General features: G+C 43.7%; 44 protein-coding genes (1 of these 44 only partly in view). 32 read left to right on the top strand and 12 right to left on the bottom strand.

The window, feature by feature from the left end:
* From MHB37_RS18655 to MHB37_RS18635, 5 genes are all read left to right on the top strand, one after another.
* A protein-coding gene (locus tag MHB37_RS18655; RefSeq protein WP_339243797.1) for an ATP-binding protein crosses the window boundary here: on the top strand, positions 1-123 show its final stretch. It extends 2,988 nt beyond the left edge of the window; the window shows 123 of its 3,111 coding nt (coding positions 2,989-3,111); its start codon lies off the left edge, out of view; its stop codon occupies positions 121-123.
* A 3-nt stretch (positions 124-126) separates the two neighbouring features.
* Positions 127-1,218 carry a response regulator gene (locus MHB37_RS18650; RefSeq protein ID WP_339243795.1) on the top strand — a complete coding sequence of 364 codons (1,092 nt, stop codon included), beginning with the start codon at positions 127-129 and terminating at the stop codon, positions 1,216-1,218.
* 133 nt (positions 1,219-1,351) lie between these two features.
* Positions 1,352-5,746 carry an Ig-like domain-containing protein gene (locus MHB37_RS18645; RefSeq protein WP_405168348.1) on the top strand — a complete coding sequence of 1,465 codons (4,395 nt, stop codon included), beginning with the start codon at positions 1,352-1,354 and terminating at the stop codon, positions 5,744-5,746.
* 399 nt (positions 5,747-6,145) lie between these two features.
* The gene (locus MHB37_RS18640) at positions 6,146-6,520 is read left to right on the top strand and encodes a DUF4180 domain-containing protein (RefSeq protein WP_076128242.1); all 375 of its coding nucleotides are present in this window, start codon (positions 6,146-6,148) and stop codon (positions 6,518-6,520) included.
* A 19-nt stretch (positions 6,521-6,539) separates the two neighbouring features.
* Positions 6,540-6,914, top strand: coding sequence for an iron chaperone (locus tag MHB37_RS18635; protein WP_076304056.1), 375 nt, complete (start codon positions 6,540-6,542; stop codon positions 6,912-6,914).
* Between the two features lie 127 nt (positions 6,915-7,041).
* On the opposite strand, the gene MHB37_RS18630 is transcribed toward MHB37_RS18635, so the two are convergent.
* The gene (locus MHB37_RS18630; RefSeq protein ID WP_254848923.1) at positions 7,042-7,974 is read right to left on the bottom strand and encodes a transcriptional regulator; all 933 of its coding nucleotides are present in this window, start codon (positions 7,972-7,974) and stop codon (positions 7,042-7,044) included.
* Positions 7,975-8,117: 143 nt separating this feature from the next.
* On the opposite strand from MHB37_RS18630, the gene MHB37_RS18625 reads away from it, so the two are divergent.
* On the top strand, positions 8,118-10,871 hold the full coding sequence (locus MHB37_RS18625; RefSeq protein ID WP_076304057.1) for a glycoside hydrolase family 2 protein: 2,754 nt from the start codon (positions 8,118-8,120) through the stop codon (positions 10,869-10,871).
* A 76-nt stretch (positions 10,872-10,947) separates the two neighbouring features.
* On the opposite strand, the gene MHB37_RS18620 is transcribed toward MHB37_RS18625, so the two are convergent.
* On the bottom strand, positions 10,948-12,642 hold the full coding sequence (locus tag MHB37_RS18620; RefSeq protein WP_036688094.1) for a M3 family oligoendopeptidase: 1,695 nt from the start codon (positions 12,640-12,642) through the stop codon (positions 10,948-10,950).
* A 383-nt stretch (positions 12,643-13,025) separates the two neighbouring features.
* Here MHB37_RS18620 and MHB37_RS18615 point away from each other — a divergent pair, with 383 nt between their 5' ends.
* The 7 genes from MHB37_RS18615 (at position 13,026) to MHB37_RS18585 (ending at position 21,107) form a co-directional block, all read left to right on the top strand.
* Positions 13,026-14,210 carry a substrate-binding domain-containing protein gene (locus MHB37_RS18615; protein WP_076194647.1) on the top strand — a complete coding sequence of 395 codons (1,185 nt, stop codon included), beginning with the start codon at positions 13,026-13,028 and terminating at the stop codon, positions 14,208-14,210.
* Between the two features lie 246 nt (positions 14,211-14,456).
* Entirely contained in the window at positions 14,457-15,722 is a 1,266-nt protein-coding gene (locus tag MHB37_RS18610) for a glycoside hydrolase family 125 protein (protein WP_076302643.1), read from the top strand.
* A 44-nt stretch (positions 15,723-15,766) separates the two neighbouring features.
* Complete coding sequence (locus MHB37_RS18605) at positions 15,767-17,071, top strand: ABC transporter substrate-binding protein (RefSeq protein WP_076128252.1); 1,305 nt, start codon at positions 15,767-15,769, stop codon at positions 17,069-17,071.
* 64 nt (positions 17,072-17,135) lie between these two features.
* The gene (locus tag MHB37_RS18600) at positions 17,136-18,023 is read left to right on the top strand and encodes a carbohydrate ABC transporter permease (RefSeq protein ID WP_036688088.1); all 888 of its coding nucleotides are present in this window, start codon (positions 17,136-17,138) and stop codon (positions 18,021-18,023) included.
* A gap of 33 nt (positions 18,024-18,056) precedes the next feature.
* Positions 18,057-18,944 (top strand): carbohydrate ABC transporter permease, encoded by an 888-nt coding sequence (locus tag MHB37_RS18595; RefSeq protein WP_076142466.1) that lies wholly within the window; start codon positions 18,057-18,059, stop codon positions 18,942-18,944.
* Between the two features lie 33 nt (positions 18,945-18,977).
* Positions 18,978-20,033: a glycoside hydrolase family 76 protein gene (locus tag MHB37_RS18590; protein WP_341164017.1), complete on the top strand. Its 1,056-nt coding sequence runs from the start codon at positions 18,978-18,980 to the stop codon at positions 20,031-20,033.
* Positions 20,034-20,045: 12 nt separating this feature from the next.
* Positions 20,046-21,107 (top strand): glycoside hydrolase family 76 protein, encoded by a 1,062-nt coding sequence (locus MHB37_RS18585; RefSeq protein ID WP_341164016.1) that lies wholly within the window; start codon positions 20,046-20,048, stop codon positions 21,105-21,107.
* A gap of 64 nt (positions 21,108-21,171) precedes the next feature.
* Here MHB37_RS18585 and MHB37_RS18580 read toward each other — a convergent pair whose 3' ends face one another.
* Complete coding sequence (locus tag MHB37_RS18580; protein ID WP_248548767.1) at positions 21,172-22,278, bottom strand: glycoside hydrolase family 88 protein; 1,107 nt, start codon at positions 22,276-22,278, stop codon at positions 21,172-21,174.
* A 212-nt stretch (positions 22,279-22,490) separates the two neighbouring features.
* Here MHB37_RS18580 and MHB37_RS18575 point away from each other — a divergent pair, with 212 nt between their 5' ends.
* Positions 22,491-23,945: a glycosyl hydrolase family 28 protein gene (locus MHB37_RS18575; protein ID WP_339187362.1), complete on the top strand. Its 1,455-nt coding sequence runs from the start codon at positions 22,491-22,493 to the stop codon at positions 23,943-23,945.
* Between the two features lie 7 nt (positions 23,946-23,952).
* On the opposite strand, the gene MHB37_RS18570 is transcribed toward MHB37_RS18575, so the two are convergent.
* A complete protein-coding gene (locus MHB37_RS18570) occupies positions 23,953-24,810 on the bottom strand; it encodes an AraC family transcriptional regulator (RefSeq protein WP_076128265.1) in 858 nt (285 codons plus the stop codon).
* A gap of 121 nt (positions 24,811-24,931) precedes the next feature.
* On the opposite strand from MHB37_RS18570, the gene MHB37_RS18565 reads away from it, so the two are divergent.
* From MHB37_RS18565 to MHB37_RS18555, 3 genes are all read left to right on the top strand, one after another.
* Entirely contained in the window at positions 24,932-26,515 is a 1,584-nt protein-coding gene (locus tag MHB37_RS18565; RefSeq protein ID WP_340393839.1) for a glycoside hydrolase family 43 protein, read from the top strand.
* Positions 26,516-26,607: 92 nt separating this feature from the next.
* Positions 26,608-27,441: a hypothetical protein gene (locus MHB37_RS18560; RefSeq protein WP_076309773.1), complete on the top strand. Its 834-nt coding sequence runs from the start codon at positions 26,608-26,610 to the stop codon at positions 27,439-27,441.
* 161 nt (positions 27,442-27,602) lie between these two features.
* Entirely contained in the window at positions 27,603-27,965 is a 363-nt protein-coding gene (locus MHB37_RS18555) for a DUF1304 domain-containing protein (protein WP_076128270.1), read from the top strand.
* Between the two features lie 379 nt (positions 27,966-28,344).
* Here MHB37_RS18555 and MHB37_RS18550 read toward each other — a convergent pair whose 3' ends face one another.
* Entirely contained in the window at positions 28,345-29,232 is an 888-nt protein-coding gene (locus MHB37_RS18550; RefSeq protein ID WP_405168347.1) for a fructose bisphosphate aldolase, read from the bottom strand.
* A 2,156-nt stretch (positions 29,233-31,388) separates the two neighbouring features.
* Between MHB37_RS18550 and zwf the strand changes: the two genes are divergently transcribed.
* From zwf to MHB37_RS18535, 3 genes are all read left to right on the top strand, one after another.
* Entirely contained in the window at positions 31,389-32,924 is a 1,536-nt protein-coding gene (gene zwf, locus MHB37_RS18545) for a glucose-6-phosphate dehydrogenase (protein ID WP_076278115.1), read from the top strand.
* A gap of 71 nt (positions 32,925-32,995) precedes the next feature.
* The gene (gnd, locus tag MHB37_RS18540) at positions 32,996-33,889 is read left to right on the top strand and encodes a phosphogluconate dehydrogenase (NAD(+)-dependent, decarboxylating) (protein WP_036688068.1); all 894 of its coding nucleotides are present in this window, start codon (positions 32,996-32,998) and stop codon (positions 33,887-33,889) included.
* Between the two features lie 183 nt (positions 33,890-34,072).
* Positions 34,073-34,714 (top strand): class I SAM-dependent methyltransferase, encoded by a 642-nt coding sequence (locus MHB37_RS18535; RefSeq protein WP_076194673.1) that lies wholly within the window; start codon positions 34,073-34,075, stop codon positions 34,712-34,714.
* An 84-nt stretch (positions 34,715-34,798) separates the two neighbouring features.
* On the opposite strand, the gene MHB37_RS18530 is transcribed toward MHB37_RS18535, so the two are convergent.
* Complete coding sequence (locus MHB37_RS18530) at positions 34,799-35,554, bottom strand: DeoR/GlpR family DNA-binding transcription regulator (RefSeq protein ID WP_280753151.1); 756 nt, start codon at positions 35,552-35,554, stop codon at positions 34,799-34,801.
* Positions 35,555-35,911: 357 nt separating this feature from the next.
* Between MHB37_RS18530 and MHB37_RS18525 the strand changes: the two genes are divergently transcribed.
* The 10 genes from MHB37_RS18525 (at position 35,912) to MHB37_RS18480 (ending at position 47,404) form a co-directional block, all read left to right on the top strand.
* Positions 35,912-37,063, top strand: coding sequence for an iron-containing alcohol dehydrogenase (locus MHB37_RS18525; RefSeq protein ID WP_076194676.1), 1,152 nt, complete (start codon positions 35,912-35,914; stop codon positions 37,061-37,063).
* 27 nt (positions 37,064-37,090) lie between these two features.
* Positions 37,091-38,557, top strand: a complete 1,467-nt coding sequence (rhaB, locus tag MHB37_RS18520; protein ID WP_076184474.1) for a rhamnulokinase — start codon at positions 37,091-37,093, stop codon at positions 38,555-38,557.
* A 38-nt stretch (positions 38,558-38,595) separates the two neighbouring features.
* A complete protein-coding gene (rhaA, locus tag MHB37_RS18515) occupies positions 38,596-39,852 on the top strand; it encodes an L-rhamnose isomerase (RefSeq protein WP_076128282.1) in 1,257 nt (418 codons plus the stop codon).
* A 43-nt stretch (positions 39,853-39,895) separates the two neighbouring features.
* Entirely contained in the window at positions 39,896-40,741 is an 846-nt protein-coding gene (gene rhaD / locus MHB37_RS18510) for a rhamnulose-1-phosphate aldolase (protein WP_036688060.1), read from the top strand.
* A gap of 148 nt (positions 40,742-40,889) precedes the next feature.
* Positions 40,890-41,984, top strand: coding sequence for an NADH:flavin oxidoreductase (locus MHB37_RS18505; protein WP_280753103.1), 1,095 nt, complete (start codon positions 40,890-40,892; stop codon positions 41,982-41,984).
* 273 nt (positions 41,985-42,257) lie between these two features.
* Complete coding sequence (gene miaB, locus MHB37_RS18500) at positions 42,258-43,844, top strand: tRNA (N6-isopentenyl adenosine(37)-C2)-methylthiotransferase MiaB (protein ID WP_038571650.1); 1,587 nt, start codon at positions 42,258-42,260, stop codon at positions 43,842-43,844.
* 25 nt (positions 43,845-43,869) lie between these two features.
* Positions 43,870-44,319 carry a RicAFT regulatory complex protein RicA family protein gene (locus MHB37_RS18495; protein WP_076128288.1) on the top strand — a complete coding sequence of 150 codons (450 nt, stop codon included), beginning with the start codon at positions 43,870-43,872 and terminating at the stop codon, positions 44,317-44,319.
* Positions 44,320-44,561: 242 nt separating this feature from the next.
* Positions 44,562-45,332: an NUDIX domain-containing protein gene (locus tag MHB37_RS18490; protein ID WP_036688055.1), complete on the top strand. Its 771-nt coding sequence runs from the start codon at positions 44,562-44,564 to the stop codon at positions 45,330-45,332.
* Between the two features lie 29 nt (positions 45,333-45,361).
* Positions 45,362-45,901 (top strand): cysteine hydrolase family protein, encoded by a 540-nt coding sequence (locus tag MHB37_RS18485; RefSeq protein ID WP_076280041.1) that lies wholly within the window; start codon positions 45,362-45,364, stop codon positions 45,899-45,901.
* A 51-nt stretch (positions 45,902-45,952) separates the two neighbouring features.
* Complete coding sequence (locus tag MHB37_RS18480; RefSeq protein WP_076128292.1) at positions 45,953-47,404, top strand: nicotinate phosphoribosyltransferase; 1,452 nt, start codon at positions 45,953-45,955, stop codon at positions 47,402-47,404.
* Between the two features lie 265 nt (positions 47,405-47,669).
* Here MHB37_RS18480 and MHB37_RS18475 read toward each other — a convergent pair whose 3' ends face one another.
* Both MHB37_RS18475 and MHB37_RS18470 read right to left on the bottom strand, forming a co-directional pair.
* The gene (locus tag MHB37_RS18475) at positions 47,670-48,422 is read right to left on the bottom strand and encodes a hypothetical protein (RefSeq protein ID WP_405168346.1); all 753 of its coding nucleotides are present in this window, start codon (positions 48,420-48,422) and stop codon (positions 47,670-47,672) included.
* Positions 48,359-49,702 (bottom strand): amino acid permease, encoded by a 1,344-nt coding sequence (locus tag MHB37_RS18470; RefSeq protein WP_036688050.1) that lies wholly within the window; start codon positions 49,700-49,702, stop codon positions 48,359-48,361. The genes MHB37_RS18475 and MHB37_RS18470 overlap by 64 nt, the downstream gene beginning before the upstream one ends.
* Before the next feature lie 321 nt (positions 49,703-50,023).
* Between MHB37_RS18470 and MHB37_RS18465 the strand changes: the two genes are divergently transcribed.
* Positions 50,024-51,034 (top strand): 2-oxoacid:acceptor oxidoreductase family protein, encoded by a 1,011-nt coding sequence (locus MHB37_RS18465; RefSeq protein WP_038571642.1) that lies wholly within the window; start codon positions 50,024-50,026, stop codon positions 51,032-51,034.
* Between the two features lie 25 nt (positions 51,035-51,059).
* Positions 51,060-53,366, top strand: coding sequence for a thiamine pyrophosphate-dependent enzyme (locus tag MHB37_RS18460; protein ID WP_076128294.1), 2,307 nt, complete (start codon positions 51,060-51,062; stop codon positions 53,364-53,366).
* Positions 53,367-53,670: 304 nt separating this feature from the next.
* Here MHB37_RS18460 and MHB37_RS18455 read toward each other — a convergent pair whose 3' ends face one another.
* The 4 genes from MHB37_RS18455 to MHB37_RS18440 are packed head-to-tail and all read right to left on the bottom strand — an operon-like array spanning position 53,671 to position 57,386.
* Entirely contained in the window at positions 53,671-54,489 is an 819-nt protein-coding gene (locus MHB37_RS18455) for an ABC transporter permease (protein ID WP_076128296.1), read from the bottom strand.
* Positions 54,486-55,505, bottom strand: coding sequence for an ABC transporter ATP-binding protein (locus MHB37_RS18450; protein WP_405168345.1), 1,020 nt, complete (start codon positions 55,503-55,505; stop codon positions 54,486-54,488). Before MHB37_RS18450 ends, MHB37_RS18455 begins: the two co-directional genes overlap by 4 nt.
* A 21-nt stretch (positions 55,506-55,526) precedes the next feature.
* Complete coding sequence (locus MHB37_RS18445; protein WP_405168344.1) at positions 55,527-56,324, bottom strand: ABC transporter permease; 798 nt, start codon at positions 56,322-56,324, stop codon at positions 55,527-55,529.
* Positions 56,325-56,348: 24 nt separating this feature from the next.
* Positions 56,349-57,386, bottom strand: coding sequence for a metalloregulator ArsR/SmtB family transcription factor (locus tag MHB37_RS18440; RefSeq protein WP_405168343.1), 1,038 nt, complete (start codon positions 57,384-57,386; stop codon positions 56,349-56,351).
* Positions 57,387-57,671 lie beyond the last annotated feature (285 nt).

Below are 57,671 nucleotides of genomic sequence, written 5' to 3'. Positions count from 1 at the left end.
AATATCAGTCAGCGCATCAAGCTATTATATGGAAAAAATATTCATATTCAAAGTGCTGAAGGATTAGGCACAACGGTATCTTTTGAAATTCCAATACAGCAGCTTAAGCGGATGGGAGGTTGAGGCATGCTGCGAGCGATTATTGTAGATGATGAGGAGTTATCGGTAAAACGCCTGAAGCGGATCTTATCGCAGAGCGGAGAGATTGATGTCTATGAGACGTTTTTGAATCCTGCGGAAGCCTATGCTTTTGCGAAGGCCAATCCGATAGATGTAGCTTTTTTGGATATTTCTATGCCTGAGACGAATGGGATGAAGCTTTCTAGCCTTTTGCAAGAATTGGATGAATCGATAGATGTGGTTTTTGTAACCGGATTTGATGAGTATGCGCTGCAGGCTTTTGACCTGAGTGCAGTGGATTATCTTTTGAAGCCTGTAACTGCGGAGCGGTTGTCTAAGACGTTAGAGAAACTCAAAAAAATAAATCGAAATACAACGGCTGAGCCTACGTTAGAAGTTTTTTTATTTAATGGTTTAAAAGTGTACCGCAGAACGCAGAACAGAGAGCTAATCAAGCTGAGAAGTCCAAAAACAGAAGAATTATTTGCTTTTCTGGTTAGTAAAGGGACGGTTAGCCGGGAGGAAATTATCGACACGTTGTGGAGCGGATTGGAGCCTGAAAAAGCATGGAAGAATCTGAACTCGACGCTGTATTATATTCGAAAAGCAATCGGCGCCAATTATATAAAAGCTAGCAGGAATGAAATTCATGTAGTAGAAAGCAGCATTTATTGTGATCTGTATGAATTTGAGCGATTGTTAAAGCAAATCAGGCAAACCTCTGAAAGACATGTTGAATGGATGATTCAAGCAGAAGGTTTATACACAGGAGCATTACTCAAAGGAAAAGCCTATGAATGGGCCAGTAGCAGGACGCGCAGACTCGAGCATGAATATATAGGATTGGTGGAGCTGGCTGCAAGATTTCATTTGGAGCAGAATCAGCAGCAGCAAGCACTGCATTATTTTGGAGAAATAATAAAATTAGATTCCTTGCGAGAGGACATCTATCATGAAATCATCAACTTATTAATTGAATTAGGGCGAATGAATGAAGCACAGCGGAAATTTGGTCAATTGGAAGAGATGCTGCAGCAAGAGCTCGGAACAACACCCGATCCTAAACTTAAAGCGTTAATGAAACAGAAGTTATTGTAATGGAAGGAACCTTCGAAAGGATGGCTATCGAGGGTTCTTTTTTTGTTTATTTTTTGTTTATCTTAATTTTGTATAATACTCTCGATTATTGTCGAATTAAGGACATGATTTATGCTAGAGGGGGAAATAGAGATTGAAGCCATCATTTATGAAAATAGGCATTAGTATTTCGTTATGTACTGGACTTGTGGTGCAGGGAGTGGGTCCTATGCAAACTCCAATCATAAGTGCAAAAGCTAGTTTCGGTTGGCTCGAGAATAGCCCAGCTATAATAACGTCCATCAATGAAGATGACTATTCCAACGCAGGAGTTGAGGTAGCCAGCTTTTTGACAGGAAAAGTATCGGATCCAGCGTCAACAGGGATTGCTGTAGTAGCTTTAGATAATACCAAAGGGGCCTGGCAGTATTACAACACGGTGGGACGAATTTGGTATAATATCGAGCCGGTGTCGAACAGTAATGCTTTTCTGCTGCTGAAATCGGAGAAAATCCGTTTTGTCCCGGCGAAAGACTGGAACGGAACGGCATCCATTAGCTTTAAGCTATGGGATACAACAGCATCCGGTTATCAAAATTATCAAAAAAATGCGAATACCACAGTATCTGCCGCGTTCAGCTCAGATCCGGGTATAGCCGTAATTACTGTAAATCCAGTGAACGATGCACCTTATCTGACAGAACTAAATGGTGGGGACTATCTTAGTTTTGACGGTAACGGGGATTATGTGACCTTCCCGGATCAACGGATTTATGGGAATTCTTTTACAGTTGAAGGATTTTTGAAAGTAGATGCTTTTCAGACATGGATGAGATTTTTTGAATCATCGATCGCAGAGCAGAACCACAATATTTTTGTGGGTTTTAACGGTAAACGGATGAATTTCACTGCCTACACTAATAAGGGAGATATTAATGTCACTGAGGATTTCCCGATTTCTAAATGGGTTCATGTCGCAATTGTTTATGATCACAGTCAGAAAAAGGGACGGATTTATTGGGATGGTGTACTTAAGGCAGAAGGGGCCATGGATTTAAGTACAGTAGGAAACGTTGCACGTCCGAATAACTGGCTTGGAAAAAGCACGTGGAGACAGGACGGAGATTATAACGGTGGAATGAGAGACGTGAGGTTCTGGAGTAAAGCCAAGACCCAAAGTGATATTGTTCGAGAAATGAATGTCGACTTGACAGGCTCGGAGCCTAATTTGGCTTTAAACTATAAATTAGCGAATAGCAATGATGGGAATGTCGCTATTAATACCTCTGGTCTTCCCCTTAAGAACGGCACAATTACTGGGGCAACCTGGAAGCAGGACACAGGTTTTATGGGGAATACTACAACCGATAAAAACAAGTCGGTCTCACGATCCTTTAAGGTCCTCGATGTGGATGGAGATGACCTACAAGTATCAGCTACTTCCTCGAATACGCTCTTAATTCCGAATAATGGACTGAAAATAAGTGGAAGTGGTGAGCAACGAACTTTAGAAATAACACCCGCAGCGAATGCTTTTGGCACCAGTGTGATTTCTGTTAAGGTAAGTGATGGAGCATTAAGCAACACCTACACTTTTAATGTGACCGTGAACAATACGGGGGATGTAATCGTAACCGGAGTGACCCTGGATAAACCAACACTCAGTTTAACGGAAGGAGAAGCAGGAGACACGCTTAGTGCCGTAATAGCACCTATTAATGCCACGAACAAAACAGTAATTTGGAGCTCGAGTGATGAGACAGTTGCGACCGTTGTGAACGGTGTGGTAACTCCGGTTGGTGAGGGGACAGCAGTTATTACGGTAACGACCAAAGATGGAAGTTTTACAGCTACAACCACAGTTAGTGTGAGTGCCCCAATCCCGCCTGTTGTGGATGTAACTGGAGTGAAGCTAGATCAGGAGACACTGAATTTAACAGCTGGTGAAGCTGATGGACTCCTAAAAGCAACAATAGAGCCTGCCAATGCAACGGATAAAGACGTGATCTGGAGCTCGAGCGATGAAACAGTCGCGACCGTTGTGAACGGAGTAGTAACTCCGGTTGGAGAGGGGACAGCAGTTATCACGGTAACGACTACTGATGGAAGTTTTACAGCTTCGTCTGTAGTAAATGTGAGTGCCCCAATCCCGCCCGTTGTGGACGTAACTGGAGTGAAGCTAGATCAGGAGACACTGAATTTAACAGCTGGTGAAGCTGATGGACTCCTCAAAACAACAATAGAGCCTGCCAATGCAACGGATAAAGACGTGATCTGGAGCTCTAGTGATGAGACAGTTGCGACCGTTGTGAACGGTGTGGTAACTCCGGTTGGAGAGGGGACAGCAGTTATTACGGTAACGACCAAAGATGGAAGTTTTACAGCTACAACCACAGTTAGTGTGAGTGCCCCAATCCCGCCCGTTGTGGACGTAACTGGAGTGAAGCTAGATCAGGAGACACTGAATTTAACAGCTGGTGAAGCTGATGGACTCCTCAAAGCAACAATAGAGCCTGCCAATGCAACGGATAAAGACGTGATCTGGAGCTCTAGTGATGAGACAGTCGCGACCGTTGTGAACGGAGTAGTAACTCCGGTTGGTGAGGGGACAGCAGTTATTTCGGTAACGACGAAAGATGGAAGTTTTACAGCTACAACCACAGTTAATGTAGCCGCTCCTAAGCCACCTGACGTTATCGTAACTGGGGTGACTTTAGACCAGACAGAACTTAACTTAACATTGGGTGAAGGCGAGGGAACTCTACAAGCGACAGTAGCACCTGCTAATGCAACAAATAAAGGTATGATCTGGAGCTCGAGCGATGAGACAGTAGCTAAGGTTGTTTATGGAGTAGTAACGCCGATTGGTGAAGGAACAGCCATCATAACGGTAACGACGAAAGATGGTAGTTATACGGCTTCTACAACCGTTACTGTGAAGGCACCTGTTAAACCAGTTACAGCACCTGGAATTCCAACATCCGTAACTGCAACTGCAGAGAATGGTCAAGCAATCATCACCTTTATCCCGCCGGTGAACGATGGAGGCAGCGAAATCACAGGATATATTGTAACTGCTAATCCGGGAGGTTTGACGGTTACAGGAACTGGAAGTCCTCTGACAATCAGTGGTTTGACGAATGGAACAAGCTATACCTTCACGGTACAGGCAATCAATAAAGCTGGCATCAGCGAATTCTCTGCTGAGTCCAATGCAGTTGTTCCTAGCACTCCATCTGGTGGTGATGTTGTTGTTCCGTCGCAACCAACCCCATCACCAACTCCGGCACCTGTGGTAAATGCTGCTTCCATTCTAATCAATGGTAAAGCTGAAACAGTTGGAACCGCAACGAATGGTAAACGGAATGAGCAAACGTTAACCACTATTGTGTTAGATCAGAAGAAGCTAGAGGACAAGCTCGCCACTGAAGGTAAAGGTACAGTAGTTTCTATCGGTGCAAATAGTAAATCTGATGTTATAGTTGGCGAATTAAATGGACAAATGGTTAAAAATATGCAGGGTAATCAAGCGATTCTTGAGATTAAAGCGGGAAATGCGACATTTACACTGCCTGCTCAACAAATTAATATTGACGCTTTGAACGAGCAAATCGGCAAGTCGGTAGCTTTGCAAGATATTAAGATACAGATTGAAATTAGTGCTCCTACAGCCGATAAAGTTAAAGCTTTAGAAGCAGCTGCGCAAAAAGGATCCTTCTCATTAGTTTCCGCGCCAGTTAATTTTACGGCTAGAGGTATCTACGGAGATAAGAGTATTGAACTTTCCCAATTCAATACGTATGTTAAACGTACCATAGCCATTCCTGAAGGGATGGACCCGAACAAGATTACAACGGGAGTGTACGTTGATTCCGAAGGTTCGGTACACCATGTTCCTACTAAAGTGGTTGTAATTGATGGCAAATATTTTGCTACTATCAACAGCTTAAGCGGAGGTACTTACTCCGTAATCTGGCATCCGCTTGAATTTAGTGATGTAGCTAATCACTGGGCAAAAGAGGCAGTGAACGATATGGGCTCCCGATTAGTCATTGAGGGAACAGGTAGTGGTCAATTTACTCCGGATCAAGCCATTACCCGTGCTGAGTTTGCGGCGATTGTTGTGCGCGGTCTGGGACTTGAGATGGAACAAGCTGCAACACCATTCTCAGATGTAAAGACCACGGATTGGTATAACAGTGCGATCAACACGGCATTTACTTATCAATTAATCAATGGTTTTGAAGATGGCATGTTCCGCCCTGATGAACATATTACCCGTGAACAAGCGATGTTAATTATTGCTAAAGCGATGAAAATTACAGCGCTACAGACTAAGCTTTCTGTTCAATCGGCTGACGTTTTGTTAGCTCCATTTACAGATAGTAGTAAGGTTTCTAACTGGGCAATCAGTGGAGTTACTGACACTTTGCAGGCAGGCATTATCAAGGGAAGAAGCAGTAAAGGGCTTGCTCCGAAAGATGATATGACCAGAGCTGAGGTTGCAGAGATCGTGAAGCGGCTACTTGAAAAGTCGGATTTAATCTAATCTACTGAGCTCCAGAATTGTGATCATTAGAGGATTCGTTCAAAGAACATTGAACGAATCCTCTTTTCTTTTTATGGCTTAGCTCGTTTATACGATAATTAATCATTAATGATGTATTTCAGACAGCACAATCAGGCCATGCAGAACGGCTGAAAGAAATCCTGAAAGCTCATCCGCACCTTGCGAGTATGGAGAATAATATATTCGATAGTGATGGTTATACTTCCTTACATTCTGCTGCTTTTCATACGGATAATGTAGAACTAATAGAGTTGTAAATCGAACATGGCGCCGACATTTCTGCTAAAATAAAAAGTGGTGAATCTGCATGGTCGGTTGCGATTAAGCAGAGTAATCAAAATGTTGCAGAAATTCTTTGCGGAAAAGGAGTAGTCTTGAATGAAAATCACAGTGGATGATAAGAATGATTCAACGGTAGCTATAATCTCTGGTGAGGAGATCATAATCAATAATGTAAGGGATGCCTTAGACTTAATGATGAATGTGAAATACCAAGGATGCGATAAAATGCTTCTGAGGAAGGAACAGATTACGGATGATTTTTTCGAGCTAAAGTCTGGAGTTGCTGGTGAGATTGCACAAAAATATACAAACTATCAGATGAGAGTTGCTATCGTAGGAGAATTTACAAGCTATAACAGCAAAAGTCTGAATGATTTTATTTACGAATGCAATCAAGGCGATAAAATGTTGTTCAAAAGTACTGAAGCTGAGGCTTTAGCGGCCCTACATTTATGCAAATCGTGGAGATGATCCAGAGAGGAGTTATATCATGGATGAAAGTAAAATCACATATGAATCGATCGATGCCTATATTTCCGGGTTTTCGCTTGAGGTTCAGGAAATCCTTAATACGTTAAGAAAGGTGATAAAAGAGGCGGCACCGGAAGCAGAGGAAAAAATAAGCTATCAGATGCCTACTTTTGCATTACACGGAAATTTGGTGCATTTCGCTGCTTATCCCAAGCATATTGGATTCTATCCAACTCCAAGTGGAATTAATGCTTTTAAAGATGAATTATCAGGCTATAAAGGTGCTAAAGGTTCCGTTCAATTCCCTATTGATAAGCCTATGCCTTATGAATTAATTAGCAAGATTGTAACCTTCAGAGTCGCTGAGAATCTAAAAAAAGTTGAAGCAAAATAATGTCTCTACTGGTATGAAATAGAGAGGTCCATCTGGTCAGGGCTGGAAGTGTGCATCCATTGTTGATGTTCTTCTTGATGCTGGTGAACATTGGATCCACTTCCGAGGCACTCCTGCCTCTTTTTCCTCATTTCGGACGTCGTACAAACGCCAGTATGATATCCTGGGCATAGTCCCCGAACCCACTTCCGAACAGATTTAGTCCTCGTTTATTGAGTGCATCCTCCCGAATTTCAAAACGTACACGAATAGGTTCATTAAACGCCAGCTTTAAAGAGCTGATTGTAGTGGAAGATGAGAGAGAACCATTACAGCTGCTGCCCGATTCCGAGACACTCCATGTAGTAAGAGCTCCATATTCAGTTCCACTTCTCCAACGTTCAGGGGTCAGTTTCCCTTTGCGGTTCCCGAAATCGGAGGGACAGGTCCAAGTCCCGACTAACTGGTCATTGATGGATAAGCTGATATCACTGGCCCAATCCTCTCGAAATGAAGGGGCTTCTGAGCATACTTCTGCCGAAATGCGGATTTCGTCCAACTCGACGCCTGGAGGCAGGGGGTTGGCAAAATAGTATTCGACATAACCGGCTTCTGCGAACCATAAGAGAGAGGCATCGACTCGTTCAGGCATGTAGAATGCTCTTGGATCATCTTGGGAGCCAATGACACCACCATCTTTTCCGGCCATCCCGCAGGACGGTTGTATGGAGCAGTGGGAGAACATTCCGATGGGCATATGTATTTCCTCAGTTTGATGCAGCCCATCCCCTAGCTTTGAAGGGAGATCGAGTTGAATAGAGCGACAGGTGACCGCACAGATTTTTTCGCGATTTGCTCCTTGTGTAGATGAGATAAGATTAACCTGTTCTAACGTCTGCACATTGATAGATATCGTTGGCTGAGCTACACCTAACGTCTCAGCTAATTGACTGACACTCATAGGCTTCTCTCCAAGGGCTTCAAGAATGCGGACGCGGACGTCACCAGACAGTGCTTTAGCTACATCTAAAATGCGTGACGCGGGATAACGTATCGTTTCTTGTGAAATATCATTCATCATATTTGTTCCTTTTCGTATAGGATGGGTTGAGGTTATTGTACAATGAAGATTGAGTATTGTAAAATCATAATAAACATTGCGAAAATCGTATACTGGTGCTAAAATGGGCTCAACTTCTTATTTTGAAAGGCTGTGCTCGCCATATGACAACTTCTATATTAGCTTCTGAGACACTTGCGATTCCTCGTTCTGAACACCCTCATCCACATTGGCAACGTCATGAATGGATGAATTTGAATGGGCAATGGTCATTTAAGTTTGATCCGAACAATGAAGGTATGAAGGCGTTATGGTACTCCAATCCTGAAATCGCTTACGACTCAATGATCACTGTACCTTTTTCTTGGGTAAGTCCCTTATCCGGAATTGGCTGCGATCAACAAGGAATAGGCTGGTATCGCCGCACCGTGAATGGGCAGGCTGTTGACCAACAAACACGATTGTTTTTACGTTTTGGGGCAGTAGATTATTCATGTGATGTGTGGATAAATGGAGAACATGTAGGTTCACATCAAGGTGGATATGGTTCATTTGAATTTGATATTACACCTTACTGGGCAGCTAATTGTGAGAATAATATTGTCGTAAGAGCTGAGGATTTCGATCATGCTTATCAAGCGCGGGGCAAACAAGGATATGGAGAAATCCGTGGAATTTGGCAGCCTGTATGGCTTGAAGCACGTCCCGAAACTTATATGAAAGATGCAAAGTTTGTGACCCGTATAGATGGACAGGTGAAGGTAACTACAAGAATAATCGCGCATGAAACGGGTTCGGCAGAGTTTACGCTGCAATTCGCTGATCATTCTGTTGTTCATACAGAGAAGCTGCAGCTTATAGCAGGGGTGAACGAATGTAAGCTGTCTATCGATATTCCCAATCCGCATTTGTGGAGTCCAGAAAATCCTTATTTATATGAAGGTGAATTGCAGCTTAGTGGATCGTTTGGTACAGATACAGTCAGCACTTATTTCGGAATTCGCGAAATTCAGACTGCCCGCTTTGAAGATCGTGATTATCGGTGGATCACCTTAAATGGTAAACCGATATATTTGAACGGTACTCTTGATCAGTCCTATCACAAGACAGGGTTTTTCACCTATCCAACGGATGAAGACATGCGGGATGAAATTTATCTAATGAAACGTTTAGGGCTAAACATGGTGCGAATTCATATTAAGCCCGAAGAACCCCGTAAGCTGTATTGGGCGGATAAGCTTGGCATTCTTGTTATGGAAGATATGCCTTGTTTCTGGGGTAATCCGGATGACAAGGCCAGAGCCTCCTATGAGAGAGAAGCCCTTGAGGTGATTGAACGAGATTATAATCATCCATCTATTTTTTCGTGGGTTATGTTCAACGAGACCTGGGGTTTGAAGACAGATGCTCAGGAGGCTAGCCTCACAAGTGATGTACAGCAGCAGAGTAGTTATCTTAAAGAGACACAGGAATGGGTGCGGGAGAAATATCGCTGGGCGAAGCAGCTTGATCCGACTAGAATTGTTGAGGATAACTCGCCGTGTAATTATGATCATGTGGAATCGGATATTAATACATGGCACTTTTACATTAATGGTTACGAGCAGCTGCAAGCCCACTTAAATGAGGTTGTAGATAAAACATTCCCGGGATCGGAGTTTAACTGTATTGGCGGCAACGTACAGTCTGATGCCCCTCTAATGAACAGCGAATGCGGTAACGTGTGGGGGATAGAAGGTGGTGCAGGGGACAGTGATTTGGCATGGCATTACCGCTATATGATGAATGAATTCCGGCGGCATGATAAGCTATGTGGATTCGTATTTACTGAATTCCGTGATGTTACGAATGAGTTCAATGGTTATTACCGGCTAGACGGGAGCGATAAGGATTTTGGATATGGGGATTTTGTTCCCGGGATGACGATTGCGGATCTGCATTCCCCAGATTTTATCGTGTTAGATGCTCCTCCATGCCAGACAGTAGAAGCAGGGCAGAGTGTTAAAGTACCTTTGCTAGGTTCCAGCTTCGCGGACAGCTATCACGGTCATAATTTGAAGCTGAAATGGGAACTGTGGTACGACAATTTGGGGACTCGGGTCACTGCGCAAAGTGGACATATGTCTGTGAAATGGGATAACTTTGGAAACACTATACTTCCTTCTTTGAACATTACAATGCCTGGTCAGGAGGCGGCTGCAATACTTGCTGTTTCTCTGATTAATGAGAAGGGTGAAGCGATCACGCGGAATTTCATTACTTTTGATGTAAGAGGCGGTAATAACACTGTATTGTTTAAAGGTGAAGGAGAATTTATTCAAATTCCAGTGGGAGCTTATACCGATCATAACTTTAAGCATCAATGGGATGCTATCCAAGGATTTAAGATCAATGGTGCTGGGCAAGGTCAGTATGTATACGAGGTTACACTGCCAGATGCAGCAGATAAATCAATGATTGGTGAGATCGAAATCATGTTCGAAGCAAGTGCTAAACGATTGCTGGCGCGGCATGTTGAAGGTACGAAGCTTAATGATATGGGCCTTGATCTTATGCATGGGGCAGATGCGAGGGTGGAATATAATCCGAATACGTATTATATGACGGATGAAGAGCGTCATCCTTCCCGAGTGAACGTTCTGGTGGATGGGCAGCGGATTGGTTCTTTCTATTTACCGGATGATCCGGCTGATAGCAGAGGGATTTTGTCTTGGCATTATCAGCCAATAGCGAATAAGCTGGATGAGGCTGGATCTTATGGCTACCTATGCAAGGCAAGTGTACCGGGGCAGTTAGCAGCGAAGCTGGATCGCAATCGTGTTTTCCGTTTGGAGCTGCAAGCAGAGGACGGCGGGCTAGCTTTGTATGGCCGTAATGCAGGTCGTTATCCACTGGACTTGTTGATTCGTTATCGCTAAATAACCTTAATATGAAAATAAAGCAATCCCAGCTAAGAAGCAGGGATTGCTTTTTTATCGGTACTGCAAGGTATTATTAAAGTTCTTTATCATTAATGCTGTTTAACCAGCTTTCAATCTCTCCAATGACCGAACTAATGCAGCCATCTTCAAAAGGTGAAGTCAGGCCCGCAAGTTCAACCAGCTTGATAAAGGATTTGCTTCCTCCAGCTTGACATAACTCTAAATAATCACTCCAAGCGGATTTAAAATCTTCATTTGAACGTTTCCAGAACTGGAAGGCACATAGCTGTGCTAGTGTATAGTCAATGTAATAGAACGGGGAGGCGAAGATATGGCCTTGCTTATGCCAAAATCCACCTTGTTCCAGATAAGCATTACCTTCATAATTGCGGTGCGGCAAATATTTTTTCTCGATTTCTCGCCATGCTTGCTTACGTTCAGCAGGGGTTGCTTCAGGATTGCTGTAAACAAAATGCTGGAATTCATCTACAGTAACTCCGTAAGGAATAAACTGAAGGCTATCTGCCAAATGATTGAAACGGTATTTGTCTGCATCCTCTTCAAAGAACAATTCCATCCATGGCCAAGCAAAAAACTCCATGCTCATGGAATGGATCTCACAGGCTTCATAAGTAGGAAAAGCATATTCAGGTACATTAATATTTCGGCTTTCATACACCTGGAAGGCATGCCCCACTTCATGGGTCAAGACATCAATATCCCCTGAGGTTCCATTGAAATTCGAGAAGATAAAAGGTGCTTGGTATTGGCTGAAATAAGTACAATAGCCACCGCCTTGCTTACCTTTTTTACTTACTAAATCCACTAGATTGTTATCCAACATAAAAGTAAAAAATTCATCAGTTTCCGGAGAGAGCTCTTTGTACATCTTGGATCCGTTAGCTACAATCCAGTCAGGATCTCCTTTAGGAGTGGCATTGCCAGTCTTGAAGCTGAAGTTCTCGTCATAAAACTTCAAGGCATCCAGACCTAGGCGTTCTGTCTGCCGTTTCTTAAGCTGTTGGGAGACGGGTACGATATGCTCCAGAACTTGTTTCCTGAAGTTGGCTACCATGTCGGCGTTATAATCGGTACGCATCATCCGGTCATAACCTAGCTCAACAAAGTTGCTGTAACCAAGCTTTTTAGCAATGCGGTCACGGACTTTAACTAGCTCGTCATAGATTCGATCAAATTCACTTTCATGTTCAGACATAAAATCATATCTGGCTTGTGAAGCACGTTTACGCATATCGCGGTCCGTGGACAATTCAAAAGGAGTAAGCTGAGTCAGCGTGCGTTCTTCGCCTTCGAATGGAATCTTGGCGGACGCGATAAGCTGAGCGTATTCTGTAGAGAGTTTGTTCTCCAATTGTAAATCTTCGATGATTTCTGGACTAAAAGTACGCAGAGCTACTTCTGCAAGCTGAAGCAGCTGCGTGCCCCATTCTTGTTCGAATTCGGCTCTGTATTTGGAATTGACGAGTGCTTTGTAGTAGTCCGTTATGTATTCCTGAACGATAGGGCCAATCTCGTCCATGAATTCCTGTTCAGCCTTGTAGAATTCATCTGTTGTATTGATCGAATGGCGAACGCTAACCAATGTCTGCAGGGTGTCAAACTCATTGCGAAGCTTGTTAATAGCGGTAACGGAAGCCTTTTGCACTTCTAATGGCTCGGTGTCATTGAGATCTTTAAGCAGGTTGTTAAAATCCTGTTTGAACTTCTCTACATCCGGGCGCTCATAGCGATAATCATTAAATTTCATTAACTATTCAACTTCCTTTCTATACCAGATAGTCTCTATTATATATTCTGAACAGCAATTTACGATAGACCTGTGTTAGCTGTTTTTGAATAAAAAAAGAACAAATGGACAAAAGTGTAAAAACTTGTTAGATGAAATACGGTTTGATATTATCTAAGAATATAGTAGAAATGATATTTATAGCGATTACTTAGCCTTTATTTAACCAGCATTCACTGAATACGGGTTATCTCTGTTTATATACGAAGTTTTGTATTTTTCCACTTTACATCCTTCCTCCCTCTTTTTTTGCTGTAGCCGCACAACTGTCGACAAACTTAATATATCATGATATATTATTATGTATAAGATGAAAAAATTAGAGTCAGGAGATAACGAAAGTCATGAGTGAGACAACATCATCCAAACCGATGTATGAAAAAATATTTGATGAAGTGAAGCAGCTTATCGTTAATAAATCCTATGGACAAGGGGAACGGGTTCCCTCTGAGAAAGAACTGGCTGAAGCCTATAATGTTAGTCGGATTACGAGTAAAAAAGCTCTGGAAATGCTCGCCGCGGAACAATTAATTGTGAGAAAACCGGGGAGAGGTTCATTTGTGGCAGATCCAGCAGTCGATTACATGGAATCAGCGATATCTCCGGGGACGGTCTCCGACGGAACTGTTTTCAATTCCTTTAACCATGAGGAAAAGACGATCGGTCTGGTTATTACCGACTTTGGCAACAGCTATGGCACAGGCTTAATTTATGGCATGGAGCAGGCTTCACGTGATAATGATTGTTTTCTGGTTTTAAGAAGAACGTTTGGGGTGCCGGAGAACGAAGAGAAATCTATTCAGAAGTTGCTCAGCTTAGGTGTAGATGGTCTGATCATTTTTCCGGCTCAAGGCGAATTTTTTAATGCGGAGATTCTAAAATTGGTGATAGGGCGGTTCCCGCTAGTTCTGGTAGATCGCCATTTAAAAGGAGTGGCAGCAGCATCGATCAGTACTGATAATATGCAGGCTGCACTCAAAGGTACGGAGTATTTATTTGATCTCGGGCATACTCATATCTCCTTTCTCTCTCCACCTCCAGCGGATACCACAGCTCTTGAAGAGCGGGTAGAGGGATTTATTCAAGCGCATGCGGAACGGGGAATAGCTGTAGACAAGGGATTGTGGGTCAGCGATTTGACCTCAACACTACCGGATTCCTTCAACGATGAGAATATTGAACATGACATTTCGCGGCTAATTTCTCATTTGCAAAAGAATCCAACAATAACGGCGCTTTTTGCTGTGGAATATAATATTGCGCTGCTGGCTAGAACTGCGGTCCAACGACTTGGGCTACGAATTCCAGAAGATATTTCGATCATTTGCTTTGATAGTCCGCCAACTCCACTTGGTTCGGGTTATGCATTTACCCATTTACGGCAAAATGAAGAAGAGATGGGGCGGCTTGCAGTAGAAAATGTATTGCGAATTATGAACGGGCAGAGTGTGTCCAATAAGATAATGCTGGAAGCTGAGTTAATTTCTGGTGAATCCACAAGCTCCGCTAAACAATCTATCTCTAAATAGAATTTTGGCTTATTCTCCAAATTAAACATATATTAGTTGTTATAAAAACCTATCTTTTTGGATGGGTTTTTTTATTTGTTTTAGATATGTATTTATCATTATAGATGTATTGATATATCATTATAATAAAATAAACATATTGACATACTAATCACATGACAATATACTAATCAATGAAAGCGCTTCAAATTTAAAAAGAAAAAGGGGGTATTATAACTGAAAGCAACTAGAGAAATACCCGAGTCAATGCATAAACTGGCATCTAGCGTAAAAGCACAGCTGAGTGATCGCCCGAAATTAGCCGAAATGTTCGAGAAATGTATGGCCAACACCTGGAACACAACCTTAAAACGAATGCCAAACGGAAGCACTTTTGTTATTACCGGAGATATTCCAGCGATGTGGCTACGGGATTCCGCCGCACAGGTCAGACCTTTCCTAATCCTTGCCTCCGAAGATGAAGAAATTGCAGACATGATTGAGGGACTTGTACGTAGACAATTTACTTACATCCAGCTTGATCCGTATGCTAACGCATTCAATGAAGAAGAAAGTGGGCATGGCCACCAAGAGGATCTGACGGAGATGAGCCCGGGAGTCTGGGAAAGAAAATATGAAATTGATTCGTTATGTTATCCAATCCAACTGAGTTATCTGCTCTGGAAGAATTCGGGCCGTACTAGTCAGTTTAATGAGTCGTTTGTAACAGGCGTAGAAAGAATCATAACATTATGGACTACCGAACAGAACCATGAGCGCGATTCAAAATATCTTTTTCAACGGATGAACTGTCCGCCCACGGATACGTTAGCTCGAGAAGGCAAAGGGACGTTGACGGCTTATACCGGAATGACTTGGTCTGGATTTCGTCCTAGTGACGATGCCTGTGAATATGGGTATTTGGTTCCGGCCAATATGTTCGCGGTGGTTGTTTTACGATATGTGTGTGAAATTGCCCGTGAGATTTTAGGTGATCAGGAGCTGGAAAAGAAAGCTAGAAAACTATCTGACCAGCTTAATAAGGGAATAAGTGAGTATGGAATTGTAGAACATCCAGAGTTTGGAGCGGTCTATGCTTATGAAGTAGATGGTCTGGGACAGGTGAATTTTATGGATGATGCAAATGTACCTAGTCTACTCTCTATCCCTTATTTGGGTTATGTGACTGCTGATGATCCTATTTATAAAAATACCCGTGAACTTATTTTAAGTAGCACTAATCCTTATTTTTTCGCAGGAAAAGCGGCTGCTGGCATTGGAAGTCCGCATACGCCAAATCGGTATATCTGGCCCATAGCTTTAGCGATGCAGGGAATGACATCTACCCGCTTTGAGGAACAGGAAGCCTTACTTCATCTGCTGGAGAAGACGGATGCAGGAACTGGATTTATGCATGAAGGGTTTTATGTGGATAATCCTGATGAATTTACACGTCCATGGTTCTCTTGGGCAAACATGATGTTCTGTGAGCTTGTACTCATGCGCTGCGGTAAGCAGATTAAGCGCGGATGAGACCAACAAGGTTTGAATAATCGACTCTAAAGGGGATAGAGAACATGAAAAAATGGCTGGTTACCTCAATTGTTTTGGTAATGACTACTGCACTTGCTGCGGGCTGCGGTGGTAATAACGGATCTGCGGACAAAGAGACCGGAAACACAAGCAAAGCTGGGAGCAGTACCGGGAAAAAGACAGAGCTTACCTTCTGGGGAGATTGGGGCGGTGAGGGGCAGAAGCAATTCGAGACCATGGTGGATGCTTTTAATAAATCGCAGGATAAAATTCACGTAAAATATGTGCTGCAACAGGATATGATCACGAAATTCCTAACTTCTGCGACCAATGGCGGCACTCCTGATGTACTGTTTTGGGACCGTTGGAGAACTTCGCTGTATGCCCCGAAAAATGTACTGCATCCGGTGGATGAATACTTAACGCGTGACGGTATTTCCGAAGATGATTTCTACAGTGAATCCCTACGGGAGCTTTCATACGATGACAAATTATATGGGCTGCCGCTTACAGTAGATGCCCGTGCTCTTTTCTATAACAAGAAGCTGCTCGCAGAGGCAGGACTTCAGCCTCCAACAACTTGGGATGAGCTAGAGGCAGCGGCTACGAAGCTAACGAAATGGAATGGCAATAAATTGGAGACTGCAGGTTTTTCTATGGGAGATTTGGGACTTTTTAATATGTATCTCCAACAGGCTGGCGGCACCATGCTTACAGAGGATGGAAAGACCAATTTTAATAATGAGCAGGGCAAGCAGGTGCTTGAGTTCTGGGATCGCCTAATGAACAAGGACAAAGTGTATAAAGTAGGGTTCGAACTTGGACTTGGTGAAGGGCAAGATGCTTTTGTCACAGGTAAAGTGGCTATGCTGTATTCCGGTCCGTGGATGCTCAGCACCTATAACAAATATGGTAAAGACCTGGATTATGGAATCGTTCCTCCTCCAGCCGGACCAAATGGTGATAAAGGTAGTGTCATGGGTGGATTTGGGCTAGTGATTCCAGAAGGCTCCAAACATAAGGAAGAAGCATGGGAGTTCATCAAATGGTGGACAGCGAACAAGGATAACGCGTTGCTCTGGGCAAAGACGAGTCTAAACCTGCCGGGTTATAAGCCATCGATGGAAGATCCATTTTTCAAGGATGATCCAAAGTGGCAGCCGTTTCTGGAAACGTTGGAGTTCGCCAAGGTTCGTCCGAACCATCCTGGATATTCCGTGATGGAGACTGATGCTTTGGCCCCTAATTTGCAGCTTAATCAGCAAAACAAGATGAGCATTGATGAGACCTTGAAGAAATCGCAAGAAGAGGGCGACAAAATGCTGAAGGATAATGAAGGAGTGAAATAATAAGTAAGACATTTGAAGTGAAGGGAGGTTTCGCCTCCCTTTTGCTTAGGAGGGGGTAGCTGAAATGGCTTCCATCAGAAAGCTAGAGAAACATCAGGCGCGGACGGCTTATCTGTTTATTACACCCACGGTATTGCTGTTTACAGTATTCACAGTCATCCCTGTGGTAATGGCGCTATATTTAAGCTTTACCAACTACGATGTACTTAGTAGAAACGATTGGATCGGTTTTGATAACTATCGCCGTTTGATAGAGGACAGTTTGTTATGGAAAACATTCCGAAATGTATTTCTGTATTCCATCATTTTCGTTCCATTTAATATTCTGATTTCGCTTCTCCTCGGGATTCTGCTTAGTCGATCCTGGCGTGGGGTAAAGTTGTTCCGCACATTGAATTATCTGCCTACCCTTACATCCGCCGTTGCTGCTGCTACCGTTTGGATCTGGCTTTTGCATCCTGAATTTGGTTTGGTTAACGGATTGTTGTCTTATGTTGGGATTACGGGTCCAGCTTGGTTATCCGAGACCCGAACGGCGATGTTGTCCATTATTATGCTTACCCTCTGGCAATCGGTAGGTTCTAATATGATTATCTACTTGGCAGGTCTGCAAGGCGTGCCTGACTATTTGTATGAATCTGCACGGTTGGACGGTGCTAATAAGCTGGCTTGTTTCCGGTTTATTACTTGGCCGCAGCTGCGACCAACAACCTTTCTTGTCAGTACGATGTCAATCATTGGTGCGTTGCAGTTGTTCGACCAAGCTTTTGTGCTGACGCAGGGTGGTCCGGCGAATATGACAAAGACCCCAGTTTATCTGATCTATCAGCAGGGCTTTAATCAATTGCAAATGGGGTATGCGTCTGCACAAGCATTTGTGCTTGCTGTGGCGATTCTCATTTTCTCACTAATAAACATGCGGATCACAAAGGCGGAGGAGTCCATTGTATAAGCCGGGCTTGCCATGCAGAAGGGGGATAGAGGTATGGATACTAGCGGAAGTTCGTTATTAAAAAGAAGCTTAAGCAAATCTATCTATTATATAGTGTGCATAGTTATTGCTATCGTAATGTTTCTACCTTTTTATTGGAGTGTTCTTACATCCTTGAAGCCTGACGAAGAGATCTTCGCCATGCCCATCCGGTGGTTTCCTTCACATTTGACCTTAGAACACTATCGTAAGGCATTTACTACGGTTCCGTTTGCGCTCTATTTCTGGAATTCGCTTGTACTTGCAGTAGCGGGTGTATTGGCGAATCTGTTCTTTGGTTCTATCAGTGGTTATGCGTTCGCAAAATTGAATTTTAAGCTCAATAAGCCGATATTCCGCGTGCTGCTTGCGGCGATGATGATACCAGGCATTGTGACGATGATCCCCACGGTTTATGTCATGCGCCATATTCCTCTTTTTGGAGGAAATGATATTTTTGGTAGCGGGGGTAACGGGCTGATGAACTCATTCTGGGGGATTATTCTTCCAGGCGCTTCTGGAACCTTTGCTGTGTTCTTCATGCGGCAATTCTTTCTCACCTTGCCTAGTGACATGATGGAAATGGCCCGGATCGAAGGCTGTGGAGAGTTTAAAATATTTTGGCGGATATATTTGCCGTTGACTAAACCAGCGCTGGCTACTTTAAGTATCTTTACCTTCCAAGCGGGCTGGAACAGTTTCTTATGGCCAATGATTGTGCTGAATGATCCCGACAAAGCAACGATTCAGATGGGACTTCAAGCTTTTTCTTATAATTTTCAAACAGACTACGGTCCAATGATGGCTGGAGCGCTAGTAGCAATCTTGCCGATATTGGTGTTGTTTTTAGCTCTTCAGCGTTATTTTGTACAGGGGATAGCCTTCAGTGGTATTAAGGGCTAATGCAATAAAAATCGAACCAGGGAGAGAGTCTATATGAACCAATTGGAGATAGGGATTTGGGAGGAACGGGCGAATCAAGCACAAGCTGCATTGGATTCATTCTTCTGGAATGAAGCGATCAAAATGTACAATATAGAAACACCTTGTCCAAATGGAGAATGCAACACGATTTTTCATTATTGGTGGATGGCCCATGCTGTGGATGTATTGGTAGATGGACTACAGCGGACTGGAGAGAACTGGTATGCCAAAAGGCTTTCCGCACTTCATGAAGGTCTGCTACAACGAAATGGTGGTGTGTGGCCAAATGAGTTGTATGATGATATGGAATGGATGGCTCTCGCGTGGCTTCGTGCTTATCAAGCAACAGGAGTGGAAGGTTATAAAGACACAGCCCTTCTTTTATGGAACGACATTCAGACAGGTTGGAATGAGCATATGGGCGGTGGAATTGCTTGGCAGAAATCACAGTTGGATTATAAAAATACACCAGCCAACGCACCGGCAGCTATACTTGCGGCACGCTTGTATCAATCTTTTGGTGAAGCTAGCAATCTTGAATGGGCGTTAAAAATATACAGATGGCAAAAAGAGCATCTAGTAGATCCGGCAACGGGTTTTGTATGGGATGGCATGAATCGCACTGGCGATGGAAAGATCGATAAAGATTGGAAATACTCCTACAACCAAGGTGTTTTCATTGGCGCAGCAGTTGAACTGTACCGTATCACTAAAGAGCAGGAATATTTAGAGGATGCTCGTCTAACCTTTGCCGCCGCAGCCCATGAACTTGCTGACTCTCAGGGAGGTGTGCTGCCAGATGAAGGAAATGGTGATGCGGGACTGTTTAAAGGAATCCTGATTCGCTATACAGCTGAATGGGTCAAAGCTGATTCCGCAGCAGTTAAAGTTGTAGATTTCCTGCGAGCGAATGTAGAATGTCTCTGGGAACAAGGAAAGTCAGAGGATAAAGTGTTGTTTGGCACAGATTGGACTTCGACTTCCGCTGGTGTGATTCAGCTCAGCTCCCAGCTTAGTGCGATCAAGCTGCTTGAGAAGATGGCTGAATTAACTAAAGAACAGGGTTGAGGTGAGTTCTTAATGACACAAGCAAAGGAAGCCATAGAAGCAGTCAGTTGGCAGGAAAAGTCCGAGTGGTTCCAACAATGTCTACTACGTAATTATTATAATGCTGAGACGGGGATCATGAACCAATGGTATCCCAGAGCGTACAACGTTGCGGGGGAAAACTTTTATTATTGGTGGCAGGCTCATGTCATTGATATTTTAGTAGATGGTTATGAGCGTAGTGGAGATCCTGTGTATTCCTTGAGAATTAAGGAGCTAAGTCAGAGTCTGCAAGCTTATAACGGGGGGACTTTCAAGCATAATTACTATGATGATATGGAATGGACAGCATTGGCGTTGCTGCGTGCTTATCGGGTAACAGGACATGAAGCCTATTTAAATGCTGTGCTTGATCTATGGGAGGATATTAAGACGGCTTGGAATGAACAGTTGGGTGGAGGTCTGGCGTGGAAGAAGGATCAGCTAGATTATAAAAACACACCTGCCAATGCACCTGCCGTCATTCTTGCAGCCCGGTTATATGAACTTTTTCATAAGCAAGAGGATCTGGAGTGGGCGCTCCGTATCTATGAATGGAACAAGATATATTTGATGGATTCTACGACTGGTTTTGTGTGGGATGGGATGAATAGACTCGGGGATGGCCAGATCGATTACGATTGGGAGTTTACTTACTGTCAGGGGGTGTTTCTAGGCGCTGGCCTAGAGCTTTACAAGAATACGGGTGATGTTCATTACTTAGAAGATGCGAATCGAACGGCTAATACATGTATTGATCGGTTATGCGATCCAATTAATCTGATGTTGCCTGATGAAGGCATTGATGATACTGGATTGTTCAAGGGCATTCTGATTCGTTATTTGGTTCAGCTCTGTAAAATATCTCCTGTAAATATCCGTATTCGTGAGGTTATATTGGCCAATGCAATGCAGTTGTGGGAAAAAGGTCTGGATAAACAACTGGGTCTGTGCAGTTCATCGTGGGAAGTGAAACCGGAGCTTCCGGTTCAGCTGAGTATTCAACTCAGCGGCTTGATGCTTCTGGAGGGTGCTGCGGCACTGGTGAACGAATAGCCTGAAATATATAAAGACACCTCAAGAGAGGTGTCTTTTTGTTGTTTAAATTAACTATCTGCAATTAGAAAATCCGATGTTTCCAGCCATTTAATTTAGCGATAGCCTCAATATAATAGTAGTCTCCATAGATCAGGGATACATCAATGAAGGAATTGCCACTGCCAGTTCCGTGCAATAAAATCGCTTCATGCTCCGGCAGCTCCCAGGTTGCGTAATTTTCCGTCAGTGAGCGCAGAATTCGCTCCGCTGCATTTGCATATAGACTTTTTTCGCCTAAGGGTAAGATATCTGCTAGCTCTAATAATCCTGAAGCGGCTATAGAGGCTGCGGAGCTATCTCGGAACATCCGGGTATCATCCTCTAGGCGGAAATCCCAATAAGGGACTTGATCCTCAGGCAAAGCAGAGATGAAATAATGTGCGATCCGCTTAGCAGTGTTCAGGAAACGTTCATCACCAGTGTGGCGATAAGTATTGATAAAGCCGTACAATCCCCAAGCTGTTCCTCGGCTCCAAGAGGATTCAGCCGAGTAGCCTTGACCGCCAAAATTCTCAAGATAAGCACCTGTCTCTGCGTCAAAAGAAATAATATGTTTGGTGGATCCATCCTCACGTATGCCATATTGCATTGTCGTTTCGGCGTGGCTAATTGCAATATGCTTATAGCGGGGATCACCTGTCACTTTGCTGGCCCAAAACAGCAGGGAGATATTTAACATACAGTCGATAATTACCCAGCCGTATTTATCTTCATTCCATGCGCGGATGAATTTGCCTACAGGATTATAGCGGGCAGCGAGGAAATTCGCAGCTTCAATTCCTCTGCGCAGGGCATCTTCGTCACCTGTAATTGTATGTTTGATTACAGCGGTCGGAAGGAATTGGAATCCCACATCGTGATGCATCTCAACCGTTGGTTTAACAAACCATTCCTCCAAGGTACCGTCCCAATGCCATGCAGCCTCCTTGTAAAGATCTTTTCCGGTCATATCATGCATGATCCAGAGTAGTCCAGGCCAGAACCCTGTAGTCCACCAGTCTGAACCGATATCATCAAATTTGCCATCTTTCCCGGCGAAATGCGGGCACTTGTCACCGATCTGCTCTACCATACGTTCCACTTTTGTATCAAGTCTACCCATGATTTCCTGCCAATAAGGGTGTGTCATTATTATTGCCTCCAGTGTAATTAGGATGTTATGAGTATAGCTTTCTAAAGCTCAGGAAAGTTGTGTTTTGATATAAGGAAATGTTTGATTATTGTCATGTTGAAGTTGGCTTATAATTTAAAACTGACAAAATACAAACATTTCTGCATAACACATTAAAACTTTATCGGTGTTGGAAGCGATACAATCGAAATGAACAGGAGGATGGTAAAGTGGATGATTTACAAGTATATAAAGCACCTAAAGATATCCCGGGACGTGAGGATTATAAGGTTAGAGTACGGCAGCCTGAAGGAGAATGGCATAGCTTGTTTATTTACGAGGTTAAGGTAGATATGCATGAGGTGCGTCTTGCATCCATGGCTTATTTTGATCTGGAAGGTACAGTAGAAGTTGAAGTCACCTGTCTTTATACGGAGATTGATTGTGTGAACATTGCTCCGGCTTCGCGAGGGATCTCTTACGAATATCATGGAAATACCATTTTGTTTAAGCTAACAGGTCCGCAAAAGTTATCGATTGAGATCAACGGTGATATTTTTCGAAATCTGCATTTATTTGCTAACCCTAAGGAGAAGGATGCCCCTCAACCAGAGGATGCTAATGTTCTAGTAGTCCAACCGGGTATACACCGGAAACCTGATCTTTTACGGCTGCTGGATAATGCCGCTGCTGATCCTCGTGAAAAAAGGAAGGTGCTTTATTTCGCTCCAGGCACACATTATATAGAAGAAACAGTATTGCCGGTCCCTTCGGAAACCACGGTGTATCTTGCCGGAGGTTCAGTGCTTGTAGGTTCCTTGGTATGCGAGGGAGTTCATGATGTATCCATTCGTGGTCGCGGTATAATTTATCTTGCGGATTTTCATCGATTCTCGGCCTTTCGAGGGATACGAATTGTTTTTTCACGATCTATAAATGTGGAAGGTATTACCGTGATTGATCCGCCACATTACAGCATTTTCATCGGGCAGTCTGAGCAGATTGTGATTGATAATTTCAAATCGTTTAGCACTCGGGGGTGGTCTGATGGCATTGATATTATGTCTAGTTCCGAGGTTAGGATCCAGGATGTTTTTATGCGTAATTCGGATGATTGTATTGCTATTTACGGCTCGAGATGGGATTTTTATGGGGATACCCGTAATATTAGCGTTCGTGATTCCATTCTGTGGGCGGATGTCGCTCATCCATTGATGATTGGTACACATGGGGATCATGAACGGAACGGAGACACCATCGAGTCTATTGTTTTTGCAAATCTTGATATCTTGAATCATCACGAACCGCAAGAGAACTATTGGGGGGCACTGGCGATTAATGCCGGGGATCGAAATAAGGTATGTAATGTTCTATATGAAAATATACGTGTGGAGCGTATTGAGCAGGGGCAGCTAATTGATGTGCGGGTGGTCTATAACAAGGACTACAATCCAGAGCCGGGGACAAGCATCCGGAACATTACATTTCGCGACATCAGCTATAGCGGGACGGCCAACCCTTCACGAATTTATGGATATGACGAAGAGAGAGCTGTTGAAAATGTGACCTTTGTCAATTTAAGGATCAATGGTGAACTGGTGGACGCCCCCCGCCCAGAGCTGATAGATATTAATCATTTTGCTAAAAATATACTCTTCGTTACTGAAAAAAATACGGTTGTGTAGATTGGATCTAATTACTTTTTCTATATTTTAATGGCGTCGTCCCTAGGACTCTTTTGAACAGTTGATTGAAATAAGAGGCATTTGGAAAACCAACAGTGATTCCGATTTGCTCCACAGGCAGGTCTGTCGTTCCTAACAAGCGGCAGGCCTGTTTGATCCGGCGGGCAGTCAGATAATCAACAAGCCTTCCTCCGGTTTCCTGATGAAAGATTCTGGAGATATAGGATTTGGACAAGTGAATCTCCTCAGCTAACTGATCCAGATTAACCTCCTCATGATAATGCTCTTCGATAAAACTCATGATTTTCTCAGAATAACGCAAGGTTCGCCGTTCTCCGGATTGGAATACATGCTGATCTTCAGTTCCTATATTGCTCAATAATTGAAGAATTAACAGTGAAATGTCTTCGGTATCCTCAGTCAGACTGACTTTTTTATTGTGATTATATTGCTCCAGAATCCACTCCACAGACTCAACGTGATCCTTAAGATCAAAGGCACAATGTGTATTTTTCCCTTGCCAAAGCGCTGTGAATAAAGCCTTTCTTTTCGCAAAACCCTCCAGCAGGTGTTCAGCAACATGTGGATCAATGTAGAAGATGGTTCGTTCAAAAGGACATTCGGGAGAAACCTCAGAATAGATCCGGTGCAGCTGATAGGGCTGGAAAAAGAATAACATTCCCCTGCGGATATCGTACATCTGCTGATTCACAACAACGTTTCCCTGTCCGCCATACACGAACATGACTTCACAGCATTGATGCCAGTGATAATAACCTTTGTAATAGTCGTCGGTATATATTTTATAATCCCAAATCAAGGTCTTATGTTCTTCAAAAACAACAGGTTCGAACAGCTGCTTCATAGGCCCTCCAAGATGACAAAATACAAACATTTTCTTATATCTCATTATAACTTTTATCGTTATGAAAGCGATACAATAAATACGTTAAACTATGAAAAATCCGGTAGTGGAGGGTAACATTATGACGCAAAAAATTGTTAATCCGGTGTTGGCAGGTTTTCATCCAGATCCGTCTTTTATTAGAGTAGGGGATGATTATTATATCGCAACCTCTACTTTTGAATGGTTTCCAGGTGTAGAAATCCATCATTCCAAGGATCTAGTTCATTGGCATTCCATTTCACGTGTGCTGACAGAAGCCTCACAAGTAGATCTGCGTGGTAATGTAAGCTCTGGTTCCATTTGGGCACCCGCGCTTTCTTATGATCAAGGCGTATTTTATCTGCTATTTACAGATGTGAAATCTCGCAAAAGTGTATATAAAGATCTGCATAATTATTTAATTACAGCGACGGATATCATGGGCCCGTGGAGTGAGCCGGTTAGACTAAATGGCAGCGGATTTGATCCATTTTTGTTCCATGATCTGGAAGGGACCAAATGGCTGCTTAATATGCGTTGGGATTTCCGTAAAAATCACAATAACTTCTCTGGCATCATTATGCAGCAATATGACCCGGAGACTGGCAAATTAACGGGACCTATCCATGAAATTTATAAAGGGACACCTATCGGAGTGACCGAAGGTCCGCAATTGTACCAGAAGGATGGGTACTATTATTTGCTGACAGCAGAAGGGGGCACCGGCATCAACCATATGGTCACCTTAGCTAGAAGCCGAAGCCTCACAGGTCCTTATGAGACTGATCCGGATTTCCCGATTATGACCACGGCGCATGATCTGACCTACCCGTTTCAGCAAGCAGGGCACGGATCGCTCGTAGAGACTCAGAATGGGGACTGGTACATGGCACATTTATGCACACGTCCGATTCCGGGAACGGCAACGATGAATCCGTTAGGCCGGGAAACTGCTATTCAACGCTGTGAATGGACAGAGGATGGCTGGTTGCGATTGGCCCACGGAGGGAAGTTGCCTGCATTGGAGACCATGGCTCCTGACCTGCCGATATTCACTTTTGAGGAGCTGCCAAACAGAGATGAATTTGATGGAGAGGTTCTTGGATTTCCATACCAAAGCTTGCGTGTGCCTTTTGATGAATCTTGGGTTAGCTTGAAGGAACGTCCGGGTTTTCTTCGTCTGCGCGGCAGAGAGTCGTTAGCTTCACTGCATGATCAGAGTTTAATTGCCCGGCCGATTCAACATTTTGAATGCTCAGCTACAACCTGTCTGGAATTCGAGCCGAATAGCTTCCTGCAAATGGCTGGGTTAGTCCTCTATTATGATGACAGTGATTACTATTATTTGCGTGTTACCGCAGATGAGATTCGTGGAACTAGTTTGGGCGTTGTGCTGTGTAGAGGTGGCAAATACGATGAGATTTCCTCTATGCAGCTATCTGTGAAAGATTGGGATCGTTATTATCTAAAGGCGGAAATTCATGGACGTGATCTGTTGTTTTATGCTTCATCAGACGGGGTGAATTGGACAGCTGTCTGTACTCCCTTAGATTTTGGTACGCTTTCGGATGAATATGGCGGCAAGCTTGGCTTTACCGGTTCCTATGTCGGGGTATGTGCTCAGGATTTGGATCAGCAAGCGAAGCCGGCTTATTTTGACTATTTTGAATATAAAGCTTTATAGGTGTTCGGAAAAACCATAACATTCTTCATATTCTATTTTAGGATAAAATGTTAATTTTTACTTATCTTACATAGAAAGGGATGTTTGTGATTTTGAAAAAGACTTATAAAGTCGCAATAACCTGCACGCTCTTACTGAATCTGGCCCTGTCCTCTGCTGCAATGGCCGCACCCATCGACGTCGACGTAAGTAATTTGAAAGAAGTACAAACTTCTGGACCGGAAAAGGTTTGGGTTGGAGAATGGAAGGGCGACGATACGATTATTGTGGACACACAAGGAAATGTTACTACAGTTGGAGAACTCAAAGAGTCTTCAAGCTTTGTACCCCCAGCAGATGACAATCTTATTAATAATGAATTGTTGGCACCGGAGCTAATAACACCTACTTTTGAACCTGATGCTCCGCAAGCAACTCTATCTTCCGCTTATGGTCATGCGTGGCCGTATACAGCCGAAAATAGTTATGGGATTAACTGTTATGGTTATGCCTTAAGATTTCCAGGGGCAATCAACCCTGGTGATGGAGACGGGGTCTCAAATGTCAGAGATCCTGCCTATTTTACTAACGTGTATTATACTGCTGGTCTTGTGGTTCAAGATGGCAATACGAATCCTTTATACTTTAAACCGGGTTGGCGGATACTTCCGGGCCGAACTGCAGCGATTAATTCCGATGAACATCGAATTGCACTAAGAGTGGGATGGATCGACTCAAATGGTAATGGTAAAGTCGATATTCCTGAGGATAACGTTGATTACCACTTCATGCTTCAAAATAGCTCAGGTCTATGGTCAGAGAAACATGGACATCAAGCGTCTCAAAATACGGGAATTTCAGATCCTAGCAATTTCGTCTGGAGCAATGGTTCTCTTTATGGTTTTTACAATAGCGTAACCGTTTATATTGCTGCAAAAGTATTTTAGAATTTCATAAAACATTACGTATGGAATAGCGATAGTCTTTTTTTGAAGATTATGGCTATTCTTTTTTAGCGTCGAATTGTTTATGAGATGTTGTATACACTTTTGAGTTTTAATGTGATACAATTAAATTGTACGCAAATTAAATTAAGGTGGTTATTTTGATGGTATGGGTAGCTAATATTATGGTCGGTGTTGTTGCGTTAATACATATCTATATTGTTTATTTAGAAATGTTCGCTTGGTCAAAGCCAAAAGGGCTTCGAGTCTTTGGAATGACACAGGAAGTTGCGGATGCTTCTAAAACACTGGCAGCGAACCAAGGGTTATACAATGGATTTTTGGCGGCAGGTTTAATTTGGGGATTGGTTCATCCGAATGTAAATTTCGGCCATCAAATTGAAATCTTTTTCCTATCAACTGTTATAGTGGCGGCGTTATATGGCGGACTGACGGTGAAAAAGTCTATTTTATTTATGCAAGGACTGCCAGCTTTAATTGCATTAATCCTCGTGGTTTCGATTTAAGATAACATAGAAGTAATCGATTAGGTTTCTACCTCGCGTACTTGCGTGGTGGAAGCCTTTTTTGCGTAAGATCAAGAAATTATTGGGTAATGAAATGCGCTGGATTAAAAACAGGAATTATGGATGGTGTACTAAGAAACAATAGAGAAGTGGTTGATTAATGTGTTTTAGGTACAGGTGTGGTCCTTAGATAAGATGTAAGGGACTTTAACAAACCTATTGCATGCTTGTGTGGGCTGAAAGAGTAGACGAAATGGCGTTTAATCTGAAAGTTCTAGACTTTAAAAGCAAATTCTCATCATAAAAAAAGAGCTGCTACCTAGCAGGGAACACCTGTCAGGGACACAGCTCTTTTTATGTGCTGGTTTAAATGAGGATCTTATTTAATAGAGGCTGCATAAATCGCTTCTACAGATTTGGAGAGGAGCGCGTTAAACTCTTCTTCTGACTGCCCAGCGCTTAGTCCCTGTGATAACGCACGTGAGAAGCTGGCGATCAGCCCTTGATTATGGGCGAGCTTATCGTTGGCCTCCGCTTGTGTGTAACCGCCGGACAAAGCGACAATTCGCAAAACATGAGGATTCTCCATTAATTCACGGTAGAAATTATTCTCCGTTGGGATGGAGAGCTTAAGCATGACCTTCACGTCTTTGCCCAGCGTAGACAATTGGGCTGATAGTTCTTCTTTTAGCAGCTTCTCTGAAGCCGTTTTATCAGCACTGTGGATATCAACTTCCGGTTCGATAATAGGTACGAGTCCCGCTGCTAAAATCTGCTTACCGATTTCAAACTGCTGTTCAACCACCTTTTTGATACCGGAAGGATTAGCCTCTTTAATCACCGAGCGCATTTTTGTACCAAAGATGTTACGTTCGTTGGCCCGCTTCAGAAGATCACTCAAGCCGGGAATAGGCTTCATTAGTTGTACTCCGTCTTCAGGGTCGGCAAGACCTTTATCGATTTTCAGGAAAGGCACAATCCCTTTTTTCTCCCATAGAAAATCGGCAGTATATTGCCCGTCTATGGAACGATCCATTGTGTTCTCAAATAAGATTGCACCCAGTATATGCTTTGAATCAAATGCAGGGCTCTTGATAATGCGCGTTCTCATCTCGTGAACCAACCCATACATTTGATCTTCATTAGAGTAACTGTCCTCTGCAACACCATATTGCAGCAGCGCTTTTGGTGTACTGCCACCACTTTGATCCAAGGCAGCTATAAATCCCTGTCCTGTCCGAATTTGTTCCCATTGCTCCATATTCATGAAAATTCTCCTTCCTTTCGTGAACTGAATGAAAAATCTTATGTTCATTAACTATAACACTTAATGTACCGGCTCTAAACAAATGGCATTGTAACTTGGTAGGTAACTAGTCCAATGTGAGGTGGTTTGAATCTGCGATATAAGGACTTCCGGATCTGTTTGATCCATGGGGATGACGAGGTATCTACGTGTAAGGTCTCCTGAGTCCGATCTCAAGATGGTGCAGACTTGCAATCTAAGCATACGAGAACGAATCGACGTATAATGTCAGCTGAGTCCGGACTAACCAAGATTGATGATACTACAGCATCGTTCGGACTGTATTGCAGCTATTTGGTGTTTTTGGAGCATTATTCAGAAGTATCGGACTGCATAGCTCTTATTGCCAAGTATTTGCTCCAAAGAGGGGTGGATTTGGTTCAATAGCTGCATCTGAGTCCGATAGCATGGCGAAATGGGCTAAATCTGCGAAATAACGTCTCCTGAGTCCGAACTCATAGTTAGTGTGGACATCCAGTCTAGGTTGACGAGTATGAATCGATGTTTATGGTCATCTGAGTCCGGACTAGCCAAGATTGAAGATACTACATCATCGTTCGGACTGTATTGCAGCTATTTGGTGTTTTTGGAGTATTTTTCAGAATTATCGGACTGCATAGCTCTTATAGCCAAGTTTTTGCTCCAAAGAGGAGTACATTGGGTCGAATAGTTGCATCTGAGTCCGATAGCATGGCGAAATGACCTGAATCTGCGAAATAGCATCTCCTGAGTCCGGACCATCCATGGCAAGAACATGTAGCCTCCGCAGACGAGTAAGAATCGACGTATAGCGTCACCTGAGTCCAAACCCATAGTTAGTGAAAACATGTAGCCTCAACTGACGAGTAAGTATCGACGTATAATGTCACCTGAGTCCGGACTAGCCAAGATTGACGATAATACATCATCGTTCGGACTGTATAGCAGCTATTTAGTGTTTTTGGAGCATTATTCAGAAGTATCGGACCGCACAGCTCTTATTGCCAAGTTTTTGCTCCAAAGAGGAGTATATTTGGTCGAATAGTTGCATCTGAGTCCGTTAGCAGGGCGAAATGACCAAAATCTGTGAAATAGCGTCTCCTGAGTCCGGACCGTCGATGGCGAGGACTCGTAGCCTCCGCAGACGAGTAAGTATCGAAGTAGAATGTCACCTGAGTCCGAACCCATAGTTAGTGTGGACATAAGGTCACGGCAGACGAGTACGAATCGACGTTTGAGGGCACCTGAGTCCGTTTCCTCCATGGTGTGGACATAAAACCACTGCAGATGAGTAAGAATCGACGTCTAAGGTCTCCAAGGTCTGATCTCGCCGCAGCCGGAGATGCGGGTAAACATAAATGTTACTCCAAACTGGATCTAAAGACGCTCTATGCGAACTTTTAAGTGATCCCCCAAAGCGCACACTTAGCAAACTACACTCACAGGGTACTCTTAGCAAACTTCAGGACATTCCCAATGGTTCACCTAGCAAACTCAAGACATTCACAGGGTTCACTTAGCAAACTTCAAGACATCCACACGGTTCACCTAGCAAACTTCAGGACAATCCTAATGGTTCACTTCATTTCACAAGGTTCTCTTCACAGACTCCAAATCACTCCAATGTGCTCAGCGAAAATTCCTTCGAAGCATTCTCAAGTAATATTCCTCGAAGCAGTCACTTTTTATGCTTAATTCCCAAACTTGGAATCAAATCGCATAGTCTTCATCAAGGCGCGCGAGACCAAACCACTCTATTACTTAAAGTTAGTTTGAAACACAGGGGAAGGATGAGCTTATTTAAGCGACTGGGAATTTTGTTTATGTTGTAAACAGCTTTGGATGAAGAATTTTAAATCAGAGTGTGTAAAGTCAGAACGCCAAAAGCCATGCTGGGAGCGGGTTGTTATCTTATTTTCGGATTATTTCCTAGTAAATTAATACGAATAATCCAATAAGATAATTGGTGTGACATTAATCATAATTACCAATTCGAAGCTTTGTGAAAATAATAACTTTTCGTAAATGTCGAAATGAGGTTGACGAATAAAAATATCAGTCGTATGATTGATTCTACTGAGTATGCTAGTAATTAAAAGTAAGTTAATAAATAATATATAATAGCGGGAGGAATGAAAGTGGAATCATCAACATTTGTGCTTTTTGGCGCTACAGGAGATTTAGCAAAACGTAAAATCTATCCTGCACTATATAACCTCTTTTTAGATGGTCAAATTTCAGGTCCTCTCTCAGTGATTGGATTAGGAAGAAGAGAAGTTTCAACTGAAGCTTTCCGTAAGCAAGTCCTGCAATCTTTGCAGACATTTTCTAGACAGCCGGCAGTTGAATCTCCACAGTTGCAGGTTTTCTTGGAAGCTTTTGAATATAGCGTTCTAGATGTAGGTAACACAGAAGATTATTTGAAGCTACTGGAGCATGTTAAACGTCGTGAGCAATTTTTTAACATTCCGGAGAATCGGATGTTCTATCTATCGGTGGGTCCTGAGTTTTTCAAGGAAATTGCCGCCAATATTCACTCCAGTGGTCTGGGATCTACGAAGGGCTGGAAGCGTCTGATTATTGAGAAGCCTTTTGGTACAGACTTGCAAACAGCAAGAGAGTTAAATGACAGCTTGAATGCCGTATTTACTGAAGAGGAGATTTTCCGAATTGACCACTTCTTGGGTAAACCGATGGTTCAGAATCTGGAAGTTCTAAAATATTCAAATCCTGTGCTTAGAGCACTGTGGAAAAATCGGTATATCGCAAATGTGCAAATTACGGCGAGTGAGATTGTTGGCGTTGAAGAACGGGCAGGCTATTATGATAAAGCTGGAGCACTTCGTGATATGTTCCAGAACCATATGCTTCAATTGCTCATGATGATGGCGATGCAGCTTCCAAAAGGCAGTACACCTGAAGAGATCCGTGGGAAGAAAAGATATGTCATGGAGCGCCTCATTCCGCTAAGTAAAGACGAAGTTAATCAATATGTTGTCCGCGGACAATATGCTGAAGGTGAAATTAAAGGTAAATCTGTTGCAGGCTACTTGGATGAACCCGGAATTAGCCAATCCTCACAAAATGAGACGTTTATTGCAGCGCGTTTGTTTATAGATGATCCATTGTGGAATGAAGTTCCGTTCTATATCCGTACCGGCAAGAGAATGAAAGAGAAATCAACAAGAATCGTTATAGAATTTAAAGAACCGTTTAATGATAACAATAACAAAAATAAAGGGAATGACGTTCCAAATCTGCTCATCATCGAGATCGGTCCAAATGAAGCCATTACGCTTCAGTTGAATACGAAGGATCAGCTGCAAAAAGGGAAACTTGAACCTGTCCTCGCTACTTATGAAGCCGGAACTTCAGACGTACCAGAAGCTTACGAAAATCTGATCTTTGATGCGCTTCGTGGTGACGCCACTTTCTTTGCTCACTGGAAAGAAGTCGAGCTGTCATGGCAATGGGTTACACCAATCCAGGAAGCTATGGAAGAGGGGCTAATGCCACTTCATACCTATGCTTCAGGTTCTTATGGTCCAGATGCGGCTATGGAGCTTTTGGGTGAAGACCGCTGGTGGTTTGATGATACAGATCAGGAGTCAGATCTTCTCGACGCTCAAGCAGAAGTTGCAGCAGCGCAGGAATCTATACGGCCAGGGGCTTAAGCCCCTGCCTGTTTTTTTTGCCAATTTAGCTAAAATACATCACAAGAATCTATAAATCGGAGGGAATTTACATGAAAGTAGGATTAGTTGGGTTAGGAAAAATGGGTTTTAATTTGGGTCAAAATTTGCTGGATCATGGACATGAGGTTGTTGCTTTTGATTTGAATGCACCTGCTGTAGAAGAAATGAAAGCTAAAGGCGCTAGTGGAGCAGTAACGCTTCCAGAATTGGTACAGCAATTGGAAACACCAAGAATCATTTGGATCATGGTTCCGCATCAGGTCGTTGATTCTGTAATCGCTGAACTTACTCCACAGTTGTCTAAAGGTGATATCGTTATTGAAGCAGGAAACTCGCATTATAAGGAATCGATTCGTCGGTATGAGGAATTGAAGGAGCACGGAATTCACTTTATGGATGCAGGTACCTCTGGCGGTATGGAAGGGGCGCGTAATGGCGCTTGTTACATGGTTGGCGGAGATCCCGAAGCTTGGGAAGTTGTGGAGCCTATTTTCCGTGATACAGCTGTAGAAAGCGGCTTTTTATATGCTGGTAAAGCAGGTAGCGGCCATTTTCTAAAAATGGTGCATAACGGTATCGAATACGGCATGATGGCTGCTATCGGTGAAGGTTTTGAGGTTCTGGAAAAGAGTGAATTTGACTACAACTTTGAGGAAGTAGCTCGGGTGTGGAATCACGGCTCTGTAATCCGTTCGTGGCTGATGGAACTTGTGGAACGCGCCTTCTCGAAGGACGCTAAACTAGATGAGATTAAGGGCATTATGCATTCGTCTGGTGAAGGCAGGTGGACGCTTGAAACCGCCTTTGATTTACAAGCGGCGACTCCGGTCATCGCAATGGCGTTATTGATGCGTTACCGTTCCCTTGAGACCGACACATTCACTGGAAAAGTAGTTGCTGCACTGCGGAACGAGTTCGGCGGACACGCTGTGGAAACTAAATAAGATTGGCCGACTCTGAATTGAGTGTTTACAAGCTCGAATTTCCCGCAATTTATGTTGCGGAGAAATTTGGGCTTTTTATTTTAAGGGGAATAGATAATGGGAAGTATAGATGGAGTACGAATTTAATGCAGTTTACATATTTTAGGGGTAGAAGGGTAAGTTAGGAAGCAAGGGGGAGATTTCATGCAAAGTGGAATTCGTGAGCGACTTCATTTTCTAAATAAATTTCTGCATGCGCCCCGACAATATGGTAGTGTAACTCCCAGTTCACATTGGCTGGCCCAGACGTTGCTTGATCCAGTGCCTTGGAACCAAGTGCATTCTATGGCTGAGTTGGGTGCGGGGACTGGTGCAATCACAAGGTTTATTCCGCGTGGAGAAAAGACCGGTATGAATGTTCTTCTATTTGAAATAGATCCTGATTTTCGCAGTCAGTTAAGAGAGGAATTCCCCGGATGTTTCTGCAACAACGATTGTCTCCGGCTGCGTCTTGCGCTTCATAACAGCAGTCTGGAGAAGCTGGATTGTATCGTGAGTAGTTTGTCTTTGATGAATTTCTCGAAGCCAGACCGCACTAGGTTTATGGAACAGATCATTTCTTCTTTAAAAGAAGGAGGGTGGTTTATAACCTATGAATATTTTCCGCGGATGAAAACAGAGTTGAGCCAGCATTTTGAGATCCTACACACGAAGTGGGTACTGCTGAATTTTCCACCAGCGCTTATATATATTTGCAGGAAAAAAACTACAACGCAAGTGCAACGCGAAAATCCCAAATCAACAGTCAACGTAGTCCCAATCTCTCAGGTTTATACAAAAAGATAATCATCTCCATACAACAAATGCCGTCACCCATTACTCATTGGGGAACGGCATTTTTAAATGGGCTGCGAAGGCGTTTGAGCCCGATTAATAGAGAAGCTCAATATTCTCTTTGTTCAGGCGCTTCAACCAAACCTCAGAAGGCTGGCGGTCTGTGATCAAAAAGTCGATTTGGCCAAGCTCGATCAGCTTCGTAAAGGCGGTCTTATCGAATTTGGTGTGATCGGCCAGGAGTATGACCTTGTTAGCTTGACGTAGCATATATTTCTTGAGCTCACACTCCGGTTCATTAGAATCTGTGATGCCTCGCTCCATATCTATTCCTTTACAACTGATAACCGCAGTGTCCACATTGTATCTTTGAATGGTGTCATGTGCTACAGGACCAACGAGTGACATGGATCGGTAACGTAAAGAACCTCCGGTAGAGACGATATCCATCCCAGAATTCGAGAACTCATGCAAAATATTAATCGAGTTCGTAATAATGGTCAGATTGTTTTTATTGCCAAGCAGTTTTAGAAACTCAAAGGCTGTGGAGCTAGGATCCACCATTAACGTATCTCCATCATTGATTAAATCTAGCGCCTTAAGGGCGATTCCCCGTTTGATATCTGTATTCAGCGCATTGCGTGTAACAAAAGGCAAATCCTCGTTCGTGTGACGATTCAGCATGGCCCCGCCATAGGTTCGGCTTAGAATGCCATCCTTCTCCAGCTTCTCCAAGTCTCTGCGTATCGTCTCTTCTGTAACTTCAAACATCCGGCTTAGATCAGAGACTAATACTCGTTTATCCTGATGAACAAGATCAATTATTTTTTTGCGTCTTTCAGCTGCAAGCATAGGGATCACCTTTCCGAAATCTTTATATTCCTTAATCATAGCTCCAAATATCTGTGTTTTGCAATAAAATCAACGTAAAATCATGTTTGTTTTCCAATAATATTCACAAAACGGATATAAAACAAATAAAAACAACATAAATAATATTTAAAATGTTGACAACAAAGATTTGCGGGCATACGATGAAGGAGAAAAGAAGTCCTGTAGTGGTAATTAGATTTGAAAGATACCAGAGCCGGCCCAGTTGCGATTTAGAGGCCAGCCTGAGGCGCTGCAGCCGGAATACTACGCTCTAGCTTGCAGAGTTGTGTGTAAAACTTTGGTGTTGATAAATTAACTTTAGGAGGCTGGTCAAGCATGAGCACGCATGTGTATTATGTTCCATCGATCAATATTATGGGCAAGGGATGCTTGCAGGAGATTGGTCCATACATCCAAGAGCTTAAATTAAAAAAGGCGCTTGTTGTTACGGACAAATTCCTTATGAAAAGTGGCATTGCTGGTAAATTGCTGACGGTATTGGACGAAGCGGAGATTGAATATGCCATCTATGATGAAGTGAAACCCAATCCGACCTGTAAAAATGTCCACGATGGCGTTGATTATCTCAAAGCGCAGAATTGTGATTATCTGATTTCCATTGGCGGTGGATCACCACAGGATACTGCCAAAGCCATTGGTATCATTGCCACAAATGGCGGTCATATCAAAGAATATGAAGGTGTACACAAGTCTAAGCATAAATCACTGCCGATTGTCGCCGTGAATACCACTGCTGGTACTTCGGCTGAAGTGACCATTAACTATGTAATCACAGACGAAGAACGCAAAGTGAAGATGGTTATGGTAGATAAGAACAGCCTTGCGACGATTTCAGTCAACGATCCTGAGCTTATGGTTGATAAACCCGCTGCACTTACCGCGGCCACGGGTATGGATGCATTGACTCATGCGATTGAAGCGCTGGTGACGCCGGGAGCATATCCGGTAACTGATGCTACGGCACTAGCCGCAGTGGAGCTTATTTTTGCTAATCTGGCTCGTACTGTGAAGAATGGCCATGATATCGAAGCGCGTGAACAGATGGTATACGCGATATTCCTTGGCGGATTGGCTTTCAATAATGCGGGGCTTGGTTATGTGCATGCGATGGCGCATCAGCTGGGCGGCGTATACGATCTGCCGCACGGCGTATGTAACGCGATGCTGCTGCCTTTTGTGGAAGAAGAAAATGCCAAATATGTGCCTGAGAAATTCAGATCCATTGCTAAAGCGATTGGACTTAATGTAGAGAACCAAACGGATAAACAATGCGCAGATTTCGTAATTGAGTCGATCAAGGCGTTGTCTAAAGAAGTAGGGATTCCAGCCAAATTATCCGAGCTTGGTGTAGAAGAAGTAGATCTTGATCTTTTGGCTGAAAATTCGATGAAGGATGCTTGTGCACCAGGGAACCCTTTTATTCCTACTAAAGAAGAAGTTATTACACTGTTCAAAAAAATATTATAAATCACCCCTTATCATAGGAGATTGTTTATGAATAACCACATCGCCGTTGACATCGGCGCCTCAAGTGGGCGGCTGGTGCGCGGAATATTGCAAGAAGGTATTCTTTCCTTAGAAGAGCTTCATCGCTTTAGCAATAGCTTTACGGAACAAGAGGGTTCCTGTTTCTGGGACATTGATTATTTAGTAGAGCAGATTATGATCGGGCTTCGGAAGGCTAAAACCGATGGAATTACTACCTGTACGCTCGGTATTGATACATGGGGTGTAGATTATGTGCTGGTAGATGCGGACGGGAATCGTGTTCAGGAAGTATACGCCTACCGGGACCGCAGAACGGATCTGGCTGTGGATCAGGTGGCACAGCAGCTTTCACCACAAACCGTCTATGAAAAGACAGGAATCCAGCAGTTATCCATCAATACCTTGAATCAGTTATATGTTCATAAAGAAGAAGAGCTAGCGCAAGCGGATCAGATTTTACTTGTACCAGATTATCTATATTACCGACTGACTGGCCGTAAAATCAACGAGGTTACGATTGCATCTACAACACAGCTGTTGAATCTGGAAAGCCGGGATTTTGACGATGACCTATTAGAATTTTTGAATATCAGGAAAGATCAATTTGCAAAATTAACTGAGCCTGGTGTAGTGGTTGGTCCTCTTGACGAAGCTTTAATCCAACAATATGACCTGCCTGAATGCCAGCTGATCTGTGTGGCATCCCATGATACAGCCTCAGCAGTGCTAGGTGCTCCACTTCAAGAAGGCTCAGCTTATATCAGCAGTGGAACTTGGTCTTTACTCGGTGTAGAAAGAACGGAGCCTCTAAATTCTCTAAAAGCCATGCAGGCTAACTACACCAATGAGTGGGGAGCCTACGGAACTTATAGATTCCTCAAAAATGTAATGGGCTTATGGCTTATTCAAGAGGTTCGCAGATTACTGAACAATTGCTATAGTTTTGCGGAGCTTGCAGAGCTTGCACAGGGAGAAGAGGGGTTTCGCAGCCTGATCCCTTGTAATGCACCAAGGTTTCTTAATCCATCGAACATGATAGAAGAAATCCGCAGTGCCTGTATGGAGAGTGAGCAGCCCGTTCCGGAGACACCTGGACAGTTAGCACGTTGTGTTTTTGACAGCTTGGCGTTATCCTATCTAACTTATTTGGAAGAGTTGGAGGAGCTGACAGAACGTCGGATCGAGGGATTGCAAATTGTCGGCGGCGGGGCGAACAATCGGCTTTTATGCCAACTAACCGCTGACGTTATCGGCAGGGAAGTAAAGGCTGGACCAACGGAAGCGACTGCTCTAGGAAATATAGTAGTGCAGATGATTAGCACAGATTCCATTGCAGACATAACTGAGGCAAGAGCTATTATCGAACAATCTTTTGAAATAACATCATACATTCCGCAGCCGATCAAGCATTTTAATAACATTCTAAATCGCTGGAGAAGCCTTCATCTGTCCAAGGTGAATGAGCTTATCTAAGCGAAACAGACTTGCACTAATTTAGGAGGATAAACAGCATGGATCAGAGCATTATCACTAGTTATAACGAAGCCAAAAAACTATACGCAGCCCACGGTATTGATGTGGATAAAGTGCTGGAGCGACTCGCGCAAATTAAAATTTCCATTCATTGCTGGCAGGGTGATGATGTAAAAGGTTTTCTTTTTAAGGAAAAAGAACTAAGCGGGGGCATTGCGGTAACGGGAAGTTATCCGGGCCGGGCGGGTACACCAGATGAACTACGTCAAGATTTAGAAAAGGCGTTGTCTCTTATTCCTGGTAAACATAAGGTTAACCTGCATGCTATTTACGCAGATACAGATGAACCTGTAGATTTGGATGAACTAGAGCCACGACATTTTCAATCCTGGGTGGATTGGGCGAAGGAGCAGGGCTTAGGGCTTGATTTTAACCCTACTTGTTTCTCACATCCGAAAGCAGCCGATGGATTCACTCTCAGTCATTCGGACGCGGAGATTCGGAATTTCTGGATCAGACACTGTAAAGCTTCACGTACGATCGCTGAGCATTTTGGGCGGGAGCTGGGTCAGCCTTGTGTGACGAACTTTTGGATTCCAGACGGATATAAGGATACGCCAGTAGATCGGCTAGCTCCGAGAGTACGTTTAAAAGAGTCGCTGGATGAGATTTTTAGTCAGGAAATAGATCCGCTTTATAATATGGATGCCTTGGAAAGTAAACTGTTTGGAATTGGTTCTGAAAGCTATGTGGTTGGCTCTCATGAATTCTATATGGGTTATGGTTTAACAAATGGAAAAGCGATCTGTTTGGATGCGGGACATTTTCATCCTACAGAAGTGATTTCGAATAAATTATCTTCGATTCTGATGTTCAGTGAGCAGCTGCTGCTGCATGTCAGCAGACCTGTCCGCTGGGACAGTGACCATGTGGTAACAATGGATGATGAGCTGCTGGAAATCGCCCGTGAATTGGTTCGCGGGGATTTACTTCCTCGTACGAATATTGGATTGGATTTCTTTGATGGCAGTATCAATCATCTCGCGGCATGGGTCATTGGCACCCGCAACACTATTAAGGCGTTGCTGCGTGCGATGCTGGAACCAGTGGAAGAACTTAAGCAAATCGAGCGGTCCGGGGATTATACTTCACGTCTTGCTCTGGTAGAAGAGTTCAAATCGTATCCGTTTGGAGCGGTCTGGGATTACTACTGTGCATCACAAGGTACACCGGTGCGTGAGCAATGGCTTACTGAAGTGAAAAATTATGAACAAGACGTTTTGTCTTTAAGATAGAAGTGGATACGGAGAGCAGCAAATACAAAGGAGAGAATAGACTATGAGTACATCCTTGTTAGAATCAAAAGGTTATATTGCCAGCAGTGAAGCTCCATTTATTCAGGAAATGTCAGAGATTACCCGTCATATGTGGGAGCTTGGCTGGGATGAACTGAATGGTGGGAATGTCAGCTATTTGCTGGATGAGAACGAGGTGGCTAAGTATATTAATGTACTGGAGCCTTTGCGTACGATCAAACTCACCTTTCCGGTAAAAGAATTAGCAGGCAAGTATTTTATCGTAACAGGTTCGGGCAAATATTTCAGAAATGTGATTAAAGACCCTGAAGCGAATTTGGGAGTGTTAAGAGTTAGCGGCAATGGCGAAAGTGTGGAAGTATTGTGGGGATTGCGGAATGGTGCAGTTCCTACGAGTGAGCTCGCTTCGCATTTTATGAGTCATATTGAACGTTTGAAAGTAGATCCCACACACCGTATCGTGCTGCATACACATGCTACAAATGTTATCGCGATGACCTTCACGCATGATCTGGACGAACTGAAGTTTACCAAAACGTTATGGGAAATGTGCACAGAGTGCCTTGTTGTTTTCCCTGATGGGGTCAGTGTTATTCCGTGGATTGTTCCGGGCAGCAGTGAAATCGGCCGTGAGACTGCCAAAAAAATGAAGGATCACCGTTTAGTCATCTGGCCGCAGCATGGGATTTTTGGCACTGGCTCCACCATGGATGCTACCTTTGGTCTAGTAGAAACGGTTGAAAAGGCTGCGACGATCTACAACCTGATTGGCGGTAGAGAAATCAAACAAAAGATCACAGACCAACAGCTATGGGATTTAGCTAAAGCATTTGGAGTTACACCTAAAGCGGGGATTCTTGAAGTCTAGAGAGTCATTATAATTTGGTGAAACCGGGCAATCGTAGATTCTGCGAGGTCCGGTTTTTGTTGTCTTTTTCTTAAAATTTGCATTTCCCATCTTTTGGGTAGATAATAAGCTTACTTAAAGTAATCAATTAATAAATTGGAGGTAACATATGAATACAGAGCAACTATTTTTACCTTTTCAAGTGGGGAATCTTTCGCTGTCGAACCGATTTGTAATGGCGCCGATGACACGCGCGCAGTCTCCGAAGGGTGTGCCGGGAAGCAATGTTGCTGCTTATTATCGTAGACGTGCAGAGGGTGGAGTGGGATTAATTGTTACTGAGGGTACTGCGATAAATCATCCAGCGGCTGTCAGTCACCAAGATATTCCTAATATACATGAAGAAGCATCTTTAGAAGGCTGGAAGAAGGTTGTGGAAGAGGTTCACGCAGCTGGCGGCAAGATCATCCCGCAGCTTTGGCATGTGGGGATGGCGCGTACAATCGGCGAGTATCCTAACGTTGAAGCCCTTCCTGTAGGCCCTTCGGGTCTTAATTTAGCAGGTGAGCCGGTGACAGAGCCGCTGACCACAGAAGAGGTTGAAAGCTTAGTAACAGCCTTCGCTCAAGCGGCGGCAAATGCCAAAAGCGTTGGCTTTGATGGCATCGAGCTGCATGGCGCTCATGGGTATCTGATAGACCAGTTCTTCTGGAATAGAACGAATAAACGTACCGATCGTTACGGTGGCGATTTGGTAGGAAGAACAACATTCGCTGTCGAGATCATTAAAGCATGTCGTCAAGCGGTTGGACCAGACTTCCCAATCGTGCTGCGCTTTTCCCAGTGGAAGCTGGGGGCGTATGATGAGAAGCTGGCGAAGACTTCAGAAGAACTTGCGAGTTTCCTGGCACCGCTTAGCGAAGCGGGTGTAGATATCTTTCATTGCTCGACCCGACGCTTCAGTCAACCTGAATTTGCTGGCTCTGATCTTAATTTAGCTGGGTGGACTAAGAAGCTTACCGGGAAGCCGTGTATTACAGTAGGCTCTATTGGCCTGCAAAGCGATTTCTTCGAGGAAGATAAAGCTCAGAAGCCTGAGGATAATATTGATGAGTTAACTGAAAGGTTTGATCGGGAGGAGTTTGATTTGGTTGCAGTGGGCAGAGCGCTTATTAGCGATCCGGCTTGGCCTGCCAAAGTACAGAGTGGAGCGATAGACGAAATCATCCCATTTACTCCTGAAGCAACGAATACGCTTTACTAAAACTAGCAGAATATACAATGACTATTTTTTTAGGTAAGAGGTTGTGTAACTGTTTCAAGAGGAGTGTATCTGCTTATAATAGTAGCATACCCCCCTTAATATGATAGAACTTGACCCTGCCAAACGTTGGCGGGGTATTTTTTTGTCGATATGCAACGCTTCATTACATCATTAATAGACCGGGCACTTCTATGTTAGGCCAGCATTATGTTATAATTTTAAATTAGCAAAGTATAAAAATAATTGTTGAACAATAGAGGACGTGAAAACAGCATGACAAAGGGGAACCATAACTCACCGGACTTAAAATCCGGCAAGGGTTCTAAGGATTATTCGAAATATTTTGATTTTAGTGATGCAAAGGTAATTAGTGAAGAGGAAGGTAAGGTTACTTACCGGATTAAAGGAAGAAATGTGCAAATTAATAGCCAGCCTGACTATAAAGAAGGAAAACGGCGCGGCAAGGAAGAAATAGAAGTGCATTATGATTTCGAGATTCCTGAAGAGATGCAGAATTTCGGAGTGGGCAAATATTATCATATAACAACTTATGGCTGCCAAATGAATGAGCATGACACGGAAACGATGAAGGGCCTATTGGAACAGATGGGCTACCGCAGTGTCGCTGACCGGAATGACGCGGATCTCATTTTGCTGAATACTTGTGCGATTCGGGAGAACGCCGAGGATAAGGTATTTGGAGAGCTAGGACATCTTAAGAACCTGAAGATCGAGAAGCCGGGTCTGTTGTTAGGGGTATGCGGTTGCATGTCCCAAGAGGAAGGCGTAGTCAACCGGATTATGTCAAAGCATGGCTTCGTGGATATGATCTTCGGTACGCATAATATTCACAGGTTGCCACACCTCATTAAAGAAGCGGTATTTAGTAAAGAGCTTGTGGTTGAGGTATGGTCCAAAGAAGGCGACATTATTGAGAACTTGCCGAAGAAGCGGGAAGGCATGCGCGCTTGGGTGAACATTATGTATGGCTGTGATAAGTTCTGCACGTATTGCATCGTACCGTTTACACGCGGTAAAGAACGCAGTCGTCGTCCAGAGGACGTTATCGCTGAGGTGAGAGAGCTTGCGCGCCAAGGCTTCAAGGAAGTAACGCTATTGGGGCAGAACGTAAATGCTTACGGTAAAGATTTTACGGATATTGATTACACTTTCGGTAACCTGATGGATGATATGCGTCTGATTGATATTCCGCGCATTCGCTTCATGACATCGCATCCACGAGATTTTGACGATAAATTGATTGAGGTTTTGGGCAAAGGCGGCAACTTGGTGGAGCATATCCATCTGCCGGTTCAATCGGGGAGTACTGCCGTTCTTAAGAAAATGAGCCGTAAATATACCCGGGAAGCTTATCTGGAATTAGTACGCAAGATTAAGATAAGTGTGCCGAATGCTGTATTAAGTACCGATATTATCGTTGGTTTCCCTGGGGAGACTGATGAGCAATTTGAAGATACCCTATCGCTTGTGCGTGAGGTTGGGTATGATATGGCATATACGTTCATTTATTCTCCACGTGAGGGCACACCAGCAGCGGCGATGGAAGATAATGTACCGATGTCGGTGAAGAGTGAACGTCTGCAAAGATTAAATGATCTCATCAAAGAGAACAGCCGGATCATTAATGACCGGATGCTGGGTGAAGTTGTAGAGGTATTGGTTGAAGGGGAGAGTAAGAATAACTCCGAAGTCCTTTCCGGCCGTTCCCGCGCTAACAAGCTGGTCCATTTTGAAGGTCCTAAGGAGCTTATCGGCACATTTGTAAACGTGAGAATTACAGATACCAAAACATGGTACATTAAAGGGGATATTGTGGTCGAGGCCGCAGCTGTTCATTAATCACATACGAATGGGGAGATGACTAATGAGTACAGAAGAACAACAGTTGAATAAATATGGAATGAAAACTTATAATACCCGTGATCTGATCGTTCGCGAGGATATTATGGGCAAAGCTAAAGAACTAGCATCATTAATCTCAACCAGTGAAGAGGTACGCCATTTTCAGCAGGCTGAGCAAAAAATTCTTAATCACGAGCGTGTGCAAGGACTGATTGCGACCATTAAGAAAAAACAAAAAGAAATCGTGGCCTTCGAAAGCTTCAATAATAAAGATATGGTCGCCAAAATTGAACGTGAAATTGAAGTGCTGCAAGATGAGATCGACGGTATTCCAGTCGTGAACGAATTTCAGCAAAGCCAGAGCGACATTAATTATTTGCTTCAGCTGGTAATTTCCGTGATTAGAGATACCGTTTCGGAAAAAATAAATGTGGAAGCCGGCACTGAAGCGCCTCCGACCACATGCGGATAACCCACACTCAGTTCAGGGGGCGGATGCAGATCCGTCCCTTTATTTCAATATAAGAGGTAGAAGTAAAGTACATGAAAATACATAATCCTTATAATTCAACGACAACGTCGTTTCTCATATAGTCTTTTTTGTAGGATAATGTAAAATAATGGAATTCATCTGTTGATTTATGAAGAACATGTTTGGTACATTTAAAGATACGAATAAGTAAAACTACAGCTTCGGAAAAGGATGGGGCAATTATGAGCGACAATGGGGAATTAACCTATAACGCCAAAAAATATCGTACACCGGATGGTGTTCCGGCCGACATTGTAATGTTTACACTGACCAAACGCGAACGGAAGACGGTCACCAAGACGCTGCCTTTACGTGAGTTGAAGGTAATGTTAATTAGACGGAAAAAATGGCCATGTGCAGGCATGTGGGCTCTACCAGGCGGATTCTGTCAGGAAGATGAGTCTATATATGATGCTGCAACTCGTGAGCTGAAAGAAGAGACCGGTGTCGATGGAGGTCACTTAGAATATCTTGGGGTTTATAGTACACCTGGCCGCGACCCTCGGGGATGGATTATCAGCCATGCCTTTTTCGCTTTAGTAGAAGAGTGGATGCTGGAGCAAAGACAAGCTTCCGACGATGCGGGTGAAGTGGGTTTATTTACGTTACAGGAAGCGTTAGAAGAACTGGAGCTCGCTTTTGACCACCATGAAATCATCAAGGATGCATACGTACGTATCCAACAGCAAATGCTGCAGACAACGATAGCAAGACAGTTTTTGCCTAGGCATTTTACGCTAAGTGAGCTTTATCAGGTGATTCAGACAGTAGTGCCGGAATTTAAAGAACCAAATTTTATTCGTAAAATCACGTCAACACGCAGCCGTCAGGGTATATTAAAAGAAGTGAGAGATGAAGAGGGCAATGCACTCAGCTCCAATCAATACTCACAACGCCCGGCTCAGCTGTATATGTTTACAGATCACGAGCCATTGTTGTCTATTTATACGTAGTGTCTTAAATCAGGGGAGGGACGATTCTCATGAGAGCACTAATAGTAATTGACTTTACCAATGATTTTGTCGATGGGAATTTACCGGTTGGGCAGCCTGCAATCGATATTGAGCCAAGAATCAGCCAATTAACGTCTGAGTTTGTCCAAAATGGCGATTATGTTGTAATGGCTGTTGATTTACATGAAGACAATGATCCTTATCATCCCGAGAGTAAACTGTTTCCACCTCACAATGTACGAGGGACTAGAGGGCGGGAGCTTTATGGAAGTTTGAAAACTGTTTATGAAGCTGACCAGGATTCCATCTATTGGATGGACAAAACTCGATATAGCGCTTTTAGTGGAACTGATCTGGAGCTTAAGCTGCGGGAACGTGGCATTACTGACCTTCATTTGATTGGCGTATGTACAGATATATGTGTTTTGCACACTGCGGTGGATGCATATAACAAAGGTTTTACTATTACTGTGCACGAAGATGCGGTCGCCAGCTTCAACGCGGATGGACATAAATGGGCACTAAATCATTTCCGGGGAAGTTTAGGAGCAGACGTTGTTAAGGCATAATACTATAAAAAACATACACATACAGCAACGTGGATATTAGGAGATGAGGACTTGAAGAGAGAACTTGCGCTACATACAGATAAATATCAGATCAATATGATGTATGCCCACTGGGTGAATGGAAGCCATAAGCGAAAAGCTGTATTTGAAGCTTATTTCCGCAAATTGCCTTTCGGAAACGGCTATGCCGTGTTCGCAGGATTAGAGCGTATCGTTGGGTACATCGGCGGCTTGCGTTTCACCGAAGATGATATCCGTTACTTATCGGAGCAAGAAGAAAATTACGCTCCTGCTTTTTTGGAAGAATTGCTGCAATTTCATTTTCAGGGCAACGTTTATTCGATGAAAGAAGGGGCGTTGATTTTCCCGGATGAACCACTAATCCGTGTGGAAGGGACGATCATGGAAGCGCAGCTGGTGGAGACCGCTATTCTGAACTTCATGAACTACCAGACGCTGATCGCTACGAAAGCTTCCCGAATCAAGCAGGTAGCTCCGAATGATATACTCCTGGAGTTTGGTACCCGTCGGGCACAAGAAGCGGATGCGGCGGTCTGGGGCGCTAGAGCGGCCTATATCGGCGGCTTTGATGCAACCTCCAACATGCTGGCAGGTAAAATGTTTGGCATCCCTACCAAAGGTACACATGCTCATTCTTGGGTTCAGAGCTTCAGCAGCGAGCAGGAAGCTTTTGATGCTTATGCTAAGGTGATGCCGGATGAAGTTACACTATTAGTTGATACCTTCGATACGTTGCGCAGTGGTGTGCCGAATGCGATTAGAACCGCCAAAAAGCTTGAAGCTCAAGGTAAAAAGATGATCGGTATCCGTTTAGACAGCGGTGACTTGGCCTATCTATCCCGGCAGGCACGGAATATGCTGGATGAAGCGGGGCTAGATTATGTGAAGATTGTGGCGTCCAACGATCTGGATGAGAATACAATCATGGATCTGAAGCTGCAAGGTGCAGCCATCGACACATGGGGTGTAGGCACACAATTGATTACGGCTTCGGATCAACCCTCTTTGGGTGGAGTTTATAAGCTGGTAGAAATTGAGTCCGCAACTGGAGAAATGGTACCGACAATCAAGATTTCTTCTAACCCTGAAAAAGTATCCACACCAGGCAGCAAGGACGTATTCCGGATTATCGGGAAAAATGGCAAAGCGCTAGCAGATTATATCTGCTTCCCGGAAGAGGAAGCTCCACGAAACGGCGGTCGGGTGAAGCTGTTTAATCCGCTGCATCCATACATGCACAAGTATGTGGAGCGTTATGAAGCGCTGCCTATGCTTGAACCGATTTACGTGAACGGCTTCCAAGTTTATACTTTGCCGGATCTGAATGAAGTTCGCCGTTACCATCGGGAGCAGAAGGATCTGTTCTGGCCGGAATATCTGCGTAAGCTCAATCCAGAGGTGTACCGGGTGAATCTGAGTGAGAAGGTCTGGACCAGCAAGCAACAATTGATCGCGGAGCATATTCAGCCGGAGATCGAGTAGATTTTGTAGTTTCGATGGAAAGAAGCACGGGAAGATTAGATTCCTGTGCTTTTTTGCGTTTGGGTGAAGCCGACGTTTGGGTGAAGCTTGCGTTGGGTGAAGCTTGCGTTTGTTAACTTCGAACGCCGTGAGTTTATTTTCTCAAAGTATATAAGACAGCTTGTCTGCGTATATCTGTTTTGGATTTTGTTGTATTTTTTGCAACAGAACACTACTTAAAGTACATCGAGAAATTACCATACCCCCAAAAGAATTAGTAAATCCCTTAGAATGAGGCGAATCCGGTGCGAGTGAGCAAATCAACGGTATAAATCCCGCAGAAGGAGGGGAATCCGGTGCGAGTGAGCAAATTAACGGTATAAATCCCGTAGAATGAGGCGCATCCGGTACGAGTAGGAAAATCAGCGGTATAAATCGCGCAGAATGAGACGCATCCGGTACGAGTGGGCAAATCAACGGTATAAATCCCGCAGAATGAGGCGAATCCGGTGCGAGTAGGCAAATCAACGGTATAAATCCCGCAGAATGAGGCGCATCCGGTGTGAGTAGGTAAATCAACGGTATAAATCCCGCAGAATGGGGCGAATCCGGTGCGATTAGGTAAATCAACGGTATAAATCCCGTAGAATGAGGCGAATCCGGTGCGAGTGAGCAAATCAACGGTATATATACCGCAGAATGAGGCGAATCCGGTGCGAGTGAGCAAATCAACGGTATAAATCCCGTAGAATAGGGCGAATTCGATGCGAGTAGGCAAATCAACGGTATAAATCCCGCAGAATGGGGCGCATCCGGTGTGAGTGAGCAAATCAACGGTATAAATTCCGTAGAATAGGGCGAATTCGATGCGAGTAGGCAAATCAACGGTCCCATAAGAAAAGGTGTATCCCCGTTCTACGCGATCGCGAAGAATAATGGATACACCTTTTTTCATGTAAGTGCGAGATATATAGTTTAGTTCTTCTTCCGGAATTTCGCGAATGACCAGATGGTAAGCATCAGCAGGAAGCCCAGACATGTGCCTATGCTGATCCGGTTCTGAGTGTCGAAAAGGAAGGAAATCGTGATAACCGACAAACAGATAAGCGTCAAAATCGTAATATAAGGGAAACCCCACACTTTAAAGCTTGGCTCTTTAGGATAGGTTTTCCGCAGCTTCAGCTGTGATAGGCAGATGCTGATCCATACCAAGCTTACTACGAAGCCGGGAACAGCCATCAGCAGCCGGAAAAGTCCATCCTGTGCGAAGTACGCTAACATAGAACCAACAAAAAGAACTATAGCGCAAAGTTTAAGACTGTTGATCGGCACACCTTTTGCTGAGGTCTTTGCTAAGCTACGTGGAGCTTCACCCTGTGAAGCCAAAGAGTGCAACATCCGTGTGGCGCCGTAGATACCAGAGTTAGCAGCAGAGAGCACAGCCGTAATCAGTATGAAGTTCATAACATGGTCAGCACCCTTAAGTCCTGTAGCTGCTAATACCTGCACAAAGGGGCTGGTATGCTCGTTAAGCTGATTCCAAGGAATTAACCCACAGATGATCAGAATTGGAATGGTGTAGAACAGAATAACACGCAAAATGAAGCTTTTGACAACTCTAGGCAACACTTTTTCTGCATCTTGAGTTTCTGTTAAAGTTAGTCCAATCAGCTCAGATCCGCCGTAGGAGAACATGACGACCAGAAGGGCAGAGAAGATAGGTGTCCAGCCTTGTGGGAATAATCCGCCATAATCCGTAAAATTACTTAAATAGGGAGTCCCTTCAGACATAGGCAATAGCCCAAACAATAATGCAGCTCCCAGAATAATAAAGATGATAATCATAGCTATTTTGATTCCTGCTAACCAAAACTCCGTCTCTCCATAACCGCTTACACTCATCATATTGATGCCAATAATTAAAGCACCACTTGCTAGACTCAGTAGCCATAATGGAACATCCGGTAACCAGTACTGCAAGAAGCTTCCTGCCGCCAGCACTTCGATCACGCAGACAGTCAACCACATGAAGCAATATAGCCAACCCACGATAAAGGAGAGCCGTTCTCCAAAAGCCTCGCGGATGAATTCCTTCATATTTTTGTTCGGGTATACCGTGGCCATTTCGGCAATTGCACCCATAACGACTAGTAGCAGCAAGCCTGCCAATACATAGGAGAGAACAACCCCTGGTCCAGCAATGCTTATCGTCTCAGAGCTTCCTTTAAAAATCCCCGTACCGATTACGCCGCCCATCGCCATAAAGCTGATATGCCGTGGAAGCAATTTTTTCTGTAATGATGCTTCGTTTGACTTCACATTTAATGCCTCCTAAGTAGGTTCAAAAAATTACACCAAGAATCAGTTTATCCTGAAATGGACTAGTTGAAAAGTATAAATGATACACATTTGTAGAAATAGAGGTGATTTTCATCGGTGTGTGATATTTATCATGAAGAATGTGATGAATTTAACATCTTAATTTTTAATTTTATTGCTAAATGAAAGTAGATAAATAAGCTTAGGCAACACTTGGAAAATGCAAGATTTGTCACTTCGCGTCTTGCAAAATCAAGTTACAATCGTTGAAAAAGTCAAAAGGATATTATACTAGATGACATTCTGAAAGGGGCTATGTCGGTGGTACAGTTACCAAAAGTGAACGAGCTCGGATTTTTTGAGATTCGTCTGGAGTCAATTGGAGGGTTGGGTGCGAACCTGGCTGGTAAAATGCTTGCAGAAGCAGGTGTTGTCGGTGCTGGAATGAATGGGGTCAGCTTTTCGTCATATGGTTCGGAGAAGAAGGGATCAGCGGTAAAAGCGCATATCCGGTTTTGTGATTTGAATACGCCTATTCGTGACACGTCTCCGGTTGAGCGTCCGCATGTTGTTGGGGTATTTCACGAAGCATTAGCAAAGACAGTTAACGTAATTAGCGGAATTTATGAACATAGCACAGTATTGGTGAACTCAGCAAAATCGCCGGAGGAATTGAAATCCTCCCTGAATATGATGGCAGGAACTATTGCAGTCGTTGATGCTACAACGATCGCCTTAGATGAGAAAAACCGCGTTAATATGGCGATGCTAGGCGCGTTGTTCCGGATGTGTGATTTCTTGGACCCTGAAATTATGAAAGGCGTTATAGAGAAATCACTAGGCAAAAAATATCCACAGGCAGTACAGTCAGCACTGACTACTTTCGACCGTGGATTTAATGAAGTTAAGTTTATGCATTTTCCACTGCCTGCGGGCGTGACAATGCCTGAGTTCGTGCGGTCTGATATTTCCGCATTGGGTTATGAAACACAGCCTATCGGCGGTACCATTACGAATCCTGGCAGCAGCTTTTTAAAGAACTTGAGCATTTCTCGCTCCGGTTTGCTGCCTCATTTTAAGCAGGAGGATTGTATTCATTGTGCGCAGTGCGATACGGTGTGTCCTGATCTGTGTTTTGTTTGGGATGAGCAGCCTGATAAGAAGGGGCGTCCACAAATGTTCCTGCAAGGTATTGATTATCAATACTGCAAAGGCTGTTTAAAATGTGTAGAAGCTTGTCCTACAACTGCCTTGTCTGGCGAACGTGAGGAAGAGGGCTACGCAGAGAGTCATACGGTCCGGCATATTTTTGATCTCGTTACTGAGGCCTAATTAACGGAGGAAAGGTGGAATACACGTGGCTATAGATTATGAAAAAGAAGTAGGCTCTGCTAAAGTAGAGCAGAAATTCCTATATGAATCCGGCAATGAAATGGCAGCTTATGCTGCTCATCAGATTAATTATCATGTAATGGGGTATTTTCCGATTTCTCCATCGACAGAAGTAGCACAATTTCTTGATACGATGAAAGCGAATGGCCAGCATGATATTATGCTGATTCCGTCAGATGGCGAGCATAGCTCTGCTGGAATCTGTTATGGCGCTTCAACGGCTGGCGGACGTGTATTTAATGCTACCAGTGCCCAAGGTTATATGTTCATGCTTGAGCAATTGCCTGTACAAGCTGGTACGCGTATGCCTATGGTTATGAATCTAATCTGCCGTTCGATCTCTGGACCGCTGAATATTCACGGGGACCATTCAGATTTGTATTTTGCTTTGAATACAGGTTGGCCTATTTTAATGTGCCGGGATCCACAATCTGTTTATGATATGAACCTAATGGCATTGAAGCTTGCGGAACATGCTAAAGTTCGTCTTCCGGTAATGGTGGCTTCAGATGGATATTTCACCTCCCACCAGAAACGCCGCGTTCAAGCTTTTACTCATCGGGAGGATGTTCATAAATTTGTTGGACCGCAGCCTCCAACAGGCTTTACCGATACTTTAGACCGCAATAATCCGGTAACGGTTGGCCCTTATATGAACGAACCTGACTATATTAACAACCGCTATCAGCAGTCCGTAGCTATGTACAATGCGGGTGAAGTTTTTGAAGAAATTGCGAAGGAATTTGCTGAGTTAACCGGACGTCATTATCCAATGATCGAGGAATATCGGATGGAAGATGCTGAAGTAGCCGTATTCTTGATGAATTCTGCCTCTGAGATTATTAAGGATGTTGTGGATCAGCTTCGGTTGCAAGGGATCAAAGCCGGTGCAATCTCGCCGAATATGATCCGTCCTTTCCCGCAGAAGCAAATTGCTGAAGCGCTGAAAAATGTTAAAGCAATCACCGTTGGTGACCGTGCAGATTCTGTTGGCGGACATGGTGGTAACATGGTCAATGAAATCAAGGCAGCCCTGTTCACATATGGCAACACTACGACTAAAGTAATTAGCCGTATCTACGGTTTGGGTGGTAAGGACTTCTACGCAGAAGACGGTCATGCCTTTTTCCAATTAGCAATAGATGCTGTTGCTGCAGATCGAGTAGACATACCATTTGATTATTATGGCCACAATCCGGGTACACCAGATAAAGCTCCGCAACGTCTTCTGAAGCCAATGGACTTTGACTCACTGAAGACAGGCTTAATCACTGTGAAACAGGATGAAGCAACAGGCAAATTAAGCGTACGGATTCCTCCGCTGCGCAGCTTGACGAAGAAACCTAAACGGCTCTCCCCAGGGCATGGTGCGTGTCCAGGTTGTGGAATTTTCTCAGGACTGGAGACTTTCTTCAAAGGAATTGAAGGGGATATCGTCGCACTTTATCATACAGGCTGTGCCATGGTAACGACTACGGGGTATCCGTATTCCTCCCATAAATCAACGTTTATCCATAATCTTTTCCAAAATGGAGCAGCTACCTTGTCCGGTGTCGTAGAGATGTTCTGGGAACGCAAACGTCGCGGTGAGCTGGATGGACTAGGGCTTAAAGAGGACTTTACGTTTGTTATGGTAACCGGAGATGGCGGTATGGACATCGGGATGGGACCGGCAATTGGAGCTGCACTGCGTGGTCACAAAATGATTATTGTAGAGTACGATAACGAGGGTTACATGAATACTGGAGCACAGCAGTCCTATTCGACACCACTGGGTCACCGTACTTCAACCTCCAGTATCGGCAAGCAGCAGCAAGGTAAAGTTACTCAGCATAAAGATACAGCACAAATTATGGCGGCTACTAACATTCCTTATGTCTTCACGGGTTCGGAGGCTTATCCGCAGGATCTGGTGAAAAAAGCGGCAAAAGCACAGTGGTACGCACAAAACGAAGGTTTGGTGTATGGTAAGATCCTGATCGCATGTCCGCTAAACTGGATGTCTGATGATAAGGAAGGCACGAACATCGTATCATTAGCTGTTGAGTCTTGCTTCTTCCCGTTATATGAAGTAGAGCATGGTTCTACGAATATCACATATAATCCTGAAGATAAGGGCAAACGTGTTGAGCTCTCAGCATGGCTGAAGACAATGGGTAAAACTCGTCATTTGTTGAAACCTGAGAATGAGCCAGCTTTACACAGCTTCGAAGAAGAAGTTGAGCGCCGTTGGAATCGTCTCAAGGCAAAACACGAACATCCTGACTTATAAGCTGTGTTTATCTCCAGTATATAAAATATGAAATAACCCGGCAGATTTGTCTGCCGGGTTATTTTGTGGTTAGGGAGCATTTGCGCGTAAGAAGCAGTTTTCGGACCCCACTGACCTTAAACAAAGCTTTCTCTCCCGTTTGAAATTCTAACGGACTCCAAAGCAGTTATCGGCCCTAAAACTCCCCAAATGAACCCTTTTTGAAGGAATAGTGTCACTGGAGTCCGCAAAACTTCTGAAAAAGCTAAAAACCAGCAAATAACGTCTCTTAGGTCCTATGTGTTAAAGACTTGGTCATTTACAGTTAGAATAAAGTCCAGTTTCCTTTTACTCTTGCATGTTGTTCTGCTCTAACCAGAAGATAGCGGGTACAAATGACAAGACAAGCACTACCTACGATTAAAGCGCCGAGAGCCCACCACCAGCTAGTACCGATATTATCGTATAACGCCCCGCGCACAAGAACCAGACTATATGTGAGTGGAAACAGAAGGGATAAACCCGTTGCCCATGCTGGGAATACTGCTGGTGGAATACGAACCCCGCCAAACAGCTCCATTGGTGCTTGAAAGATGTAATAGAGTAGCCCTGAATCCCTTGAGAAGAGAGATATCGCACACAGCAAAGCTCCCCATATAACCGCTGATATCATGATAAGTATTAATACAGGTAATAAGGCGCCCCAGTTAACAGTCGTTACGTCCGCAAGAAAAATGAAAGTCAGAATGGAGAAGCAAGCGAACATCCATATTCCGTGAAATAGTGAATATACGGAACGTCCATACAGGAAGGCCATTTTTGACGCTGGCGTTAGGAACACTACCTCAAGTGTGCCCCCTTTGCGTTCTTGTTCGAATAACCATGCGGCTTGCACAACCGTCCAGTATAACTGAAATACGAGATATCCACTCAGCAGAAAAAGGGGAATCCGTCCATCTGGTATTACTTTTGAGAGTGCTGATCCTGCTCCGGTTCTAAAGGGCTGCATAGTAAAGTAGGTGGTTAAAAAGGTGAGCGCCGGCCAGAGTAGAAGTGAAAAAAACACTGCGCGTCCCTTAACTCTATTTCGATGCTGCTTAGTGATCTCCGCGCTAAGGGTAAACCATAAGCTATGTAAGTTCATAATACCCTTCCTTCCGAAAGGAGGATAATCGCATCCTCCAAAGTAGGTTTTTCGGATGCGAAGCTTTTAATGCTAAGCCCCTGCTCAGTAGTCCATGGCAGGAGCTCTGTAATGATTCTATCAGCCGAAGGTGTCTTTACAGAAATGCGCTGCAGTCCATCATTTTGAAGTTCTAGTTTTTCTGTTGCGCAGACACCCATTAATTCCGCAGGCTGAGTAAATGTTCGTAGATGCTCTAGTAGCTTGGGACGAAGTGATTCATGCCAGCCTGTAACCTCTAAATGAGCAGTTTGCGAGCCTGCAACCTGATGGACAATCCGCTCAGGTTTGTCACAGAGCAGAAGCTCGCCTCGATTCAGTACATAAACTCGGTCACAAAGTTCTTCGACCTCCTGTAAATAATGGCTGGTCAGAAGGATACCCTTTCCACTGTCCAGTGCAAGCTTTCTTATCGTACTGCGAAGCTGCCTGGCAATAGGGGCATCAAGGCCAAGTGTGGGCTCATCTAGAAATAAGTATTGTGGATCGTTGATAAGTCCGCGGGCGATTTGCAGCCGTTGCTTCATCCCTTTAGAATATTGTTCAACGGGTTGGTCAGCAGCTTGGGTCAAACCTACTTCCTCCAGAAGACGTCCTGCTTCTCTAGCGATGTGAGGGCTGTTCATTCCATAGAGTTTACCGAAGTATTGAAGATTCTCTCTACCAGTGAGCCGCCAGTACAACATTCGTTCTCCTCCGGCGATCATATTTACTTTTTGCTGAATGGCCTGTCGATTTTTGTGTAGTGACATTCCATCGACTTCAATCCTGCCGGAGGTTGGCTCTAGGAGAGTAGAAAGCATACGTATTGTAGTGGTTTTTCCAGCGCCATTTAGACCGAGAAGACCTACGATTTCCCCCGCAGCGATATCTAAAGATAGTGATTTCACTGCTGTCACTGATCTTTTTTCCGAACGGAACCAGCTCAGTTTATGTTTGCTCTCGTAAATCTTAGTAACTTCATGCATATTAATCAATGGTTTCACCCCTCCAAGGTTTTAGAATCGTTCGAACAACCCGCGCTCTATGCGCCGGTTTGTCCATTGACCAACCGTTATGTATACAACAATAAGCAGTATGATTGGCCATATGTCAGGTAATCGTATTGTTTCTCCAGTTAGCAGCGAGCCTCGAAGGAGTTGTAGCGCATAGGTCAATGGGAAAATCTCACCTATAGCCTGCAAGTAGTCAGGCAAGTATTGCCTTGGAAACTGAAATCCACACAGTAGAGCAGTTAGCGTAAATAGAGTATTTTGCACAATGAAGGTGTCCCTTGTATAAAGCATAATGCTTCCTAGCACCAGCGCCATCGCATAACACGATAGTAAAAATAGCAAAATTCCCATGAAGACAGATAGGAAGTCAACGGAGGGGAGTCGAAGTCCTGCTAAAAGGCCAAAGAAGAGAACTACCAGCAATTCCGCCCCACTTCGATACAACTGCTGGACTGCGTTTCCTAGAAAATAACCGCTCCGGCTTGAAGGGGAGAGCAGCAGTGCCTCAAGTGTACCTTCTCTCCATTCGGTAATAAGTGCCCTGGATACATTCATCATCATACTAACGGAAAATATACTGAGCATACCTCCAATAATTACATAGGTCAGATAGTCCTCACTGCCACTATAGATAGCAAATTTTGAATCTATATCCCCTTTGATTAGATACACATAAGAAAAATAAGAGATGATGACTAGATAAACTCCATCAATAATGTGCCCGAATGTAAAGGTCCAGGGAAAGGCTCTAAGATTAGATTTTTGGTTTCTTTTTAGGGTTGCGATAGCGATATGCCACATATATACTCACACCTTTCATTAACCTCATTGTTCAAGGTACTGCCTTTGCAGGATGAGCAGATTATCAAAGACTTCTTTGTTCACTGAATAAAATAAATAATTCCCTTTTCGCTGTGATTGGGTAAATCCTGCTTCACTTAGTTGTTTTAGTTGTTTAGAGACCGCAGCTTCAGAAATACCCAATATTGGCGCAAGCTGCTTGGTACAATGCGGCCCTTTCCACAGCAGTTTCAGAATTCGCATCCGCGTATCATCACTTAAAGCTTTGAGTTGGCGCAACAGGTCACTCGGCGGTCCCCCACTAAAGGCAAGACCGGGAACATCCACCGTGAGAGGCAAAAATAAAGTGTCTTCGAACCAGCCAACAAGCAGATGCGGAAATATGAATGTAGAAGGAAAAACGTACACTTGTCCAAGCTGGTCATAAGGAAAGTAATACGTTACAGCCTTTTGTACTGTCAGAGTCCCGTTCTCTGAGAGGAGGCGTGGGTGGAGCGTATTTAATGCCTTTTCCGGGGAACGACTGGCTAAGTCTTGAAACTGAGCGGCTGAGATGTTCATAAATGGTTCAATATAGTCCCATTCCTGCCCGAAATAATCATGTTCGTATGTAATTAATGTTGAGATTAACAGCTTGCGAACACTAGCCAGATTGTTTATCAGGTACTTCACGTTTCCACTCAACTTCATCAGCGAACGTTTGCTTTCCGATTCATTCAGCCATTCGACTATAGTACTTAGTGCAATTTCTTGATTCATAAATAGATACACTAGCTCTGCATCCGGAAGTTTTTTGAGTAGAGTGATTCCTTGATTGCAAGAAATAGGGACACCCATACGGTCCGGTAAATCTAGCAGAGTGATCCAACGTTCTGACAACTGCCCAAGTGTGTGGATGTTCTCCTGTAGAGCAAGAGGCATTCTTTTCTTGAGCTCCAAAGCCCATTGTAATCTTGTTGGATGGTGTTCTGGTTGATGGAAGACATGAAGACTGCATAATAACTCATGAAAAGGACTGACGACCGTTTTGATCTTTCGATTTAAAGTTTGGAGTGAGCTCATCTCTTTCCTTTCCGATTAACTGTTTGGTTAATCAAAAACCACTTTCGCGTAAAGTGTTCAAAATTATAGGGGGAATGGTCAGGATTGTCAAATCTTTTATGCAGAAAAAAGCGAGAGCACATCTCCATGTGTTGGACATGGATGTTTCTCTCACTTATAGGATTCTTTTAATAGAGTTATGAAGTAGAGTTTTATCTTCTGCCTCTAGGCATCATAGAGTTATCGCACATGATATCTTTAACAGAATAGGTGTAGCAATGGCGAGGAACTGGGACACAGTGATGG

The organism is Paenibacillus sp. FSL H3-0286, assembly GCF_045040705.1.
Classification (GTDB): domain Bacteria; phylum Bacillota; class Bacilli; order Paenibacillales; family Paenibacillaceae; genus Paenibacillus_AQ; species Paenibacillus_AQ odorifer.
The sequence above is the reverse complement of the archived record's forward strand: the minus strand, read 5'-3'. Positions and strand labels throughout refer to the sequence as shown.

Bases quoted from the DNA above. Each gene is read 5' to 3' on its own strand.
- MHB37_RS18650 (WP_339243795.1), top strand. From the start codon at position 127: ATGCTGCGAGCGATTATTGTAGATGATGAGGAGTTATCGGTAAAACGC.
- MHB37_RS18640 (WP_076128242.1), top strand. From the start codon at position 6,146: ATGAAAATCACAGTGGATGATAAGAATGATTCAACGGTAGCTATAATC.
- MHB37_RS18635 (WP_076304056.1), top strand. From the start codon at position 6,540: ATGGATGAAAGTAAAATCACATATGAATCGATCGATGCCTATATTTCC.
- MHB37_RS18630 (WP_254848923.1), bottom strand. From the start codon at position 7,974: ATGATGAATGATATTTCACAAGAAACGATACGTTATCCCGCGTCACGC.
- MHB37_RS18625 (WP_076304057.1), top strand. From the start codon at position 8,118: ATGACAACTTCTATATTAGCTTCTGAGACACTTGCGATTCCTCGTTCT.
- MHB37_RS18620 (WP_036688094.1), bottom strand. From the start codon at position 12,642: ATGAAATTTAATGATTATCGCTATGAGCGCCCGGATGTAGAGAAGTTC.
- MHB37_RS18615 (WP_076194647.1), top strand. From the start codon at position 13,026: ATGAGTGAGACAACATCATCCAAACCGATGTATGAAAAAATATTTGAT.
- MHB37_RS18610 (WP_076302643.1), top strand. From the start codon at position 14,457: ATGCATAAACTGGCATCTAGCGTAAAAGCACAGCTGAGTGATCGCCCG.
- MHB37_RS18605 (WP_076128252.1), top strand. From the start codon at position 15,767: ATGAAAAAATGGCTGGTTACCTCAATTGTTTTGGTAATGACTACTGCA.
- MHB37_RS18600 (WP_036688088.1), top strand. From the start codon at position 17,136: ATGGCTTCCATCAGAAAGCTAGAGAAACATCAGGCGCGGACGGCTTAT.
- MHB37_RS18595 (WP_076142466.1), top strand. From the start codon at position 18,057: ATGGATACTAGCGGAAGTTCGTTATTAAAAAGAAGCTTAAGCAAATCT.
- MHB37_RS18590 (WP_341164017.1), top strand. From the start codon at position 18,978: ATGAACCAATTGGAGATAGGGATTTGGGAGGAACGGGCGAATCAAGCA.
- MHB37_RS18585 (WP_341164016.1), top strand. From the start codon at position 20,046: ATGACACAAGCAAAGGAAGCCATAGAAGCAGTCAGTTGGCAGGAAAAG.
- MHB37_RS18580 (WP_248548767.1), bottom strand. From the start codon at position 22,278: ATGACACACCCTTATTGGCAGGAAATCATGGGTAGACTTGATACAAAA.
- MHB37_RS18570 (WP_076128265.1), bottom strand. From the start codon at position 24,810: ATGAAGCAGCTGTTCGAACCTGTTGTTTTTGAAGAACATAAGACCTTG.
- MHB37_RS18565 (WP_340393839.1), top strand. From the start codon at position 24,932: ATGACGCAAAAAATTGTTAATCCGGTGTTGGCAGGTTTTCATCCAGAT.
- MHB37_RS18555 (WP_076128270.1), top strand. From the start codon at position 27,603: ATGGTATGGGTAGCTAATATTATGGTCGGTGTTGTTGCGTTAATACAT.
- MHB37_RS18550 (WP_405168347.1), bottom strand. From the start codon at position 29,232: ATGAATATGGAGCAATGGGAACAAATTCGGACAGGACAGGGATTTATA.
- gnd (WP_036688068.1), top strand. From the start codon at position 32,996: ATGAAAGTAGGATTAGTTGGGTTAGGAAAAATGGGTTTTAATTTGGGT.
- MHB37_RS18535 (WP_076194673.1), top strand. From the start codon at position 34,073: ATGCAAAGTGGAATTCGTGAGCGACTTCATTTTCTAAATAAATTTCTG.
- MHB37_RS18530 (WP_280753151.1), bottom strand. From the start codon at position 35,554: ATGCTTGCAGCTGAAAGACGCAAAAAAATAATTGATCTTGTTCATCAG.
- MHB37_RS18525 (WP_076194676.1), top strand. From the start codon at position 35,912: ATGAGCACGCATGTGTATTATGTTCCATCGATCAATATTATGGGCAAG.
- rhaB (WP_076184474.1), top strand. From the start codon at position 37,091: ATGAATAACCACATCGCCGTTGACATCGGCGCCTCAAGTGGGCGGCTG.
- rhaA (WP_076128282.1), top strand. From the start codon at position 38,596: ATGGATCAGAGCATTATCACTAGTTATAACGAAGCCAAAAAACTATAC.
- rhaD (WP_036688060.1), top strand. From the start codon at position 39,896: ATGAGTACATCCTTGTTAGAATCAAAAGGTTATATTGCCAGCAGTGAA.
- MHB37_RS18505 (WP_280753103.1), top strand. From the start codon at position 40,890: ATGAATACAGAGCAACTATTTTTACCTTTTCAAGTGGGGAATCTTTCG.
- miaB (WP_038571650.1), top strand. From the start codon at position 42,258: ATGACAAAGGGGAACCATAACTCACCGGACTTAAAATCCGGCAAGGGT.
- MHB37_RS18495 (WP_076128288.1), top strand. From the start codon at position 43,870: ATGAGTACAGAAGAACAACAGTTGAATAAATATGGAATGAAAACTTAT.
- MHB37_RS18490 (WP_036688055.1), top strand. From the start codon at position 44,562: ATGAGCGACAATGGGGAATTAACCTATAACGCCAAAAAATATCGTACA.
- MHB37_RS18485 (WP_076280041.1), top strand. From the start codon at position 45,362: ATGAGAGCACTAATAGTAATTGACTTTACCAATGATTTTGTCGATGGG.
- MHB37_RS18475 (WP_405168346.1), bottom strand. From the start codon at position 48,422: ATGTCTGGGCTTCCTGCTGATGCTTACCATCTGGTCATTCGCGAAATT.
- MHB37_RS18455 (WP_076128296.1), bottom strand. From the start codon at position 54,489: ATGAACTTACATAGCTTATGGTTTACCCTTAGCGCGGAGATCACTAAG.
- MHB37_RS18445 (WP_405168344.1), bottom strand. From the start codon at position 56,324: ATGTGGCATATCGCTATCGCAACCCTAAAAAGAAACCAAAAATCTAAT.
- MHB37_RS18440 (WP_405168343.1), bottom strand. From the start codon at position 57,386: ATGAGCTCACTCCAAACTTTAAATCGAAAGATCAAAACGGTCGTCAGT.